Origin of the sequence: Pseudomonas sp. Z1-29 (assembly GCF_051131995.1) — a bacterium.
GTDB lineage: Bacteria > Pseudomonadota > Gammaproteobacteria > Pseudomonadales > Pseudomonadaceae > Aquipseudomonas.
On the sequence record NZ_CP071645.1, the window covers coordinates 1,317,379 to 1,372,672 of the forward strand.

Genomic DNA, 55,294 nt, shown 5'->3' on the forward strand with positions numbered 1-55,294 from the left:
TCGCACTGGTGGCGGGCGAAGCTTCCGGTGACATCCTGGGCGCCGGCCTGATGCGCGCGCTCAAGGCGCTGCACCCGGCGGTCGAGTTCATCGGGGTGGGTGGGCCATTGATGGAAGCCGAGGGACTGGTGTCCTACTTCCCGATGGAGCGCCTGTCGGTGATGGGGCTGGTGGAAGTGCTCGGCCGCTTGCGTGAGCTGCTGGCCCGGCGCAAGAAGCTGATCCAGACGCTGATCGAAGAAAAACCGGATGTGTTCATCGGTATCGATGCGCCGGATTTCACCCTCAATATCGAACTCAAGCTGCGCCAGGCCGGGATCAAGACCGTGCATTACGTCAGCCCGTCGGTCTGGGCCTGGCGACAGAAGCGCGTGTTGAAGATCCGCGAGGGCTGCGACCTGATGCTCACGCTGCTGCCGTTCGAAGCCCGGTTCTACGAAGAAAAAGGCGTGCCCGTGCGATTTGTCGGTCACACCTTGGCCGACACCATTCCCCTGGAGGCGGACCGCGAGGCGGCTCGCCAGGCGCTGGGCCTGGCCGCGGGCCCGCTGGTGGCGTTGATGCCCGGTAGCCGAGGCGGCGAAGTGAGTCGCCTGGGCGGGCTGTTCTTCGACGCCGCCGAGCGTCTGCGGGCGATGCGTCCGGACGTACGATTCATCTTGCCGTGCGCCAGTCCACAGCGGCGGGTCCAGCTCGAAGCGCTCCTGGCCGATCGCGATTTGCCGGTCACGCTGCTTGACGGCCAATCCCATCAAGCGCTGGCGGCCTGCGATGCCGTGTTGATTGCCTCCGGCACTGCTACCCTTGAGGCATTGTTGTACAAGCGCCCGATGGTGGTTGCCTATCGTCTGGCGCCGTTGACGTTCTGGATTCTCAAGCGCATGGTCAAGAGCCCTTACGTTTCCCTGCCGAATCTGCTGGCCCAGCGCCTGCTGGTGCCTGAACTGCTGCAGGATGACGCGACCGCCGAGTCCCTGGCCAGCACGCTTTTGCCGTTGATCGATGGCGGCGAGGAACAGACCCGGGGCTTTGACGAAATCCACCGTACCTTGCGTCGCGATGCCTCCAACCAGGCAGCAGACGCGGTACTGACCTTGATCGGCGCCAGACGATGAGCAACGTGAAGCTGCAGATGGGCCTGGACTTCAACCTGGTCGCCGAAGTCGAAGAGTTGGTCGCGGGTGTCGATGAGGTGGGCCGTGGCCCGTTGTGCGGTGCGGTGGTGACGGCGGCGGTGATCCTCGATCCGAAGCGGCCGATCCTGGGGCTCGATGACTCCAAGAAGCTCACCGAGGCCCGGCGTGAAAAACTCTACGACGAAATCTGCGAAAAAGCCTTGAGCTGGTGCATTGCCCGGGCCGAGGTCGAAGAGATCGACGAGTTGAACATCCTGCATGCCACCATGCTGGCAATGCAGCGGGCGGTACACGGCCTGCACATCACGCCGAAGCTGGCGATGATCGACGGCAACCGTTGCCCCCAGCTGTCGATGCGCGCTGAAGCGGTCATCCAGGGCGACGGCAAGGTGCCGGCTATCGCAGCGGCCTCGATCCTGGCCAAGGTCAGTCGCGACCGGGAAATGGCCGCATTCGAATTGATCTACCCGGGCTATGGCATCGGCAGCCACAAGGGCTATCCGACCCCCGTTCATCTGGAAGCCTTGGCGCGCCTCGGGCCGACGCCCATCCACCGGCGCTCGTTCGCCCCGGTGCGGCTGGCCTATGAAGCTCGCGAAGGCTTGATTGTGAGTAGTCAGGCTCTGGTTTCCTGATGCAGGCCTTTGTCAGGCTGACCGCTCATGGCTGATGTTTTACCCAAGGCCCGGTACAATCCGGGCCTTGTTGTTTTCATGACTTAACGCAGGATCACTATGCCGGCTTCATTCGTTCATCTACGCCTGCACACTGAATATTCCCTGGTCGACGGCCTGGTGCGGATCAAGCCATTGGTCAAGACCCTGGTCGGCATGAACATGCCTGCCGTGGCCGTTACCGACCAGAACAACATGTGTTCGCTGGTCAAGTTCTACAAGAACGCCATGGGCGCCGGGATCAAGCCGATCTGCGGTGCCGACCTGTGGCTGGCGAACAAGGACCCGGATGCGCCGCTGAGCCGTATCAGCCTGCTGGTGATGAACGCCGTCGGCTACCGCAACCTCACCGAGCTGATTTCCCGCGGCTTTATCGAGGGCCAGCGCAATGGCTCGATCATCATCGAGCGCGAGTGGGTGGCCGAGGCGAGCGAAGGCCTGATCATGCTGTCGGCGGCCAAGGAAGGTGAGATCGGCCTGGCCCTGCTCAGCGACAACACCGAGGAAGCCGAGCAACTGGCTCGCGACTGGATGACGGTGTTCCCGGACCGCTTCTATATCGAGGTGCAACGCACCAACCGTCCGAATGACGAAGAGCACCTGCACGCCGCCGTGGCCCTGGCCGACAAGCTGGGCGCGCCGCTGGTGGCGACCAACGACGTGCGGTTCATCAAGCAGGAAGATTTCGAAGCCCACGAAACCCGCGTCTGCATCGGTGAGGGGCGGGCCCTTGATGATCCGCGTCGGTCAAAGAACTACAGCGACCAGCAGTACCTCAAGAGCGCCGAGGAGATGGCGGAGCTGTTCAGCGACCTGCCCGAAGCGCTGGAAAACACCGTCGAGATTGCCAAGCGCTGCAACATCGAAGTGAAGCTGGGCAAACACTTCCTGCCCAACTTCCCGATTCCCGATGGCATGACCATCGATGAGTATTTTCGCAAGGTGTCGTTCGACGGCCTGGACGAGCGCCTAAAGGTCCTGCTGCCCAAGGACACCACCGAAGATTACGAAGCCAAGCGCCAGGTCTATGTCGACCGGCTGAATTTCGAGCTGGATATCATCATCCAGATGGGCTTCCCCGGTTACTTCCTGATCGTGATGGATTTTATCCAGTGGGCCAAGAGCAACGGCGTGCCCGTCGGCCCAGGGCGGGGGTCGGGTGCCGGGTCGCTGGTGGCCTATGTGCAGAAGATCACCGACCTCGACCCGCTGGAATATGACCTGCTGTTCGAACGTTTCCTCAACCCGGAACGGGTCTCCATGCCCGACTTCGACGTCGACTTCTGCATGGACGGTCGCGACCGGGTGATCGATTACGTCGCCGAGAAGTACGGCCGCAACGCGGTAAGCCAGATCATCACCTTCGGTTCCATGGCCGCCAAGGCGGTGGTGCGTGACGTGGCGCGGGTGCAGGGCAAGTCCTACGGCCTGGCGGATCGCCTGTCGAAGATGATTCCCTTCGAAGTCGGCATGACCCTGGAAAAAGCCTACGAGCAGGAAGAGATCCTGCGCGATTTCATCAAGGTCGATGAGGAAGCGGCGGAAATCTGGGAAATGGCGCGCAAGCTCGAAGGCGTGGTGCGTAACGTCGGCAAGCACGCCGGTGGCGTGGTGATCGCGCCAACCAAACTGACTGACTTTTCGCCGATCTATTGCGACGAAGAGGGCGACGGCCTGGTGACCCAGTTCGACAAGGATGACGTCGAGGCGGCCGGCCTGGTGAAGTTCGACTTCCTCGGCCTGCGGACCCTGACGATCATCGATTGGGCGCTCAAGACCATCAACCGCGACCGGGCCAAGGTCGGCGAAGAGCCGCTGGACATCGCGTTTATTCCGCTGGACGACAAGCCGACCTACAGCCTCTTGCAAAAAGCCGAAACCACCGCGGTGTTCCAGCTTGAATCGCGCGGCATGAAGGAGCTGATCAAAAAGCTCAAGCCCGACTGCCTCGAAGACCTGATCGCACTGGTGGCCCTGTTCCGTCCGGGCCCTCTGCAATCGGGCATGGTCGATGACTTCATCAACCGCAAGCACGGGCGCGCCGAGCTGGCGTACCCGCACCCCGACTACCAGTACGACGGCCTCAAGCCGGTGCTGGCGCCGACCTACGGCATCATCCTGTATCAGGAACAGGTGATGCAGATTGCCCAGGTCATGGCCGGTTATACCCTCGGCGGCGCGGACATGCTGCGTCGAGCCATGGGTAAGAAAAAGCCCGAGGAGATGGCCAAGCAACGCGGTGGTTTCATCGAAGGTTGTGCGAACAACGGCATCGATGCGGACCTGGCGGGCAACATCTTCGACCTGGTGGAAAAGTTCGCCGGCTACGGCTTCAACAAATCCCACTCCGCCGCCTATGGCCTGGTTTCGTATCAGACCGCGTGGCTGAAGGCGCACTACCCGGCGCCGTTCATGGCCGCGGTACTCTCGGCGGACATGCACAACACCGACAAGGTCGTGACCTTGATCGAAGAAGTGCGGACCATGAAGCTGCGCCTCGACGCGCCGGATGTGAACGCTTCGGAGTTCAAATTCACGGTCAACGACGAAGGCCGCATCATCTACGGTCTTGGCGCGATCAAGGGCGTGGGCGAGGGTCCGGTGGAGGCGATCACCGAAGCGCGCCAGGACGGGCCGTTCAAGGACCTGTTCGATTTTTGCGCGCGGGTCGACCTCAAGCGCATCAACAAGCGCACCCTCGACGGGCTGATCCGCAGTGGCGCGCTGGACCGCTTGGGCCCGTACTTCCAGGATGAGCCCAAGGCCTACCAGGCCAACATCGACCGCAACCGCGCGGTGTTGCTGGCGGCGATGGAGGAGGCGATCAAGGCTGCTGAACAGACCGCCCGTACCCACGACAGCGGCCACGCCGACCTGTTTGGCGGGCTGTTTGTCGAGGAAGACGCCGATGTGTATGCCAACCATCGCAAGGCCAAGGAGCTGACCCTCAAGGAGCGCCTCAAAGGTGAAAAAGACACCTTGGGCCTGTACCTGACCGGCCACCCGATCGACGAATACGAGGGCGAAATCCGCCGCTTCGCTCGCCAGCGCATCATCGACCTCAAGCCCGCTCGCGATACGCAAACCGTCGCCGGCATGATCATCGCCCTGCGGGTAATGAAGAACAAAAAGGGCGACAAGATGGGCTTCATCACCCTCGACGACCGCTCCGGGCGTATCGAAGCGTCGTTGTTTGCCGATGCGTTCCATTCGGCGCAGTCGCTGTTGCAGACCGATGCAATGGTTGTGGTGGAAGGCGAGGTCAGCAACGACGACTTCTCCGGTGGCCTGCGGCTGCGGGTCAAGCGGGTGATGAGCATGGAGGATGCCCGTACCAACCTGGCCGAGAGCCTGCGCCTGAAGTTGCAGACCCAGGACCTCAAGGGCGATCAGCTACGCTGGTTGGGCGAGTTGTTCAAGCGCCACCGTGGTGCGTGCCCGATCACCATGGAGTACGTGCGCCCCGATGCCAAGGCCGTGCTGCAGTTCGGCGAGGGCTGGCGGATCGACCCGGCGGATGCGTTGATTCAAGCCTTGCGTGACCAGTTCGGCAAAGACAACGTCTTCCTCCAATACCGTTGACGGCCAGGGGCCACTCCTGAACCTGGAGCGACCCTGACCTCGACTCGAATTTTTAATCTCGACCTGAACGCGCCTCTCCCTTAAGGTAGGCGCGAATAGACAACCGGCCGGCCCAAGCTCACTTGGACGTCGACCCAAGACGGACGCCTATGAACCCGAATTTTCTAGATTTCGAACAGCCGATCGCCGACCTTCAAGCCAAGATCGAAGAGTTGCGCTTGGTCGGTAACGACAATTCGCTGAATATCGGCGATGAAATCTCTCGGCTGCAGGACAAAAGCCGCACGCTGACCGAAGACATCTTCGGCAAGCTGACCAGCTGGCAGATCGCGCGTCTGGCGCGGCATCCGCGTCGTCCCTACACCTTGGACTACATTGAACACATCTTTACCGAGTTCGATGAGCTTCACGGCGACCGTCACTTCTCCGATGACGCCGCGATCGTCGGCGGTGTCGCTCGTCTGGATGACCAGCCGGTGATGATCATCGGCCACCAGAAAGGCCGCGAAGTGCGCGAGAAAGTACGCCGCAACTTCGGCATGCCGCGTCCGGAAGGCTACCGCAAGGCCTGCCGCCTTATGGAAATGGCCGAGCGCTTCAAGATGCCGATCCTGACGTTCATCGACACGCCGGGCGCCTACCCGGGTATCGACGCCGAAGAGCGCAACCAGAGCGAGGCGATTGCCTGGAACCTGCGCGTGATGGCTCGCCTGAAGACCCCGATCATCGCTACCGTGATCGGCGAAGGCGGTTCCGGCGGGGCGTTGGCCATCGGCGTTTGCGACCAGTTGAACATGCTGCAATATTCCACTTACGCGGTGATTTCGCCGGAAGGCTGCGCCTCGATCCTGTGGAAAACCGCCGAGAAGGCGCCGGACGCCGCAGAAGCCATGGGCATCACCGCCGAACGCCTGAAGGGCCTGGGTATCGTCGACAAGGTAATCAGCGAGCCAGTGGGCGGTGCCCATCGCGACCCGGCCGCGGCCGCAGCGCTGATTCGCGCGGAGCTGAGCTCCCAGCTGTCGATGCTCAAGAACTTCGATAACGACGCGCTGCTGGCGCGTCGCTACGAGCGGTTGATGAGCTACGGTCTCTGACTCAAGCGCTGTACCCTGTGTGGGAGCGAGCTTGCTCGCGATGGCGGTTTAACATTCAACAGATGAGTTGACTGATATACCGCCATCGCGAGCAAGCTCGCTCCCACAAATGTTTGTGCCCAGGCTGACTCCTATGAACTCCAGCGCGGATCTGCCAACCCGGCTCCTCACCCAACTATCCCCCTGGCGCAACGCCGCCACCTGGCGCATCGCTTTCTCCGGTGGCCTCGATTCCACTGTCCTGTTGCATCTGCTCGCGACCCTTTCGAAAAACCATTCGTTGCCTGCGCTGAGCGCCATCCACGTCCATCATGGCCTCCAGGCTGTGGCCGATGCCTGGCCTGAACATTGTCATCGGGTTTGCGCAGCCCTTGGCGTGGCTCTGGAGGTGGTCAGTGTGCAAGTCCGCCCCGGCGCCAGCATCGAACGAGCCGCCCGTGACGCGCGGTATGCGGCGTTCATTGCCGCGACGCAGGGCAACGAAGTGTTGCTCACTGGCCAGCATCGTGATGATCAGGCAGAAACCCTGTTGTTTCGTTTGCTGCGCGGGGCAGGGGCGAGGGGCTTGGCGGCGATGCCCCGGCAGCGTCCCTTGGGCCAGGGGCACTTGTTGCGGCCATTGCTCGACGTGTCCCGGGCAGAGTTGGAGAATTACGCGGCGGAGCAAGGCCTGGACTGGATCGAGGATCCCTCCAACAACGATCTCCGGTACGCGCGCAATTATCTGCGCCAGCGGGTCTTCCCGCTGTTGTCCGCGCAGTGGCCCCAAGCGTCGTTGACCCTGGCCCGCAGCGCCGCGCATTTGAGCGAAGCCCAGGGCTTGCTGGACGAGCTGGCGCAGCTCGATCTGCACCGCGCCCGCATCCCGGGCGCATTCGACTGGCTCGGGCTGCAGTCGCTTGAACTGCCGCCGTTGCGGGCCTTGTCGCCCGCCCGACAGCGCAATGCGCTGAGTCATTGGCTGGCGCCGCTGACGACCCTTCCCGACAGCGATCATTGGGTCGGCTGGGACTCACTGCGTGACGCGCAAGAGGACGCCCGCCCGATCTGGCGACTGGCCGGCGGCGAATTGCACCGGGCCGGCGCAAGAGTCTGGTGGTTATCCGACCACTGGCTGCGCCCGGTCTCGGGCTCCGTAGCCTGGGCGCGGGTTGATCAGCCCTTGTCATTGCCCGATAACGGCAGGGTGATCCTGCGCGGCAAGGGCCCCGTCGGCCCACTCTGTATTCGTTATCGCCAAGGCGGCGAAGTGCTTGACGTTCCCGGCCGTGGTCACCGTGATCTCAAGCGCCTGCTCAATGAAAGCGGCCTGCCGGCGTTCGTCCGCGGTCGATTGCCGCTGCTTTATCAAGGTGAACAATTATTGGCGGTGGCCAATCTGGCCGGGCTCGACGCGCAGGCCGATGGCAGTTGGCAATTGATCTGGACGCCAGGAAGCCAAGATCTGGGTTTGAGCTGAAAGGGGCTTTCCGGTAGACTACGCTCCCTTCTTGATACAACTTCTGTGGATTCGCCTGAATTGCAGGAGTTGCCGATTACCAAGCAGTCTTTGCTGGGCGATTCCAAAAAATGTGTAGCGAGCAACGTACCGGTGATTTCACCTCCGGTCTGTCCCGACGCGGCGGTTTTTTTGAAAGGTGCACTGTGATTAATGCAGGTGATCGGGGGCTTCGGCCTTCCTTCGCTCTCCCCGGCGGCTCGGACCGCTTTAACGCAGACTTCTAGGGTTTTTCATGACGCGCTACATATTCGTCACGGGCGGTGTTGTTTCTTCATTGGGGAAAGGCATTGCCTCGGCTTCATTGGCGGCCATCCTGGAGGCGCGGGGACTTAAGGTCACCATGCTCAAGCTGGACCCGTACATCAACGTCGACCCGGGCACCATGAGCCCGTTCCAGCACGGTGAAGTGTTCGTCACCCACGACGGCGCCGAGACCGACCTGGACCTGGGCCACTACGAGCGGTTCATCCGCACGACCATGACCCAGAACAACAACTTCACCACCGGCCGTGTCTACGAGCACGTGTTGCGCAAGGAGCGTCGGGGTGACTACCTGGGCGCGACCATCCAGGTCATTCCGCACATCACCGACGAAATCAAGCGCCGCATCATCAAGGGTGCCGGCGACGCCGACGTGGCGATGGTCGAGATCGGCGGTACCGTGGGCGACATCGAATCCCAGCCGTTCCTTGAGGCCATCCGCCAGCTGCGTTTCGAAATCGGCGCCAAGCGCGCGATGCTGATGCACCTGACACTGGTTCCGTACATCGCTACCGCCGGTGAAACCAAGACCAAGCCGACCCAGCACTCGGTCAAGGAGCTGCGCTCCATCGGCCTGCAGCCGGACGTGCTGATCTGCCGCTCCGACCACCCGATCGATATTTCCTCGCGCCGCAAGATCGCCCAGTTCACCAACGTTGAAGAGCGTGCGGTGATCGGCCTGGAAGACGCCGACACCATCTACAAGATCCCCGGCATCCTGCATTCCCAGGGCCTGGATGACTTCGTCGTCGAGCGCTTCGGCCTGCAATGCGCCAGCGCCGACCTGTCCGAATGGGACGCGGTCGTCGATGCCAAGCTGAACCCGGAGCACGAAGTCACCATCGCCATGGTCGGCAAGTACATGGAGCTGCTGGACGCTTACAAGTCGCTGATCGAGGCGATGAGCCATGCCGGCATCAGCAACCGCACCAAGGTCAACCTGCGCTACATCGATTCCGAAGATATCGAGAACCAGGGCACCGGCCTGCTTGAAGGCGCCGATGCGATCCTCGTGCCGGGCGGCTTTGGCCTGCGGGGCGTGGAAGGCAAGATCACCGCGGTGCAATACGCTCGCGAGAACAAGGTGCCTTACCTGGGTATCTGCCTGGGCATGCAAGTGGCCGTCATCGAGTTCGCGCGTAATGTGATGGGCTGGAAGGACGCCAACTCCACCGAATTCGATCGCGCCAGCGGCCACCCGGTCGTGGGCCTGATCACCGAGTGGGAAGACGCCACCGGCTCGGTCGAAGTGCGTACCGAAACTTCCGATCTGGGCGGTACCATGCGCCTCGGTGCCCAGGAATGCCTGCTTGAAGCTGGCTCCAAGGTGCACGATTGCTACGCCAAGGACGTGATCGTCGAGCGTCACCGCCACCGCTATGAAGTCAACAACAACCTGCTGCCACAACTGATCGAAGCCGGCCTGAAAATCTCCGGCCGCTCCGGTGACGGTGCGTTGGTTGAAGTGGTCGAGGCCGCGGATCACCCGTGGTTCGTCGCTTGCCAGTTCCACCCGGAGTTCACCTCGACACCGCGTGACGGTCATCCGTTGTTCAGCGGTTTCGTCAAAGCCGCTTTGGCTCAACACCAGAAGAAGGCATAAGACCATGGCCCAGAAGATCATCCGCGTCGGCGACATCGAGATTGCCAACGACAAACCCATGGTGCTGTTCGGCGGCATGAACGTGCTTGAAAGCCGCGACATGGCAATGCAGGTCTGTGAGGAATACGTCAAGGTCACCCAGAAACTGGGCATCCCTTACGTGTTCAAGGCCAGCTTCGACAAGGCCAACCGTTCATCCGTGACTTCCTACCGTGGCCCGGGCCTGGAAGAGGGCATGCGGATCTTCCAGGACATCAAGCAAGCGTTCGGCGTGCCGATCATCACCGACGTGCACGAGCCTGACCAGGCCGCGGTTGTCGCCGAGGTCTGTGACATCATCCAGCTGCCGGCCTTCCTGTCGCGCCAGACCGATCTGGTGGTCGCGATGGCCAAGACCGGCGCGGTGATCAACATCAAGAAAGCCCAGTTCCTCGCGCCCCAGGAAATGAAACACATCCTGAGCAAGTGCGAAGAGGCCGGCAACGATCAACTGATCCTCTGCGAGCGCGGTTCGAGCTTCGGCTACAACAACCTGGTGGTAGACATGCTCGGCTTCGGCATCATGAAGCAGTTCGAGTACCCGGTATTCTTCGACGTCACTCATGCGCTGCAGATGCCCGGTGGTCGGTCCGATTCCGCCGGCGGTCGTCGCGCCCAGGTAACCGACCTGGCCAAGGCCGGCATGAGCCAGTCCTTGGCGGGCCTGTTCCTAGAAGCCCACCCTGATCCGGACAACGCCAAGTGCGATGGCCCTTGTGCCCTGCGCTTGAACAAGCTGGAACCTTTCCTGTCTCAGCTCAAGGCGCTGGACGAGCTGGTCAAGGGTTTTCCGACGATAGAAACCGCGTAACACGGCTTTCTCCGGTAAAGTACCGCTCGATAAACGCTCTGGCCTGCGGGCCGGGCGTTATCGTCGGCGAGCCTGCCCGCTGCTCTGTACCCGCCGACGGTAAAAGATTTCCTCTCGCTGCGTCGTTTTCGTCAACTTTGGAGTGTTCACAACAATGGCAAAAATCGTCGACATCAAAGGTCGTGAAGTTCTCGACTCCCGTGGCAACCCCACTGTCGAAGCGGACGTGCTTCTCGACAACGGCATCATCGGCAGCGCCTGCGCGCCGTCCGGTGCTTCCACTGGCTCGCGCGAAGCGCTGGAGCTGCGTGATGGCGACAAGAGCCGTTACCTGGGCAAGGGCGTGCTGAAAGCCGTCGCCAACATCAACGGTCCGATCCGCGACCTGTTGCTGGGCAAGGACCCTGCCGACCAGAAAGCCCTCGACCAGGCCATGATCAAACTCGACGGTACCGAAAACAAAGCGACCCTGGGCGCCAACGCGATCCTCGCCGTTTCCCTGGCCGCCGCCAAGGCTGCCGCCCAGGACCAGGACCTGCCGCTGTACGCGCACATCGCCAACCTGAACGGTACCCCGGGCGTCTACTCGATGCCGGTGCCGATGATGAACATCATCAACGGCGGCGAGCATGCCGATAACAACGTCGACATCCAGGAGTTCATGGTCCAGCCGGTTGGCGCCAAGTCCTTCTCCGAAGGCCTGCGTATGGGCACCGAGATTTTCCATCACCTCAAGGCTGTGCTGAAGGCCCGTGGCCTGAGCACCGCGGTTGGCGACGAGGGCGGCTTCGCGCCGAACCTGGCGTCCAACGAAGACGCGCTGAAAGTGATCTCCGAAGCCGTGGCCAACGCTGGCTACAAGCTGGGCACCGACGTGACCCTGGCCCTGGACTGCGCGGCCAGTGAGTTCTTCGAAGACGGTAAATACAATCTGTCCGGCGAAGGCCAGGTGTTCACCGCCGAAGGTTTTGCCGACTACCTCAAGGGCCTGACCGAGCGCTACCCGATCATCTCCATCGAAGATGGCCTGGACGAGTCCGACTGGGCTGGCTGGAAAATCCTCACCGACAAGATCGGCGAGAAAACCCAGCTGGTGGGTGACGACCTGTTCGTGACCAACACCAAGATCCTGAAAGAGGGCATCGACAAGAAGATCGCCAACTCGATCCTGATCAAGTTCAACCAGATCGGTACCCTGACCGAAACCCTGGAAGCCATCCAGATGGCCAAGGCTGCCGGCTACACCGCGGTCATCTCCCACCGTTCCGGTGAAACCGAAGATTCGACCATTGCCGACCTGGCCGTGGGTACTGCTGCTGGCCAGATCAAGACCGGTTCCCTGTGCCGTTCCGACCGCGTTTCCAAGTACAACCAACTGTTGCGTATCGAAGAGCAGTTGAATGGCAAGGCCAAGTACAACGGCCGTGCCGAGTTTCGCGGCTAAGCGGTAAATGGTAAAAAGACAGCGGATTGTGTCGCAAAGGTCGCCAAGGCGGCGGTTTTGCCTCTAATCTGATGCCTTATCAAGCACAAGCCTGGATTTTCCAGGCTTCGTGCTATCAGACCTTCAAGTTTGGCATGGCGGTCTTTTTTCACTGGATACTGATATTCGATGCGCAGTCCCAATTGGTTGTTTCTTGTCTTGCTTCTCTTGCTGGCCGGCTTGCAGTACCGCCTGTGGGTGGGTAATGGCAGCCTGGCGCAAGTGGCCGACCTGACTCAGCAAATTGCCGACCAGCACGCTGAAAACGAGGCGCTGCTGGAGCGTAACCGGGTAATGGACGCCGAAGTGACAGAGCTGAAAAAAGGCATGGAGACCGTTGAAGAGCGGGCTCGACATGAGCTGGGCATGGTCAAGGAGGGCGAAACCCTCTACCAGTTGGCCCAATGAGTATTCGTTTGCCGGCCTTCTGGGCCGTGATTCCTGCCGCGGGCGTTGGTGCCCGCATGGCCGCGGACCGTCCCAAGCAATATCTGCAGCTGGGCGGACGTACCATTCTCGAACACAGCCTTGGCTGCTTTCTCGACCACCCAACCGTCAAGGGCGTGGTGGTCAGCGTTGCACAGGATGATCCTTACTGGCCGACACTGGCCTGCGCCAGCGATCCTCGAATCCAGCGTGTGGACGGCGGTGAGCAGCGTTCCGATTCGGTGCTCAATGCCTTGTTGCACCTTCATGAACACGGCGCCGACGATTTCGATTGGGTGCTGGTGCATGACGCCGCGCGGCCCAATCTGGCGCGGGGCGATCTCGACACATTGCTCCATGAGCTGGCGAACGATCCGGTCGGAGGACTATTGGCAGTGCCCGCCCGCGATACGCTCAAGCGCGTCGACAAGCATGGCCGTGTGCTGGAAACAATTGATCGCAGCGTGATCTGGCAAGCCTACACGCCACAGATGTTCCGCCTCGGCGCCTTGCATCGGGCCCTGGCCGACAGCCTGGTGGCGGATGCACTGATCACCGACGAAGCTTCGGCCATGGAATGGGCGGGGCAGGCGCCTCGGTTGATCGAAGGGCGATCGGACAACATCAAGGTCACCCGGCCGGAAGACCTGGAGTGGTTGCGCCAGCGTTGGGCGAATCGGCATTGAGCGCTGGAGGCGTCTTCCTGACCGTCTTCGCGAGCAGGCTCGCTCCCACATTGGATCTTCAGTCGCCATGAATGTTGGGTACAACCAGAAACCTCTGTGGGAGCGAGCCTGCTCGCGATAGCAATTGCTCAGGCAACACAAAAGCCACGGTCACCCCCGATACTCCGGCCGCTCAGCCAACCCCTCCTTCAAGTAATCCACCAACTTGCGCACCTTGGGCGACAGATGTCGCTGCTGCGGGTACAGCGCCCAAACCGCCGTATTCGGCGGCTGATGAGCCTCCAGCAAAGAGATCAGCGCACCGCTGTGCAGATGTTCAAGCACGTAATAATCCGGCAATTGGCACAAACCCACCCCTTGCAGCGCCGCATCAAGCACCGCTTGCCCACTGTTACAACGCCAGTTTCCCTGCACCCGTTGAGAAAATTCCCGCCCGTTCTGCTCCAGTTGCCAAATGTCGGAGCTGCCGATGAGGCAGTTGTGACGGCTCAGTTCCGACACGCTGTGGGGCCGACCGTAGCGTTCCAGATAGGACGGTGAAGCGCAGAGGTACATGCGCCGCGGCGCCAGGCGTGTCGCGACCAGGCGCGAGTCCTGCAGGCGGCCGAGGCGAATCGCCAGATCAAGGCTTTCGTGAACCAGGTCCAGTGGGCGATTGCTCAGTTCGATGTCTACTCGCAGTTGCGGGTACAGCCCCATGAACCGCGTCACCAGTGGCACGATAAAACGCTCGCCGTAGGCCACGGCGCAGGTCATTCGCAGCATGCCCTTGGGTTCGCTGGTGAGATCACCCACCGCCCGCAGCGCTTCCTCGCGTCCGTCCTGCAGGCGTTGGCAATGCTGCAGAAAAGTCTGACCAGCCTCGGTGAGGGTCACCCGCCGGGTACTGCGATAGAGCAATCGTGTCTGCAGACGCTCTTCCAGCCGTACGATTTGTCGACTGATGTGAGAAGACGAAACCCCAAGGCGCTCGGCCGCCGCGGTGAACTGGCTGCATTCGGCCACGGCGACGAACTCGTCGATGCCTTCCCAGCGATTGTCAGACATGGAAGATTGTCCCTATACGGCAATAATGTTTTGCTTTTGGTTGGATTATTCATCGTTCGGCGAAGGATTACACTCCCGGTCTTGTTTTTATTTGCCGGAGAATCCGAATGATCAAGTCGCGCGCCGCCGTTGCCTTCGAGGCCAAGAAACCCCTGGAAATCGTTGAAGTCGACGTCGCCATGCCGAAAGCCGGCGAGGTGCTGTTGCGCGTGGTGGCTTCGGGCGTTTGCCATACCGACGCCTACACGTTGTCGGGCGCCGACCCGGAGGGGATCTTCCCGTCGATCCTCGGTCATGAAGGCGGCGCGATCGTCGAGGCCATTGGCGAAGGCGTGACTTCGGTGGCGGTGGGTGACCATGTGATTCCGCTGTACACACCGGAGTGCGGCCAGTGCAAATTCTGCAAGTCGGGCAAGACCAACCTGTGTCAGGCGATTCGCGCCACCCAGGGCAAAGGCCTGATGCCGGACGGCACTTCGCGCTTTTCCTACAAGGGCGAGACAATTTTCCACTACATGGGCACTTCGACGTTCTCTGAATACACCGTGCTGCCGGAAATCTCCGTAGCGAAGATTCCAAAAGAAGCGCCGCTGGAAAAAGTCTGCCTGCTGGGCTGCGGTGTCACCACCGGCATCGGCGCCGTGCTCAACACCGCCAAGGTCAAGCCAGGGGACACCGTGGCAATCTTCGGCCTGGGCGGCATCGGCCTGTCGGCAGTGATCGGCGCGGTGAAAGCCAAGGCCTCGCGCATCATCGCCATCGACATCAACCCGGCCAAGTTCGAGATCGCCAGGCAGCTCGGCGCGACCGATTGCGTCAACCCGAAAGACTTCGATCGCCCGATCCAGGAAGTCATCGTCGACATGACCGATGGCGGCGTGGACTTCTCCTTTGAATGCATCGGCAATGTCCAGTTGATGCGCGCCGCGCTGGAATGCTGCCACAAGGGCTGGGGCGAGTCGGTGATCATCGGCGTGGCCGGGGCCGGCCAGGAAATTGCCACCCGTCCATTCCAGCTGGTGACCGGCCGCGTCTGGCGCGGTTCGGCCTTTGGCGGCGTGCGTGGTCGCAGCGAGTTGCCAAGCTATGTGGAAATGGCCGAAAAGGGCGAGATCCCGCTGGATACTTTCATCACCCACACCATGGGCCTGGAAGATATCAACAAGGCATTCGACCTGATGCACGAAGGCAAGAGCATCCGTACCGTTATTCATTTCTGAGGTCGGTCATGAGCCTGGAAAACATCTCCTGCCAGAAAAGCTTCGGCGGCTGGCACAAACGTTACCGCCACCGTTCCGAAGTGCTCGGTTGTGACATGGTCTTTGCCGTCTACCTGCCGCCGCAAGCCGAGCAGGGCGGCAAGCTGCCGGTGCTGTACTGGTTGGCCGGACTGACCTGCACCGATGAAAACTTCATGCACAAGGCCGGTGCCCAGCGCATGGCCGCCGAGTTGGGGCTGATCATCGTCGCGCCGGACACCAGCCCCCGCGGCGCCGACGTGCCGGGCGATCCGGACGGCGCCTGGGATTTCGGCCTGGGCGCGGGTTTTTATGTGAACGCCACGCAGGATCCTTGGGCGCGGCACTATCGGATGCATGATTATGTGGTGCAGGAATTGCCGACCTTGGTCGAAGCACATTTCCCTGCCTCGGATAAACGCGGCATCAGCGGTCATTCCATGGGCGGCCATGGCGCGCTGGTCTGCGCCTTGCGCAACCCTGGGCGTTACCGTTCGGTGTCGGCTTTTTCACCAATCAACAACCCGATGGATTGCCCGTGGGGGCAGAAGGCTTTTTCCCGTTACCTGGGGGAAGACCGCTCGAAATGGCGTGAGTGGGATGCCTGTGCATTGATTGCCGAAGCGCAGGAAAAGCTGCCACTGCTGGTGGATCAGGGTGACCGCGATGATTTCCTGGCCAATCAGCTCAAGCCCGAAGCTTTGCAGCAGGCGGCCAAAGCGGCCGGTCATCCGCTGGAGTTGCGCTTGCAACCAGGCTACGACCACAGCTATTTCTTCATCGCCAGCTTTATTGATGAACACTTGCAGCATCATGCGCGCGCTCTGAACGCCTAATGCAGGTAGAATCACGCCCTGACAAAAATCGGGGCGTTTTTTTATGCGTATTGGCCACGGCTACGATGTTCACCGTTTCGCTGAAGGCGACTTCATTACTCTGGGCGGCGTGCGTATCGCACACGGCTTCGGGCTGCTTGCGCATTCTGACGGTGACGTGTTGCTGCACGCCTTGAGCGACGCTCTGCTCGGCGCGGCTGCCCTGGGCGACATCGGCAAGCATTTCCCGGACACCGACCCGCAATTCAAAGGCGCTGACAGCCGTGTACTGCTGCGCCACGTGGTCGCGTTGATCCACGCCAAGGGCTGGGTCGTCGCCAATGTCGACAACACCATTATTGCCCAGGCCCCCAAGATGGCGCCGCACATCGAAGCGATGCGCCAGCGGATTGCCGAGGATCTCCAGGTTGAGCTGGACCAGGTGAACGTCAAGGCCACCACGACCGAGAAGCTTGGTTTCGTTGGTCGCGAAGAAGGCATCGCCGTCCATTCCGTCGCCTTGTTGCAGCGCCCATGACCGAACTGGAACTCTTGGGCCCGCGGGCCTACGGTGAGACATTGGGCCGTGCGGTACTGAAGGCTACCGCCGAGGATTTCCAGGTCGACGAAGTGCTTGATATCCCGTTGTCCGGTGATGGCGAGCATCTGTGGATCTGGGTGGAAAAACGCGGCTTGAATACCGAGGAGGCTGCCCGGCGAATCGCCAAGGCCGCCGGCGTTCCTTTGCGCACGGTCAGCTACGCCGGGCTCAAGGATCGTCAGGCCCTGACCCGGCAATGGTTCAGCGTGCAATTGCCCGGCAAGGCCGACCCAGACCTGTCGACGGCAGAAAACGATACGCTGAAGATCCTCAAGACCGCACGCCACAGACGCAAGCTGCAGCGCGGCGCGCACTCGGCCAATGGCTTTACCTTGCGCCTGACCCAATTCTCGGGCGACAAAGAGGCTATCGAGACACGTCTGCAACACATCGCCCTTCAAGGCATTCCGAATTATTTTGGTGCCCAGCGCTTTGGCCATGACGGCGGCAACGTCGTCGATGCCCGTGCCTGGGCGGCGCGCAAGGCTTTGCCGGAGCAGCGCAACGTGCGTTCTCGGCTGTTGTCCACCGCGCGCAGCTTTCTGTTCAACCGGGTGCTGGCGGCGCGAGTCGCCGACGGTACCTGGCGGCAAGCCCAGGTGGGCGACTTGCTCGCCTTTACCGACAGCCGCAGTTTTTTTCCAGCCGGTGAGGCTGAGTGCAGCGATCCGCGCCTGGCCATTCTCGATCTGCACCCGACCGGGCCGCAGTGGGGCGAAGGACCTTCGCCCGCCGCCGGGGCAACCTTCGAATTGGAGCAAGCCATCGCCGCGGACGAGGCCGATCTGCGGGACTGGTTGATAAACGCGGGAATGAGTCACGAACGTCGCATCCTGCGACTGCCCATTGGCGGGCTGTCGTGGCATTATCCCTCGCCTGACATTCTGCAATTGGAATTCGTCCTGCCGGCCGGATGTTTCGCCACTGTCTTGGTGCGCGAACTCGTCGATCTGGTGCCGGTGGGGCAGACGGACAGCCCATGCGTATTCTGATTTCTAACGACGACGGGGTGACAGCACCCGGTCTTGCCGCGCTTTATGCTGCGCTGGCGGATTTTGCCGAGTGCGTGGTCATCGCCCCGGACCAGGACAAAAGCGGCGCGAGCAGCTCGCTGACGCTCGACCGTCCGCTGCATCCCTGCTACCTGGACAACGGTTTCATCAGCCTCAACGGTACGCCGACCGATTGCGTGCACCTGGGCCTGAACGGCCTGCTGGAGCGCGAGCCCGACATGGTGGTTTCCGGGATAAACCTGGGGGCCAACCTGGGCGATGACGTACTGTATTCCGGAACGGTCGCCGCCGCCCTGGAAGGTCGTTTCCTCAACCATACGTCGTTTGCCTTTTCGTTTGTTTCACGGCAGGTCGACAATTTGCCCACTGCCGCCTACTTCGCCCGCAAACTGGTGCAGGCCCACGGCGAGCTGGACCTGCCGCCGCGTACGGTGCTGAACGTGAATATCCCGAATCTGCCGCTTGATCATATCCGTGGCATCCAGCTCACTCGCCTGGGTCACCGCGCCCGGGCTGCCAGGCCGATGCATGTCGTCGACCCGCGCGGCAAGGCCGGGTACTGGATCGCCGCCGCCGGCGATGCCGAAGACGGCGGGCCTGGCACCGACTTCCATGCAGTGATGCAGGGCTATGTCTCGATCACACCCTTGCAGCTCGATCGCACTTTCAACGATGCCTTTCGAAGTCTCGATGGCTGGCTGGAGGGGCTGCGCTGATGGGTCGTGAACAAGACGATATGCTGCGCCGCGGAATTGGCATGACCTCCCAGCGGACTCGGGAACGGTTGATCCAGCGGCTGTACGAAGAAGGCTTGTCCAACGCCCAGGTGCTCGAGGTGATTCGCCGTACGCCGCGTCATCTTTTCGTCGATGAAGCGTTGGCCCATCGCGCCTATGAAGACACGGCGTTGCCGATCGGCCACAACCAGACCATTTCCCAGCCCTACATGGTGGCTCGCATGAGCGAGTTGCTGCTGGAGGCGGGGCCGCTGGACAAGGTGCTGGAGATCGGCACGGGCTCGGGTTACCAGACCGCGGTATTGTCGCAGTTGGTGGAGCGGGTGTTTTCCGTGGAGCGAATCAAGGTCCTGCAGGATCGCGCCAAGGAGCGCCTGGTGGAGCTGAACCTGCGCAACGTGGTGTTTCGCTGGGGCGACGGTTGGGAAGGCTGGCCGGCGCTGGCGCCTTATAACGGCATCATCGTCACGGCCGTTGCCACCGATGTTCCCCAGGCTCTGCTGGACCAACTCGCTCCCGGCGGGCGACTGGTGATTCCGGTGGGTGCGGGCGAAGTCCAGCAACTGATGTTGATTGTGCGTGAAGAACACGGTTTTTCACGACACGTCCTCGGGGCGGTGCGTTTCGTGCCGTTGCTCAACGGGCCATTGGCCTGAGCATTTATAGACAGACGCTGAATTCCGGGGCACGACATGTGTCTTACGGCAGCAGCTGTTCGACAAGCGCTGGTTTGCCAAACAGCGTTCAACAGCGTCGAGCAAACGTGTGCGGCAGCTTTTCGCGCTTCCTTTATAGAAGCGTGGTGTCGGCTCGCCACGGGGCAATATTTCTGCCTGGACAGGCAGTGTGCAATTTTTTCAGCCACCACAAAGGGAGCGGCGGGTGAGTCTCACAGTCATTGCGCAGCGTATGGGTATCACGAGCTTCAAGCGCCTGGTGACTGGCCTTCTCTTGAGTACCTTGCTGGTCGGTTGTTCCAGTACTCCGTCGGGTAATGTCCGGGTGGTCGATCGCAACAATGCGACACCGCAGCGGCCTACAGTGACGACCGGTCAGTATGTAGTCCGTCGCGGCGATACGCTGTTTTCCATCGCGTTTCGCTACGGCTGGGACTATAAAGCCCTCGCGGCTCGCAACAACATTCCTGCGCCTTATACGATCCATCCGGGTCAGACAATTCGCTTTGACGGTCGCAGTGCCTCAACGCCTACCGCGGTCGTGACGCAGTCGGGTTCGACCCCGTCATCCTCGAGCAAAACCACGGTTATCCGTCGTCCGGCCGGTGCCGCAACGGCGACTGTACCGTCCGTCGCGAACAAGCCGGCACCCGCTCCGATGCCTCCGGCGGGCCCCGCCCCGACCGGCTGGGGATGGCCTTCTAATGGCGTTCTCATTGGAAAATTCTCTTCAAACGGTAGTTTGAATAAAGGAATTGATATCGCCGGGGATTTGGGACAGCCTGTTTTGGCAGCGTCTGATGGCACGGTCGTGTACGCCGGGAGTGGTTTAAGGGGCTACGGCGAACTCGTGATCATCAAACACAGCGATACCTACGTCAGTGCCTACGGTCACAACCGCAGGCTGTTGGTTCGGGAGGGGCAGCAGGTCAAGGTCGGACAGACAATTGCCGAAATGGGCTCAACGGGTACGGATCGAGTGAAACTGCATTTTGAGATTCGCCGACAAGGTAAACCTGTGGATCCGCTGCAATTCCTGCCACGTCGTTGATTTGCTTGTCAGCCTGTTCCGTCGCGTAGAGGGAACAGGCTCCAGCGTTGCCAAGGATAAAGGCGTCGCTTGAGCTTGAGGTCGAACTCACCAAAGGACTATAACAATGGCTCTCAGTAAAGAAGTGCCGGAGTTTGACATCGACGATGAGGTCCTCCTTATGGAGACCGGCATCGCTATGGATTCGATGTCGAATGATGAAGGGGCGACTCCACCTTCCGTTCGTGCCAAATCCAAACACTCCGCTTCACTTAAACAACATAAGTACATCGATTACACCCGGGCGCTGGACGCCACTCAGCTGTACCTCAACGAAATCGGCTTCTCACCATTGCTCTCCCCCGAGGAAGAAGTTCATTTTGCGCGCTTGTCGCAAAGTGGCGACCCGGCGGGTCGAAAACGCATGATTGAAAGCAACCTGCGCCTAGTGGTGAAAATCGCCCGACGCTACGTCAATCGTGGGCTTTCGCTGCTGGACCTGATCGAAGAGGGCAACCTGGGCCTGATTCGCGCCGTCGAGAAGTTCGACCCTGAGCGCGGCTTCCGTTTCTCGACCTATGCGACCTGGTGGATCCGCCAGACCATCGAACGGGCGATCATGAATCAGACCCGGACCATCCGGCTGCCGATCCACGTGGTCAAGGAGCTCAACGTCTACCTGCGAGCCGCCCGCGAGTTGACCCAGAAGCTCGATCACGAACCTTCACCCGAGGAAATCGCCAACCTGCTGGAAAAACCGGTGGGCGAGGTCAAGCGCATGCTCGGTCTCAACGAGCGGGTCTCATCGGTTGACGTTTCACTGGGGCCAGACTCGGACAAGACGCTGCTCGACACCCTTACCGACGATCGTCCGACCGATCCATGCGAGTTGCTCCAGGATGATGACTTGTCCCAAAGCATCGACCAATGGCTTTCGGAGCTCACGGACAAGCAACGGGAAGTGGTGATCCGCCGCTTCGGCTTGCGCGGTCATGAAAGCAGCACCCTTGAAGACGTGGGTCTGGAGATTGGTTTGACCCGTGAGCGGGTCAGGCAGATCCAGGTCGAAGGCCTCAAGCGCCTCCGGGAGATCCTGGAGAAGAACGGCCTGTCTAGCGAGTCGTTGTTCCAGTAAATCAGGCAAGCGCAGCAGAGAAAGCCCCGACTGAGTTCGGGGCTTTTGCTTTTGCCGCAGAGAGAACTTCTCATCAGCCCATTTTGTAGCTTCAGTTTGTAAGCTTTTGCCTAGTGTTACGTAAGCGTTCGGTTCCACGACGATGGGACAGATTGCTAATAAAGCGTTTCATAAACATGCAACTAACTGTTTTTAAAAGATTTTCATAAGTGTGAATGGCTCGTGACAGTGCCGGCGGAGCGCCGCCGAGGCATTGCACTCGTTTGGGAAAACACTAATATCAATCCTGTGTCGACGGACAGACACACCCGTCAAGGACGATGGGACAGGAAGGACATCGCAGGACGCGATTCATCAGGACGATGAAAAGGATTAAAGGGATTATGGAAAAAATGTGGGCGGGTCAAACCGCCCCTTTTTTTTGCCCGCGATTTTGTTCCAGGCAGCAAAAAGGCCCGCAAGGGGCCTTTTCAGCGAACGCTGGGTAATCAGCGTTCCAGGTCTGCGATCTTGCCAGGCTTGCCATCCCATTCTTCGGCGTCGGGCAGGGCGTCTTTCTTCTCGGTGATGTTCGGCCAGATATCCGCCAGTTCGGCGTTCAGCTCGATGAAGTTTTCCATACCGGCCGGCACTTCGTCTTCCGAGAAAATGGCGTTCGCCGGGCATTCCGGTTCACACAGGGCGCAGTCGATGCACTCGTCCGGATGAATGACCAGGAAGTTCGGGCCTTCGTAAAAGCAGTCCACCGGACAGACTTCTACGCAGTCGGTGTACTTGCACTTGATGCAGTTGTCGGTGACGACGAAGGTCATTTCTAATTCTCTCCTCAGGCGGCTGCGGCGAAGCCCCATCACGGTAGGGGTCGCGAGGTTCGGGAGCGATTGTCTGCAAACCCAGGCTAATAGGCCACAGCATCCCAAACCGCGCGAGATTCTAACAGCTTGAAAGCCTGTGCGTTAGACCCGTGTCTTCAATGTATAGAGTAAATCCAGCGCCCGGCGCGGGGTCATGTCGTCGAGGTCGAGCTTGGCCAGTTCGTCGAGCACCGGATGCGGCAGGCTGGCGAACAGGTCGCTTTGCTGCGGCGCGGCCGGTTTGCCTTTGGTCGGGCGCGGTACCTCGTGCGGCAAGCTGGTGGTCTCCAGGCGACTGAGGTGCTCGCGAGCGCGGGTGATGACGTCGCTCGGCACACCGGCCAGTTGTGCCACCGCCAGGCCGTAGCTCTGGCTGGCCGGGCCGGGCAGTACGTGGTGAAGGAACACGATGCGTTCGTTGTGCTCGGTGGCGTTGAGGTGGACGTTGGCCACCAGCGGCTGGCTCTCCGGCAACACCGTCAATTCGAAATAGTGCGTGGCGAACAGCGTATAAGCGCGCAACTGGGCCAGACGTTCAGCGGCCGCCCAGGCCAGGGACAGGCCGTCGAAGGTGCTGGTGCCGCGACCGACTTCGTCCATCAGCACCAGGCTGCGCTCGGTGGCATTGTGCAGGATGTTCGCGGTTTCGCTCATTTCCACCATGAAGGTCGAACGCCCACCGGCCAGGTCATCGCTGGAGCCGATCCGGGTGAAGATCCGGTCCACCAGGGACAGTTCGCAACTGGCCGCCGGGACGAAGCTGCCGATGTGAGCCAGCAGCACAATCAGCGCGGTCTGGCGCATGTAGGTGGATTTACCGCCCATGTTCGGACCGGTGATCACCAGCATGCGAGTATTGTCGTCCAGGCTCAGGTCGTTGGCCACGAACGGCGTGGTCAATACCTGCTCGACCACCGGGTGACGACCCTGGCTGATGCGCATGCACGGCTCGCTGACGAAGCGTGGGCAATTGAGGTCCAGGTTCAGCGCGCGTTCGGCCAGGTTACTCAACACGTCCAGTTCCGCCAGGGCGGCGGCGGTGTCCTGCAACGGTGGGAGCTGGCTGATCAGGTCTTCGAGCAGCGCTTCGTAGAGCATCTTTTCCCGGGCGAGGGCACGACTCTTGGCTGACAGGGCCTTGTCTTCGAAAGCCTTGAGTTCCGGCGTGATGAAACGCTCGGCGCCCTTGAGGGTCTGGCGGCGAATGTAATCGGCCGGGGCTTGCTCGGCCTGCTTGCTCGGCAGCTCGATGAAGTAGCCATGGATGCGGTTGTAGCCGACCTTGAGGTTGGCAAGGCCGGTACGGGCCTTTTCCCGGGCTTCGAGGTCGATCAGGAATTGGCCGGCGTTTTCGCTCAGCGATTGCAGCTCGTCGAGTTCGGCGTCGTAACCGGTTTTCAGCACGCCGCCGTCCCGAATTACCGCTGGCGGATTGTCGATAATGGCTTTTTCCAGCAGCGCGGCCAGTTCCGGGTAGGTGCTGGTGGTGCACGCCAGCTGCTGCAGGTGAGGTGCTTCAAGGTCGGTCATCGCCAGCTGAAGTTCGGGCAGCGCGCCGAGGGCGTCGCGCAGGCGCGCCAGGTCGCGAGGACGGGCGTTGCGCAGGCCGATCCGCGCGAGGATCCGCTCGATATCGCCGATTTCCTTGAGCTGCGGTTGCAGCTGCTCGAAACGATACCGGTCCAGCAGGCAAGTAATGGAAGACTGGCGTGCTTGCAGTACCGTCAGGTCCCGCAGCGGTCGGTTCAGCCAGCGGGTCAGCAGGCGGCTGCCCATGGCGGTCTGGCAGCGATCGACTACCGATTGCAGGGTGTTATCGCGGCCACCGGCCAGGTTGGTGTCCAGTTCCAGGTTGCGTCGGCTCGCGCCGTCCAGCACGACCGTGTCATCCAGGCGTTCGTGACGCAGGCTGCGCAGATGGGGCAGGGCGGTGCGCTGGGTTTCCTTGGCGTAGGCCAGCAGGCAGCCGGCGGCGCCGATGGCCAGGGTCAGGTTCTCGCAGCCGAAGCCCTTGAGGTCCTGGGTGGAAAACTGCTGGCAGAGGCTTTTCAACGCCGAGTCGCGCTCGAAATCCCACGGCGCCCGGCGACGTACGCCACGGCGTTTTTCCGCTGGCAGGTCTTTGGGCCAGTCATCCGGGATCAACAACTCCACCGGATTGACCCGCTCCAGTTCCGCCAGCAGGTTTTCCCAGCCCTTGATTTCCAATACCGAGAAGTTGCCGCTGGTGATGTCCAGCACGGCCAGGCCGAACAGGCGCTCGTCGCCGAGGACGGCGGCGATCAGGTTGTCCCGACGTTCATCCAGCAATGCCTCGTCACTGACTGTGCCCGGGGTGATGATCCGCACGACCTGGCGCTCCACCGGGCCCTTGCTGGTGGCCGGATCGCCGACTTGTTCGCAAATCACCACGGACTCGCCCAGCTTGACCAGTTTCGCCAGGTAGCCTTCCGCCGCGTGGTAAGGAATCCCACACATCGGAATCGCCATGCCCGCCGATTGCCCACGCGCCGTCAGGGTGATGTCCAACAGCTTGGCGGCCTTCTTCGCGTCCTCGTAGAAGATCTCGTAGAAGTCGCCCATGCGATAGAACATCAGCTGATCGGGGTGCTGGTTCTTCAGGCGCCAGTATTGCTGCATCATCGGTGTGTGGGAGGACAAGTCGTTCACGGCTGTATTCATGGGTGTCAGGCAAAGCTCGTTGAAAGGTGTGGGGCAAAAGGAGGGGCATCGGCCCGGCTTTTCCGCGATGGGCGCAAGGTTAACATGGGCGGTCTGGTGCGACCCAGGGATGAGTGGCTTCGATTGTTGTCCCAGAATGTGGCGGAAAACCCTCTGGCCAGGTAAATCTGGCAACAAAAAGCCCGACATGTAGTCGGGCTTCTCTTGAATTTTGATATCAGCCTCGTTTCGCCTCGGCCTGCATCATCACCAGGTTTTGCTGCTTGGTAGCCTCTGTCAAAACCTCGCTATAAACACGTTTTTTTTGGTCCGATTTAGCATTACGAATAAAATCGGCAAAGGTGCTTTTGGTTCCTTTGGACAAGCCCAGCTTGATCGAAATCATAGGTGCCCTCCTGATGGTGGCTCGAGCATGGCCTCTAGGTCGGCCCGCGTGTGTTGCTCAGGGATATGGTAGTCAATTTTATCGACACCAGCTTTGTAAAGTCGTCCCGAATTGTCGATATGTTTGAGTAACAGGTCCACATGGACATCGCCGCGATACTCTAGCTTAAGCGCGTTCACTACGTCACGTGCGGCGAAATATTGCTTGATGAAATGTTCTTTGCGGATCCTCCTGCCTTCGGCCGCCTCGCGAGCATTAACGAATCCCCAGGCGAGTACAGGCGACTGATATACATAAAGAATTTGTACGAATCGGCCTTTTCTCAAGGAGCGATCTACGTTTCGTCTTGCTACGTCTATGTTGGAAAACGTTCCATCAAGGATGAAGGACTGCCTTTGATCCAATGCGAAATCCAACATTTTATCGACCAGAATCGAAACTCCTCCCTGAAAAAGCCAGGAGTTTGCTCCAGCGTAAGCTGGAAACTCGCTTCGTAGCTCATCTGCGTCTATGCGTAGGATCGCTGAATCTGCGAACAGATTCACCAACGCTATTGATGCCTCGGTTTTACCGGCGCCCGGAGAGCCTGCCATAAAAACTGACACGGGCGCTTCCTCTGGCGGATAAAGAGCCTTATCTGTCAGTCGCTTCGCGATTGCTTTTTTATTGGACCGAGCGAAGCGCAATGCGTCTTCATGGACGGCTTGGTCTGCTGAGGCCAGTAGCCGGCTGCGTGTATCGGCATTCTCCGTCATTAATCCGATCCCTTTTCGATGGTCTGACTGTTTGTATCGAACTCCCCAGGCCTCTTTGTGCTTATTGCTGCCCATTTATAGTTGATAACGACGTGGCGGGGGAGCTTGCTCCCGCTTTGGGGGCGCAGCGGCCGCTAGAAACGGGGTAACCGCGTAACCCGGCGGGAGCAAGCCGCCTCGCCATAGGGGGTTGTCCTTCTTGAATGAACAGCCTGGCGACATGCAGGCTTTTTTTGTTCTCGTCGAATCGGCCTGTTTTATCTGGGATCCACCACATCCAATGCCCGATTCGCCAGCAACTGGCTCAGCTCGATCATCTGGAGGATCCCTAGGGCGATATGTCGTCGCGAGCCTTCCAGGTCAAACGCGAGATCGCTGACCATGGCGTTGGCCGAGGCCAGGGTTTCGCTGAGGTTGGCGAGCAGGCATTCGGTGTCGATGTTGGGAGCAATTAGATAGAGGGTATCGGACCTTTCCTCGTCGGCTTTTGGCTTGAGGTCTTCGTCCGGGGAGTTGGGTGTGTGCTGGGGCATCTTTTCGGATCCTTGAGGTTGAGCCACCACTCACTCGCGACTAAACGAGGGGTGGCAGCTGTACGCAGGTTAGTCGACCGGGGATCCAAGGAACCGGCGCGCCCGAGGGCGCCCTGCGCACAGCTACCATCAAGTGCAGGGATATGAGTTCCTGACTGAATGGAGCAATGAGCGCCTTGGAATGCCGAGCGACTAAACCCGATCACTGATGGGCAGTGACAAGATCAAAAGTACCGGTGGGGCCCAAGGCGCACAAGCCGGCGGATTCTGGCGTAGTTGTAGGCAGAGGCGCAAGGCAACGTAGTCTCGCGATGCGCATTTGAAGGACGGGGTGGGAGGTTTTTCCTAGAACTGTGTAGGGCAAATCCCGTGGCGAGGGAGCTTGCTCCCGCTGGGCTGCGCAGCAGCCCCTTTTGTGAGCGCTGCGCACTCAAGCGGGAGCAAGCTCCCTCGCCACAAAAGCATCTGGCAGAGCTTAAGCACAGTGTTTGCATATTTATGCAAAACAGCATTTGTCTTCCGCGAAAAGAACAAGCATTATGCGCGTTATGCAAAAACGCAACGTTTCTACCGTATTAAGAGCATTGCTCGATCAGCACGGGATCTCCCCCACGGAGCTTCACCGGCGTACCGGCGTGCCTCAGTCCACCCTCTCGCGGATCCTCAGCGGCAAGATCGTCGACCCTTCGGATAAACACATCTCGAAGATCGCCGAATATTTCGCTGTGAGCACCGACCAGTTGCGCGGGCGGGTCGACGTTGCGCCTGCCGGCAACAGCCGCCGCGAAGAGCCACATTCCGAACTCAAGGACATAAGCCTGTGGGACGATGACACGCCCGTCGAGGAAGACGAGGTGTCCGTTCCTTTTCTGCGTGAGGTTGAATTGGCTGCTGGATCAGGAAGATTCGTCATCGAGGAAAGCGAGCGCTCAAGCCTGCGTTTCGGCAAGCGCAGCCTGCGCCACAACGGCGTGCAGTTCGACCAGGCCAAGTGCGTGACGGTGCGCGGCAACAGCATGTTGCCGGTGCTGCGCGACGGCGCCACGGTCGGGGTGAACGCGGGCAAATGCGGGATCGGCGACATCGTCGACGGTGACCTCTACGCCATCAACCACAACGGCCAACTGCGGGTGAAGCAGCTTTACCGCCTGCCAACCGGCATCCGCCTGCGCAGCTTCAACCGCGATGAACACCCGGACGAGGACTACACCTTCCAGGAAATGCAGGACGAGCAGATCGTCATCCTCGGTCACGTCTTCTGGTGGGGCATGTACGCCCGTTAACCCTTCCGCTGTCAGATAAAACCCGCCGTCGTGCGGGTTTTTTTTCGCCTCCTGGACACCTTCAAACCCGGTACTTACGCGGCCTCCATGCATTTGCGCATTCCTTGTGCATAAATAAATGCATTTACGCATTGACTGTATATGCATCCGTGCATATTCTGTGTCCAAGCCGCTCGACAAAGCGGCTGGCAACAAAGCTCTTTAGTTCCACCAACAGGCAGCGATGAACCGGCCTTAACGGTTCAGAGGGTTGGCAACTGACCCGGGTGTGCAGCGTAAAGCACCAGAAGCAGTTATCCGGCGGGCAGGGACCGCGGTCGGAGGAACAATTTGAATGGATCCGTACCGCGCCAGTCGCGCCGAAAGATCAAGCGCATTACTGAAAAGCCTGGGCGACCGGGCTTTTTGGAATGCCTGTGCCGCGAGGCACTTCAAACCGCCGCCAGTGGGAGGGCTTTAAATGCTGAAGGATTTCAGATGCGGTCACTGCAAAAGACTTCTGGCCCGCATGGGCGAGAACACCGAACTCCAGATCAAGTGTCCCCGTTGCGGGACATTGAATCATGTGAAGGCCGTTGAGCCTCGAGTGAACGCCGGCGAGCAATGTATCAACCGTGCAATCAATCACTAACTCAACAGGTGGATCATGAATCGTTTCAAGAAATACGCTACCCCGCTGATGCTCTGCGGCGTCCTGTTCGGTGTCGGAGGCAACGCTGTTGCTGCCAACCTTCTGGTCAACGGTAGCTTCGAACAACCAGGCTGCAGCGCAAGTTGCATATTGAATACTCCAGCGCAAGCCAACTTCATTACGGGTTGGACGACGTTCCTGTCTGGAGCCGAGTATTTCAACCTGCCCGCTTCGATTGGCGGTTCCCTGGCGGCGGATGGCGTCGTAATTGTCGACTTGGCTAACTATATCTATAGCAACGGCGGCGGCATTCAGCAGAACTTTGCAACCTCCGTTGGCGCCAAGTACCGCTTGACCTTCAGCGCAGGTAATTCGCGTTACGCAAGTCGTTCCGGTGAAGGTGTTATCCAAATAAAAGTGGCGGGCCAAAGTGTCACTTTCAACACCCCTTCAGCAAAAGGTAGAGCTGTTGAGTGGAGCACTATTACGTATGACTTCATCGCGACCTCGCCTCAGACAACCCTGGCTTTTTCCAATGAGCAGAATCCGTATGCCAACTATGCCTTTATCGACAACGTAATCGTTGAGCGACTGTAGAACGTTATCTGGCTGTCCAGGCCTGCCCCCCGTTCTTTCATCCATCTCCCCAGGAAACGAGACATGACAAACGAGCAACAAGCGTTGCTGGACATGCCGATCTGGCTGGTCATCGTGCTCGCCCTGGTGGGCGGGGTGACTGGCGAGATGTGGCGTGCCGACAAGGAGGGCGCCCGTGGCTGGTCACTGCTGCGGCGCCTGGCCCTGCGCTCCGGCGCCTGCATGATCTGTGGCGTCTCGGCGATCATGCTGTTGTACGCCATGGGCCTGTCGATCTGGGCCGCCGGTGCCTTCGGTTGCCTGACCGCGATGGCCGGGGCTGACGTGGCCATCGGGCTTTACGAGCGTTGGGCCGCCAAGCGGATTGGCATCAGTGAGCTACCGCCGCGCGATTCCCGTTCCGACCCACATTGATTCCCACTGCTGATCTTCGTGCCGCCATAAAAAACAGGAGGCCTTGATGCCTGCCGTCCTCGAAAAACCTTCGCAGCTGTTGACCGCCATTGCCGAAACGTTGCGAACTGCCATGCCTGGCTTGAACGTCGGGAGCCTCCAGGATTTCAACGACATTGGCGACCCGCCCTGGGTGTTGCTCGCCATCGAGCGTGATGCGGTGGGCCAGCGTTCCAGCGAAGGGCGAATCGCCCATGCCCTGACGGTTTCCCTGCAAGTCGTGTCGTCTGGAACGGCGTCGACAGCGTGCGACCTGGGCTGCGAACTGAAGCAGCGTGTCGTCGACAACCGCTGGAATCTGCCGGGTGATCAATGCGACCCGCCCACGTACATCGATGGCGTCGCGTCGACCTTTGGGAGCGAAACCCGCGCGTACGCCGCCTGGACCCTTTCATTCATCCAGACGCTGTACCTCGGCCCGACATTGCTGGAGGACCCGCTGGGTATTCCGAAATTCGCCCGTACCTGGGAAGTCTCGGACATCGACGACCCGGACCAATACACCGCGCTCGAGGGCTGAGCCATGTTTGATGCGCTGTTACAGATGCATCTGGCGCCGATCATCGAGCGTCTGGCGCAGATGGAAACCGAGTTTGAGGACCTGCATCGGCGTGCAGAGAGTTTTTGCCGCATCGGCGTTTGCCAGGAAGTCGATGCGGCCAGCAACACTTGCAAGGTCAGTCACGGCGGGCTGGTGACGCCGGCGATCCGTTTTTTCAACCCGAGCGCCGGCGCCCAGAGCGAGTCGCGGATTCCGTCCGTGGGCGAGCAATGCCTGCTGTTCAACCATGGCGGCGGCGACAGCGGCGGACAGACGGTGGCGTTGTTCGGCCTTAACGGCGGCCAGTTTCCACCCGTCTCGACCCAGGCCTCGCTGACGCGTCGCCTCTATCAGGACGGCACGGAAAACGGCTACGACCACGCCAGTCATGTCCTGCATTGGGAAAACGGCCCGGCGACGTTCAGCGGTTCCCGTGAATCGCTCCAGTTGAGCATTGGCCCGGCGCGATTGGCGATGACACCCCAGGCCATCGAGTTGCAGCTGGGCGCCGGCGGTTTGCGTATCGACGCGACAGGCGTGCATTTCAGCGGCCCGCTGGTGGATCACCAGGGACGCGTAATCAGTACCGCATAAAGGATTTCCCATGATTGGAATCGATCGCAACACCGGCGCGACGGTCGACGACTGGCTGCAATTCGTGCAGCGCGCCACCCGGGCGTTGACCACCCCGTTGGGTACCCGTCAGAAGCGCCCCCTGTACGGCAGCGCCTTGACCGAGCTGCTCGGGCAAAACCTCGGTGACGACCTGCTGCTACTCGCCCAAAGCCACGCAGCGCAGGCGTTCTACAACCCGCACAACGGCATCGACGATTTCGAGCCGCAAGTCATCGTCGCCAATCGACAGGGGGCTGGTTTGCTGTTGCGCTTCGCCGGCACCTGGAAAAACCGCAAACAGACCTTCGAGGTGGTGACATGAGCATGCTGATTCCCGGCCAGAACCAACTGGCCGAACCGGCTATCGTTACCGTCGAAGCGTTCGAGGACCTGCTCGCCGAGTTCAAGACCTTCGTGGTTGAGTACGTTGCCGCGCGCTCTCCCGCAAGCGCCGCGAGGCTGGTCGACAGTCTCGAAAACGAAAGTGAGTTGCTGACCCTTGCCCTTGAGGCATTCTGCGTCCGGCTGCAAACCCACGAACGCAAATACAACGCCCGCATCAAGCAGATGCTGGCGTGGTGGGCCACGGGCAGCAATCTCGATGCTCGCCTCGCGGACATGGGGCTTGAACGTCAATTGCTCGACCCGGGCGACCCCGCGGCATTCCCGCCCATCGCTCCGGTCTACGAGAGCGACGAGGACGCCCGGTTGCGCTATTACCTGGCGCCCCACGCCCCGGCAGCCGGTTCCCGCATGCAGTATCGGCGGGAGATTTTCACCCTGGGGCAACGTCCCGTCGTGAAAGTTGAAAGCGCCTCGGCGGGGCTGGTGACAGTCAGCTACACCTTCGACCCGGATAGCCATGCAGCCCAGATCAAGGACGGCAACGGACGCCGTACGGCACCCGGCGAAGTCACGGTCACGGTGCTGTCCCGAGTGGGCGACGGCACGCCGTCCGAGGCGCTGCTCGCCGGCGTGCGCGAGCATTTCGCCCGGCCCGATGTGCGACCGGAAACGGACCGGGTCATCGTCCAGCCCGCGCAGATCAAGAACTACAGAATCCGCGTCGTGGCAAAGATCAACCCCGGTCCGGATTCAGGCCTGACCCAGGCTGCCGCACAGCAGCAGTTGCGCGAATACGCCGAGGCCTGTCATCGCCTGGAAGGCCGCGTGGATCCGAGCTGGATCGACTACACGCTGCACAGCGCCGGCGCGGTCCAGCTTGAAATTCTCGAACCGCTGGAGCCGATTGTCACGACGGCTTTCCAGGCCCCGTATTGCACGGGCGTCGAGGTTGAGGTGGATACGTTATGAGTGACGACACACATCGCCCAAGCCTGCTGCCGGTCAACAGCTCACCGCTGGAGAAGGCACTTGATCTCGGCTTCGCCCGGTTGCTCGAACGCATCGATCCACCGTTTCCCGAGCTGATGAATCCGCGCGGAACGCCTTTGACGTTCCTGCCGTATCTGGCGGCGGATCGTGGAGTCAGTGAATGGGACGCGGCAGCCAATGATCTGGAAAAGCGCTTGACCGTTTCGTTGTCCTGGCAGATCCAGCGTCAGGCCGGCACGCGTCAGGCGCTGAATCATGCCGTCGAATCTATGGGGTTCACACCCAAGGTCACCGCTTGGTATGAGCAACAACCGCTTGCTCAGCCCTACACCTTTGATGTGCAAGCGGTCATCGGTCGCAGTTGGTCCAGTGGCGATCACAATCGCTTGATACGGCGAATCAATGCCGCCAAGAGCGAGCGTGACCAGGCCACCATCACGCTTGTACATCAAACGAACGGCAGCCTGGCGCTGGCATCAGTCGCAGACGGAGCCTTGAGCGAAGGGGAACTGTTCCTGGACGGAGCGCTGCCATCAATTGATCTTGATGTGCGCCTTATCAGTACCGGTTTTTTTCAACCCTACACCATTAACGATTACGACCTCAGGGCGCAGCCATGACAGAAGACATTACGCGCTTGGTTCGCTTCACTTCCGCCGGCTTGGCCGAAGTGTTGCAGGCAAAGAACCAAGGCTTGAAAGGTGAGATCACTCACATCGGTGCCGGCACCGCTCGCTACGATCCCAGCGGATCGGAAACGGCGCTTCGTAATGAGCGGCAGCGTGTGCCGATCGTGGATTACGAGGACCTTGATCCAGGGCAGCTGAGAATGGCCGCTTTGTTTGAGGGGGCGGATGAATATGAGATTGGCGAGTTCGGTTTCTATCTTTCTACCGGCACGTTGCTAGCGGTGTATTCGGTGGCTGGAAAGTTGCTGACCTACAAAGCGGCGGCCGCGCGAGTATTGCAAAAGTTCACGCTGGATATTTCACCATTGCCGGCGCAAAGCGTCACGGTGGTGATCGGGTCCGACAACCTGAACATTCTATTGAGTGAAGAAATCGCCACGTTGGCTACCGCCAATATCGACAATATGGCGCGGCACGTTGGCCTGATGTTTCGGGTGATGGCGCTCGAAGCTAAATAATCAAATAGTACAAGGAACCTGAATGTGAGCCTGGAAACCACTATCGCGTCGCTGGTATCAGCGGCCAATAACTTGACCACGGCGGTCAATGGAAAGATCGGCAGTATCAACAGTACCATGGCCACCGCACTGGAGCAGTTTAATGAATGGAGGAGTCTCAAGGACGTTGAAGGCGATCCAGCAGCGCTGGGGACGATTCGTCGTAATCTGCTGCAAGGTTTTGTCTCAGGTACCGGAGGTGTACAGGGGGTGGGCGCGCAAGGCGATTTTGTGCTAACCGACTTGGGTACCAGTGCAAACGTCTATATACATTTCAAAGTTCCGCTGAACATCAATGTGAACTCGGAAATGTTCTGGTTCAACATAAAAGGTTACAGTTACGGCACTGCGAAAATCATCGAAGAAACGCTGGTCGGCTATTGCTATCAACCCACTCGTACCCTGCAGAATGTTGCCACGTTTGGCAACATGACACCTGCTTGTTACGTTGATACGAACGGTAATGTTGTGATGCGTATTCTGATTCCGAGTATTTATTACACCACTATACGTATCGACACCATGCGTGTAGGAAACGGCCGTTTGTTTAAACTCGGTGATTTGAAAACAAAACTATCGCTGGCTGAAACAGTGGTTTTTAGTTAAGGAGTTGATATGTCTGATTTCCCTGAAGATAACAACGCAGAATTTGCGCTCGCTGTGCCTTCGCCTGACATCGAATGGGCTGCAGTTCGTACCCGTCGCGATCAGCTTCTGCGAGCGACTGACTTTACCCAACTACCGGATTACCCGGCCACTGCTGTCCAGTTAGCCCAGGTCACCGCCTACCGTAAGGCGTTGCGGGATATTCCTGAAACGGTGGAACATCCTGACCAATTGGTGTGGCCTGAGCCGCCAACATTTGTGAAGTAACCCTCACCGCGAAAGCGGTTTTCTTTTGCCCGTACAGAGCCCCTTTAGATGGGGCTTTTGCGTTTTTGCGTCTGGAGAAACTCGCAAATGTCTATCCGCCAAACCTACACCGTGCTCCTCCCATTTCCTACCGGTGGCGGCCACTGGTCGAGCGTCGGCCAGCAGCTCGACTTGCTCGACGTCGAGGCCAGTGCCTTGCGTAGCGCCGGTCGCCTGGAACTGAAAAAAACCGAAGCCGTCGAGTCGGCTTCCACATCGACCCCGGCCAAAAAGGCCGCCACCAAAAAGGCTGAATAACCATGGCTGAGGTTTTGAACTTCGAGCACAACGGCATCACCGTCAATGCCACTGAATCTCCCGAGGCCATGGGTGGCCTGGGGGACAACGTCATCGGGCTGGTCGGCACCGCGCCGAATGCCAACGCGCTGATTCCGAAAAACACCCCGTTTCGCATCAACAGCTTCACCACCCAGGCCCAGTTGGACCCCACCGGTGCCGAGGCGGGGACGTTGTTCCACGCGGTCTACCAGATCCTCAAAGTGGTCAAGGTACCGGTGTATGTGGTTATCGTCGAAGAGGGCGCGACCCTGGCCGACACGCAGAACAATGTGATTGGCGGCATTGAGGCGCAGACCGGACGCAAGTTGGGTCTGGCGGCGTTGAGTGGCGTCGCTGAGGACCTGACCATCATCGGCGCGCCTGGCTTCACCGGCACCAAGGCGGTGGCGAGCGAGTTCGCCTCGTTCGGCAAGCGCATCAAGGCCCGTGTGGTGCTCGACGGCAAAGACGCCTCGGTCGCCGATCAAGTGGCCTACAGCCAGGAGCTGGGCGGCGCCGACCTCGGTTTCGACCGTTGCCTGGTGGTGCACAACATGCCGGCTGTGTACTCCAAGGCGGCGAAGAAAAACGTCTTCCTCGCGCCGTCAAGCCTGGCGATTGCCGCGCTCGCCAAGGTCAAGCAATGGGAGAGCCCGGGTAATCAGGTGACCTACGCCGAAGACGTTTCCCGCACCGTGGAATACAACATCCTCGACACCTCCACCGAAGGCGATCTGCTCAACCGCTACGGCGTCAGCTACTACGCCCGCACCATCCTCGGCGGCTTCTCGCTGCTGGGCAACCGCTCCATCACCGGCAAGTTCATCAGCTACGTCGGCCTGGAAGATGCCATCAGCCGCAAGCTGGTGAAAGCCGGCCAGAAAGCCATGGCGAAGAACCTGACCAAGTCGTTCATGGACCAGGAGGTGAAGCGCATCAACGACTGGCTGCAAACCCTGGTCGCCGACGAAACCATTCCCGGCGGCAGCGTGTACTTGCACCCTGAATTGAACAGCGTCGAGAAGTACAAGAACGGCACCTGGTACGTGGTCATCGACTATGGCCGCTACGCGCCGAACGAACACATGATTTATCAACTCAACGCCCGCGATGAAATCATCGAGCAGTTCCTGGAGGATGTTCTCTAATGTTTACCAACCGCGTAAGACAGGCCATTGCGGCCACCCTGCAGGGCCTGCCGTTGTCGGCAACCGTGGAAGAATTCACGCCGCCAAAAATCGAATTCGAAATGGAAGAAATGCGCGGCGGGCGTTTCATCGGCGAGGAGATGGCCAAGAGCGGCAAGGCGCTGACGGCCAAACTGGTGCTGCAAGGTGTCGGTCCGGAAATCATGCTGGCGCTGGGCGTAAGCGTCGGTGACGACATCCTGCTGAACGTGCGCGAGGCCGGTCAGGATCAGGACGGCAACACCTGGTTCACCTACCACACGGTGGGCGGCAAGCTGAAATCCCTCGACGAAGCCGCCCTGAAGATGAACGACAAACCCACCACCACCCTCGAGCTGGCCTGCCGCACCTATAACCGCCTGGAAAACGGCATCCCGGTGATCGACATCGACGTGCGCACCCAGAAGTTCGTGCTCAACGGCGTCGACATTCTTGGCGATGCGCGTCGCGCGGTGTTGCTGCCTTAGGCCAACGCCAATCCCTGTGGGAGCGAGCAGGCTCGCTCCCACAGGGATCCCCGATTTTTGAAGGAATCGATTTCATGTCCTGGATGCCTCCTACCCATGAGCTGCTGTCACCGATCACCGCTGACGACGGTTCGCAGATCGAGCAGTTGCAATTCAAACCGTTGTACTACGCCGCGCAAAAAGACGCCCTGGCCCGTGCCGGCGATGATGAAGACGACCAGTTTTTCGAGCTGGCCAAACTGGCGACCGGCCTGTCGGCCAAGGAGCTGGACCAGCTCAAGCGCCCGGACTACGTGAGCATTGCGCAATACGTGCATGAAATGTCCACGCGCCCGGCATCCCACTTTCTGGATCAGACCGAGGGCGCCCCAGGTGATCCCGACCAGGTGCAATTGCTGCAACCGATCGATGTGGCGGGCCGCAGCCTGACCTCGCTGACCCTGGAAATGCCGGTGCTGCGGGCCACCAAGGCGATGAAAAAACTGAAGACGGCCAAGGAACGCGCCGAGTTCATCACGGCCCATTGCACCGGGCTGATGCTGCCGGACCTGGCCTCGCTGAGCGTGCCTGACTGGACGCAACTTCAGGTACGCATCGACGATTTTTTAAACAAACCGGCGGACTTCTTTCGGAGCGCGACATCGAGGTGATCCTCGATGTGGTGCCGCTCATTTACCCAGTAAGTGAAGCGGAAATCCTGGAGTGGGACGCCGGCAAGGCCTTGCGCCGATACGACATCGCGATCGCTCGCCTTGGCGTGAAACAGGAGTAGAGCGGAATGGCGGACGATAGATATTCGCTCAGATATGCAGCCTTCGATGGGAGTGGGTTGGCGGTCCCCAATGCCAGCGCCAAGAACAGTGTGATCCTTTCCGCTGGGGACCAACTGCCCGGACTCGATCAGGCGCTGGAAAACCTCGGGCTCAAGCTCGGCTTGCTGACTATGGCAATCGAGTCGTTGACCCTAAAACTCTCGGCACAGCGCGCGTTGTTTCAGGTTATGGGCGCCAGTGCCAAGGGGGATTCAGCCAAAGAGCCAAAAGCGAAGTCGGGTCGTGGAATCGAACCACCGGAACTGCTCAAACCGGCGATAGCAATGGATTCGGCCATGGCCGATCTGAAGCAGGCCGGCCAGTTCACGCCGCGGCAGATCCAGCAGATGGCTGAGCCAACCCAGCGTATCGCCAGCGCGCCATTGGTGGCGGCTGGCGGGACAACAGCGGTTGAGTTGGCGAGAATCGAAGGCCTGGCTGCCAGGGCAGGCATCGGCAGCGATCTGCCCGATGCCTCGGACCGACAATCGGCGCTGTTGCGCTTTGCCAGCGATGCGGGTGTCACCGCATCGACGTTCAAGATGCCAGCCGTGGAAGCCGCCGAGATGCTGCTTGGTTGGCGCACCGCCATGAAGCTCAGCGCCGAGAAAGCCTTTGACCTGGCGGACGCAACCAACCACCTCGGCAAGATTCCCGGCGGTGCGAAAGCGAGCGAGATCGGCACGGTGTTGCAGCGTGACGGTGCGGCCGCGACCTCGGCCGGCCTGCAACCTGCACAGGCCGCTGCGTTGACGGCGGCGTTGCTCAACACCGGTACGCAACAAGCTGAAGCCGGCGCAGCGTTGGCTGGTTTCACGATGGCCTTGGGCAAGGGCAATCAGGCCTCGGCGACCGAGCAAGCGGCCTGGACGCAACTCGGGCTTGATCCCAAGGAAGTCGCGAGTGGGTTGCGTGACAAGGACACCGCGCCGGGGACAGTGATGTCGGTGCTGGCGGCGTTGAACGCGCAGCCGGCGGAAAAACGCTCGGACCTTGCCTCTTCGCTGTTTGGCACGCGGGATGAGGCGGTGCTGCGGATGGCGCAGAAACTGACCGACGTGAATGACGCGTTCTTGCAGGTGAAAGACCCGGCCCAGTACGCCACCTCGCAATTGGGTGACAAGGGCTCGGTGCGGCAGGATGCGTTGGCGTTGTCGAACACCCGGCAAGGTCGGTGGAACGTCTTCAACGCCAGCAATGAGCGTTTGGCACTGGCCACGGGCAATGCGGTAGCGCCCGTGGCGGACAGCTCGCTGCAATGGCTGGGTTCGCTGAACGATGGCATGAGTGAGTTGGCCGAGACTTCACCTAAGACCACAGCTGCCATTGTGCTGGTGGGCGCGGCGCTCAAGCCGCTGGTGGGGGCGCTGCTCAAAGCCATCGCGGATGAAATGAGCAATCAAGCGGCCAAACGCGTATTGGGCGGCGTGGCGAAGCGTCTTCCCAGGCGCGTGGGAGAAGTGTTCTCTGAAGACTTCAGAAACGACAATCGTAACGCCAGGCCGGATATCAAGGGCGTCAGCCGGCTCGGACCGGCGAGCGTTGCCAAGGCCGAAGCGGGAGTGACCGTCAACGGTTCCCTTCGCAGCATGGGTGCTTCGTTGCGCCCGTTCAGCCGTTTTGTTCCGGGAGCTGTCGCGTTAAGTGCAGCCCCTGAAGTGCTGGAAGGGGCGCTGAGCGGCGACGCTCGCAAGGTTGGCGCTGGCCTGGGCGCCGCTGGCGGCGGCTGGGCGGGAGCATCGGCAGGCGCCAGCGCGGGCGCGACGATTGGCACGTTCTTCGGTCCGGGTATCGGCACCGCTATTGGCGGAGCACTCGGCGCAATTGTCGGCGGTCTGGCGGGAAGCTGGCTCGGCGGTGAGTCGGGCTCCTGGTTGGGCGAAAAACTCGCCTCGCCCGTCGATAAGCTCGCCGCTCCCGAGCAGGTCAGCAAAGACCTGAGCGGCACCCCGGCGACCGGCCAGCAAAACAACCTGACCGCGAACATCTACATCAATGGCCAGGATCAGGCCAGTGCCGCCCAGTTGGCGAACCTGGTTGTGCAACAGATCACTAGCCAATTCCAACTCATGCCCAACTCGCTTGCCATGCGCAGTGACGCGGCCCTGACCGACGGAGTGACCTGATGCGTCAGCAAATGGCCCTGGGCAGTTTCATTTTCGGGCTGTCCCGCAGTTTCGCCTACCACTCCTTGGTCCGCACCTCGGATGGTGGCTGGAAAAGCATCGACATCCTTACCAGCAAGCCCAAGTCCAGCCAGATCGGCCAAGGCCTGCAGGGGCTGACGATCACCGGCAAATCGATGTACTCGACCGCCATGGATCGACTCGATGAGCTGCGCGCATTGCAAGCCCTGCGCACCCCACTGCCGTTGGTGGATGGCATCGGTCGCAACTGGGGCCTGTGGCAGATCAACAAGGTCACGGAAACCCAGACCGAGGTCATTGATGACGGCACGGCCATGGTGGTCGGCTGGGTGGTTGAATTGACGGAGTTCGCCAATGCGTAGAGTACGAAGTATCGCCGGTGACTCGGTGAATCTGCTGCTGTACCGCGAGCTCGGGCGTTGTGATGACGCCGCCGAAGAAGCGCTCTGGCTGCTCAATCCGGGATTGGCCGAATGGGGCCCGATATTGCCTGCGGGCGTTTGGGTTGTCTTGCCTGAGGTGGACCTCAGGCCTGTTGCAATCCCAGCGGTTTCAGCCTGGGATTAAGGAGGCGCCATGTCATTGGGTTTTACGCCTGCAGTGGAAATTTATGGCGCGAACGCCGCGCTGCTCAACGAACGCCTGCTCAGTTGGACGCACGTCGACGCGGCGGGCATCGAGTCCGATCAACTGACACTGACCATCAGCCTGGAGGGGCTTGAAGGCATGCCCAGCCTGGGCGGCAAGATCGGCCTGCGGGTCGGTTATCTGGAGTCGGGACTTGTGGATAAAGGCGAATTCGTCGTGACCCGGCGTACACCGACCCTGTTTCCCTTGCGCCTGACACTGGTGGCGACAGCCGCGCCGTTCAGCGCCTCGGACCAGACTGGTTTCAAGCAGCGCCGATCCGTCAGCCATGGCCCGACGACCCTGGGCGCGCTGTTTCGGGAACTGACCTCAAGGCACGGTTTTTCCCCCCGGGTGGCGCCGGAACTGTCACTGATAAAAATCGAGCACATCGACCAAACCAACGAAACCGACATGGGCTTCCTGACCCGTCTGGCCCATCGTTATGACGCGGTCGCCAAGCCGATCAACGAGCTGTATGTGCTGGCCCGGCGCGGGCAGGCGAAATCGCTGTCGGGCAAAGTCTTGCCTGAGGTAAAGCTGTCGGTGACGACGAACAATCGCCCAGGCGACCAGGCGTTTACGTCGGCGATCCTCGATGAGACCGCCCGGGCCAAATACCAGGGGTGCAAGACCACCTGGTGGGATGCGGCGGCGGGCAAGCTGCGGGTCGAAGAGGGCGGCATCGCACCTTTCAAGACCTTGCGCCAGCGCTTCCAGAGCGCCGACGATGCCCGCGCCGCCGCTGAGGGCGAGACACGGCGGATGATGCGCGAAGCCCTCAAGGTCGCCATCGAATGCCCGGGCAACCCGGCCTTGTCCGCTGAGGGCATCGTGCTGCTTGACCCCTCCTGGCCGGATTTCATGCGCGGGCGTTGGTCGATCGACAAAGTCACCGCCAGTGGCAGCCGGGAAAAAAGCTATCGCTGCAAGATCGATGCGACCTGCCTGGATGCCCGGGCCTGACACTGGCCCCTTGTGGGAGCGAGCCTGCTCGCGATAGCCGTCTGACATCCAACACTGGTGTTGCCTGATACACCGCTTTCGCGAGCAGGCTCGCTCCCACAGGTTTCCCTGACGCTACCTTCCATACCACTGGAATTCCCCCATGAAGATCACCCCGATCCTCACGCAACTGCGTGAGCAATGCCCCACGCTTGCCCATCGCGTGGCTGCAGGCTTTGACCTTGCCACGCTGCAAGCCCAGGCCCCGCTGCAAACCCCCTGCGCCTATGTCCTGGCAACCGCCGACGTTGCCAGTAGGAACGCGGCGCAGAACGTCACGCTGCAAGCGGTACGTGATCGTTTCGATGCCGTGCTGGTGCTCGACGCGACTGACGCGACAAAAGCGCTGGATCTTTCGCACGACCTACGGGCTGAACTGTGGCGCGCGCTGGTGGGGTTCAAGCCGGGCGCTGAGTACACCGGCGTCGAATACGACGGCAGCGAGCTGGTTTCCATCAATAGCAGTCGCGTGTTGTACCGGCTGCGCTTTTTCGCCGAGTTCCAGTTGGGCCGCAATCTGCCGGGCCAGCCTGCCGAAAGCTGGCATGAGCGTGAACTGGACGGCTTGTCGTCCTTTACCGGGGCCACCGTGCGCGTCGATGCCATCGACCCGGCGGACCCCAACCTGAAACGTCCCGGCCCCGACGGGCGCCTGGAACTGACTTTCTCTGGAGACGTAACCCCATGAGCAAACGCATCACCGTGCTGCCGGCCCCTGGCCGCGCCGTACCGGACCCGGAAGCGGGCGATCTGTTGCCCCTCGAAGGCCGTGAAGTGCCGGACAACGCCTGGTGGCGTCGACGTCTGGCCGATGGCGATATCACTACCAAAGCCGTGCAAGCGGCAAAACCAAAGGGAGCCAAATAATGGCGATTGGATTCAGCAACATTCCCGCGGACATTCGTGTTCCGCTGTTCTACGCCGAGATGGACAATTCGGCCGCCAATAGCGCGTCGTCGGCCATGCGCCGGTTGATCGTCGCCCAGGTCAACGACAACATCGCCCCGGCCGAAGCCGGCAAGCTGGTGCTGGTTTCCAGCGTCGCGCTGGCCAAGAGCATTGGCGGGCAAGGCTCGATGCTGGCGTCGATGTACGAAACCTGGCGCAAGACCGACCCGATCGGTGAGATCTGGTGCCTGCCGCTGCATAACGTCGAAGGGGCGATTGCCCAAGGTACGCTGACGCTGACCGGCAGCGCTGCGGAGAGCGGCGTGCTCAACCTGTACGTCGGTGGCGTGCGTGTCCAGGCCGCTGTCGTCAAAGGTGCCAGCGCTGCCCAGGCGGCCACGGCGCTGACCCTCAAGATCAACGCATCCGCCGACCTGCCGGTGACCGCCGCGGCCGCCGAAGGCGTGGTGACCCTGAGTGCCAAATGGACCGGCGCCAGCGGCAATGACATCAGCCTGCAATTCAATCGCCTGGGCAAGAGCAACGGCGAAGACACCCCGGCCGGCTTGACCACGGCCATCACCGCCATGGCCGGCGGCGCCGGTGCGCCGGACCAGACTGCCGCCGTCGCCGCCCTGGGCGATGAGCCGTTCGAGTTCATCGCCATGCCGTGGTCCGACGTGTCGAGCCTCGACACCTGGCAAGCGGTCATGGATGACAGCACCGGTCGCTGGTCCTGGGCCAAGCAGTTGTTCGGTCACGTCTACAGCGCCAAGCGCGGCACCCTCGGCACTCTTGTCGCCGCCGGCCAGGCCCGCAACGACCAGCACATGACCATCCAGGCCCTGGAGCCGGGCGTGCCGCAACCGTTCTGGGTCCAGGCCGCTGCGCTGGCCGCGCGCACTGCGGTGTTCATTTCCGCCGACGCCAGCCGCCCGACCCAAAGCGGCAGCCTGCCGGGGCTCGATCCGGCACCGGCCAGCGAGCGCTTCACCCTGACCGAGCGACAGTCGTTGCTCAACTACGGCATCGCGACCGCTTACTACGAAGGCGGCTACGTTCGTATCCAGCGTTCCATCACGACCTATCAGAAGAATGCCTTCGGCCAGGCGGACAACTCCTACCTGGACAGCGAAACCATGCACCAGTCGGCGTTCATCGTGCGGCGCCTGCAAAGCGTGATCACCAGCAAATACGGTCGCCACAAACTGGCCTCCGACGGCACCCGTTTCGGCGCCGGCCAGCCCATCGTCACCCCGAGCACCATTCGCGGTGAGCTGATCGCCCAGTACGCCAAGCTTGAGTTGGAAGGCCATGTGGAAAACGCCGAGCTGTTTGCCGAGCACTTGATCGTCGAACGCGACAGCCAGGACCCGAGCCGGATCAACGTGCTGTTCCCGCCGGATTACATCAACGGACTGCGCGTGTTCGCGCTGCTCAACCAATTCCGCCTGCAATACGACGCCGCCGCCTGACAGTGGTACTCAGTTGCATGAATTCAGCCCACCTCGCGTGGGCTTTTTATTGAAGGGAGAAACACCATGGGTCAACTGATTGCGGGCACCTGCTACGTCAAAGTGGACGGCGCTCAACTGACCATCAATGGCGGCTGCGAAGCGCCACTGATGTTTACCAAACGCGAAACCGTCGTACCGGGTTTCTACAAGGAAACCGACATCGCGCCGTCGTTCAAGGTCACCGCGCTGCACACCGCCGACTTCCCGCTCAAGCAGCTGGTCGCCGGCACTGACATGACCGTCACCTGCGAATTCAGCAACGGCAAGGTCTACGTGCTGGCTGGCGCGTATCTGGTGGAAGAGCCGGTATCCAAAGGTGACGACGCCACCATCGAGCTGAAATTCGAAGGCATCAAGGGGACCTGGCAATGACTGGTGTCGTGGCGTTGCGCGTGGCCATCGAGGCCCACGGCGAGCCGTTGAGCGAACTGACCTTGCGCCGTCCGACGGTGCAGGAGGTCCGTGCGATCAAGGCGCTGCCGTACAAGATCGACAAGAGCGAGGAGGTCAGCCTGGACATGGACGTCGCGGCCAGATACATCGCGGTCTGCGCCGGTATTCCACCATCGTCGGTCAACCAGTTGGACCTGGCTGACCTCAACGCGCTGAGCTGGGCCGTCGCGAGTTTTTTCATGAGTGCGGCGTCGCAGCCATCGGCGACCTGATCACCGCCACCTATGACCTGGCCTGGTTCTGGAAGGTTGACCCCGAACAGATGATGGCCAGGCCACTGGATGTGCTCCGCGAATCCCTGGAGCACGCGCAACGGATCAATGCGATGCAGCAGGTGCAGTGATGGCAGAGACACAGAAGGTAGAGAAAAAGGCGCTACTGCTGACCGGTATCGACGAACTGTCGCCCAAGCTCGCCAGCCTGCGAGCGAAGGTCGCGAGTTTCAAGCAGAACCTCGACGCCACGGGCCTGGGCAGCCTGGATATGTCCGGGCTGCTGCCCAGCGGTGGCCTGGCCCAACCCTTCATGGACGGGCTCAAGTCGGCGCTGGCCTTCAAGGACGAAGCCGGCGCAGCGAGCGCGGCAGCCAGTGCCGTCCAGGCGCCGGAAGCGCCTCGCGTAGCGGCACAGAACCTGGAGGGATTGAAGACTTCCATCAGCAACGTGTCGGTGCAGTTCGGCTCGGCGCTGGGGCCTGCGGTCAACGCGGTAGCGGTCGGTTTGCAGCCGATGGTCAGCGGCGTGGCGCAGGTGCTGCAGGACAACCCGCAACTGGTCCAGGGCCTGGCAAATGGCGTCGTCGCGTTCAACGCGATCCAGACGGCGGTCAGCGGCGCGAGCCAGGCAATGGAAGTGATCAACCTGGCCTTGAAGATGAACCCCATCGGCTTGATTGCCATGGGCATCGCCTTGGCGGCAGGGATGATCATTGCCCACTGGACACCGATCTCGGCATTTTTTGCCGGGCTCTGGCAACGGTTGGCGCCGATCGTCCTGCCGATGGTCGAGTTCTTCAAGACGCTGTTCGCCTTTACCCCGATGGGGCAGGTGATCAGCAACTGGGGGCCGATCAGCAGCTTTTTTGGCGCACTCTGGAATGTGATCGTGGCGGCGGCGACGCCGATCATCGGTTTTATGCAGACGCTGTTCGCCTGGTCGCCCCTGGGGTTGATCATTGCCAACTGGACGCCCCTGAGCGGGATGTTCGCGGCGATCTGGGATTTGCTCCAGGCCTTGACCGTGCCGGTGATGGACGCGCTGAAAGGCCTGTTCGACTGGACACCGTTGGGGCTGATCATGGCCAACTGGGGCACGATCAGCGAGGTCTTCGCCGGGATCTGGGAGGGCATTCGCAATCAGGTTTCGATCATGCTGGCGGTGTTCAGCGGCCTGTTCGACTGGTCGCCCATCGAGGGCCTGACCCGGCAGTGGGGACCGGTGGGCGAATGGTTCAGCCAATGGTGGGCCGAGCTGCAGGGCGTGATCGCGCCAATCAAGGCGTTCTTCAACGGCGGCTTCGGCGAGGTGATTGCCTCGTTCACCGGCAAGGTCGAGGGATTGGCCGAGGCGCAGCGCGCCACCAATGCCGAAGGCAAGGGTGAGCTGGCACCGGCGTTTTTTGGCGGGGCCAGCGAGCAGCCTTCGGGGCTGTCTTCAAGCCTTGCGCCGACGCCTGCCACGACGTCTCCCGGAGCGTCCTTGACCCCAGGGGCATTGCCGCAAACTTCCAGCGCCCTGGTGCAACAAAGCGCCGCCAACAACCGCACGCAACTGGAAGGCGGCCTGACGGTGCGCTTCGAAAACGCGCCGGCGGGGTTGCGCGCCGACCCGCCCCAGACCAATCAACCGGGCCTGGCGGTGAGTTCGCGCATCGGTTATCGCTCACTTTCCGCAGGAGGTTCCAATGAGCTGGCGTGATCGTTTGCTGCCGGCGTCGTTTCGCGGCGTCGGGTTCTGGGTCGACCAGGCGAAAACCCCGATCGGTCATAAAGGCCAGTTGCATGAGTACCCGCAGCGTGACCTGCCGTATTTCGAGGGGCTCGGCCGGCAGGCACGCATCCACGAGTTGACGGCGTTCATCGTCGGCCCCGATTGCCTGGAGCAGCGCGACAAACTGCTCGCAGCCCTGGAGCAGGGCAGCGGTGAACTGGTGCACCCGTGGCTGGGGCGCTTGCAGGTCAAAGTGGGCGAATGCGACATGACCCAGACCCGCCAGGACGGCGGGCTGGTCACGTTTGCCCTGAAGTTCTACCCCGACCAGCCGCTGCAGTTTCCTTCGGCGGCGATCAATAGCCAGAAACTGCTGCTGGTCTCGGCCGACAGTTTCCTCGGCTCGGCGGTGCGGCGTTTCGAAGACGCCATGAGCCTGATCAAGGCGGCGCGGATCGGCATCGCGGATCTGCGCAACAGCCTCAAGGAGGTTTATGGCGTCATCGAGCAGGAGCTCAAACCATTGATCGAGACCTATCGGCAACTCAGCGATCTGGTCAAGGCGGTCAAGGAGCTGCCCAAGGAAGTAGCGGCGGAATTCAAGGGACTGCTGGGCGACATTCGGGAGCTGAAGGATTTTGCCCGTGACGGCTATCGCGGCGTGATTGCCAGCGTGTCGCAACAGGTGGAAGCCATCCGTCAGGCGGACGCGCCCAAACTCACCACCGGCAAGGACACCACTGCGGCGGCCCAGGCGGTTGCCGATCTGGTCCAGGACACCTTGCTGGTGCAAGCGGCGCAATGGATTGCGGCGATGCCAGTGGCGGCGCCGGTGGTCAAGCTGGACGCCACTCCATCGGTGGCGCAACAGGCGGTGCAACCGGTCCAGCGCCGAGACGTGCCGGTGGCCGATGACGTGCTCGCCTTGCGCGATGCCCTCAACGAAGCCATCTGGCAGGCTTCCCTCAAGGCCGCTCCGGATCACTACCAGGCAATGAACAACCTGCGTCAGCAAATGGCCGCGCACTTGACGGCCGTGGCGTCGTCCGGTGTCCGGCTGATCAACCTGTCGTTCAAGCAAAGCCTGCCGGCGCTGGTGGTCGCGTATCAGCAATTTGCTGACGCTACCCGGGTGACCGAGGTGACCCAGCGCAATGGCGTGGCGCATCCTGGCTTCCTGCCGCCCAACGACCTGAAAGTCTCCGGGGAGTGAGCCATGAATGAGCTCGACAACGCTGTCACGCTCACCGTCGGCGGGCTGGATTACGGCGGCTGGAAAAGCGTGGAAATCAGTGCGGACCTGGAGCGCCAGTTCCGCACCTTCAAACTCGACATCACCTGGCAATGGCCGGGGCAGACCCAGGCGGTGCCGATTCGTCCCGGTGACGAATGCCAGGTGCGCATCGGCGCCGACCTGCTGCTCAGCGGCTACGTGTTCAAGGCGCCCATCAGCTACGACGGCCGGCAGATCAGCCTGAGCATCGAAGGCGGCTCCAAGACCCAGGACCTGGTGGACTGCGCGGCGATCAACCGCCCGACGCAATGGCGCGGGCAAACATTGCTGAGCATCGTCCAGGCGCTGGCATCGCCCTATGCCGTGGGGGTGGTCAGCGAGATCCCGGAAACCGCGCGCCTGAGCGAGCACAGCATCGTGCCTGGAGAAACGGTGTTTCAATCCATCGACCGTTTGCTGACATTGTTCCGAGTGTTCTCCACCGATGACCCGCAGGGCCGCGTGCTGCTGGCCAAGCCCGGCAGCGGTGGGCGGGCCAGCGATGTGCTGGAACTGGGCAAGAATATTCTTTCGGGCAACGCGCCGATGGACTACAGCCAGGTATTTTCCGAATACCGGGTCATCGGCCAGCACAAAGGCAATGACCAGCAGAGCGGGGCGGCGGTGAGCGAGGTCTCGGGCACCGCCACTGACCTGGGCTTCAAGCGCAAGCGGGTGACCGTCATCAGCGAAAGTGCTCAGTTGACCCCGGCGCTGGCCCAGCAACGGGCCGACTGGGAAAGCGCGATTCGCAGCGGCCGCGCCCTGACCACCACCTACCGCGTACAGGGCTGGCGCCAGGCCAACGGCGATCTCTGGCGGCACAACACCCTGGTGCGGGTGATCGATCCGGTGCTGGGATTTGACGCTGACATGCTGATTTCCAAGGTGACCTATTCGCTGTCCGCCCAGGGTTCGATCACCACCTTGCAAGTCGCCCCGCCGCACACCTTCGACGCCAACCCGGTGCCACCCAAGGCCTGAGCCCGACGCCGATACCCGCCCTGCGCAAATCCCTTGTGGGAGCGAGCTCGCCGCCAGATTCCTGCCCAGCGCAGATTCCTTGTGGGAGCGAGCCTGCTCGCGAAAGCGGTGGCTCGGTTTGCATCGATGTTGAATGTGCCGGTGCCTTCGCGAGCAGGCTCGCTCCCACAATGCTCTGCCGTTAAACCCGATTCCGAAGGAAAAACCCAATGAGCCTACTGACCCGCCTCCTGGCGCGTGGCACTGTCGTGCTCGCCCATTCGGCGAATAAATTGCAATCGCTGCAAATGCGCCTCACCGCTGGCGAAGTGAGCGACGACATGGAGCATTTCGAGCCCTATGGCTTCACCAGCAACCCGCTGGCCGGCGCCGAGGGCATCGCCACGTTCCTCGGCGGCGACCGCTCCCACGCGGTGGTGCTGGTGGTCGCCGATCGGCGCTTTCGTCTCAAGGCCCTGGCCCCGGGCGAAGTCGCGCTCTACACCGATGAAGGTGACAAGCTCCACTTCAAGCGCGGCCGGGTCATCGACATCGAGACCGCGACGCTGAACATCCGCGCCAGCAGCGCGGTGAACATCGACAGCCCCGTCATCAACCACACCGGCAGGATCGTTTCCCAGGGCGATCAGATCGCCGGCGGCATCAGTCAGATCAAGCACGTGCACGTCGGTGTACAGGCCGGCAACGGCCAGACCGGTGCGCCGGCGGGAGGCCAGTGATGTTCATCAGCCAGAACCTGCACGCCGCGCTGACCCGCTCGGTGCTGATCAGCCTGTTCACCTGGCGCCGCGCCGCCGCTGGCGATGCGGTCGATGACGACGAGCGTTTCGGCTGGTGGGGCGACACCTTTCCCACGGTCGCCGACGATCGCATCGGCTCACGGCTGTGGCTGTTGCGGCGGGTCAAGCTGACCCGCCAGACCCAACTCGACGCCGAATTCTATGCCCGCGAGGCGCTGCAATGGTTGATCGATGACGGTCATTGCAGCGCCATCGACATCATCAGCGAACGCCTCGACGCCCAGCGTCTGAACCTGCGCACGGTCCTGACCCTGGCCAATGGCGAGCGCCTGGACATCAACCCCGACCACAGTTGGCAGGTGACCTATGCCGTTTGAAACCCCTTCGCTGCCGGTGCTGATCAAGCGCGCCCAAAGCGACCTGGCCAGCGATTCGCTGCGCCAGTCCGACGCCCAGGTCCTGGCGCGTACCCTCGGCGGCGCCGCCTATGGCCTGTATGGCTATCTGGATTGGATCGCCGAGCAGATCCTCCCGGACAAGGCCGATGAAATGACCCTGGAGCGCATCGCCGCGCTGCGCCTTAACCAGGCGCGCAAGCCTGCCCAGGTGGCCACCGGCAGCGTCAGCTTCACCGCCACGGCGGGTGCCGTGCTGGATGCCGACACGCTGCTGCAAGCGGCCGATGGCCGTACTTATAAAGTGACCACCGCGCGAACCACCAGCAATGGCCTGAACACCGCCGCCATTGCGGCACTGGAGGCCGGTAGCCTGGGCAATGCCGATGTCGGTCTGGCGCTCACGCCGGTGCAGCCGCTGTTGGGCATCGGCAACAGCTTCACCGTGCTGGCGCCAGGGCTGACCGGCGGTGTCGCCCGGGAAAGCCTTGAATCCCTGCGGTCGAGGGTGATCCGTTCCTATCGGGTCATCCCTCACGGCGGTTCGGCCCAGGACTACGAGACCTGGGCTCTGGAGTGTCCCGGCGTTACCCGCGCCTGGTGTCGCGGCAGTTATCTGGGGCCGGGGACCGTCGGCCTGTTCGTGATGCGCGACGACGATCCGCAACCGATCCCCAACGCCGAGCAACTGGAGGAAGTGCGGGCCTACATCGAGCCCTTGCGCCCGGTGACCGCCGAACTGCATGTGCTGGCCCCGACGCAGGTGCCGGTGAACTACAAGCTGCGCATCACCCCGGACACCAGCGCCGTGCGCGCCGCCATCGAGGCCCAACTGCGCGACCTGCATAACCGCGAAGCCGGCCTCGGCGAAACGCTGTTGCTGAGTCATATCGCCGAAGCGATCAGCAGCGCCACCGGCGAAACCGACCACAAGCTCAGCGCACCCGCCGCCGATGTCGTCGCCGCCAGCAACCAGTTGCTGACCTTCGGAGGCTGCACATGGCTGGGATAAGAACCGTCGAACAATACCAGGCCCAACTGCGCAGCCTGCTGCCCAGCGGCCCGGCGTGGGACCCGGAGCGCGTGCCGGAACTGGACGAAGTGCTGCAAGGCATCGCCCAGGAGCTGGCGCGCCTGGATGGCCGCGCCGCCGACCTGCTCAACGAGATGGACCCGGCGGGAGTGAGCGAGCTGGTGCCGGATTGGGAACGGGTGATGGAGCTGCCGGATCCGTGCCTTGGCGCCACGCCGCTGTATGACGATCGCCGTCTGGCGGTGCGACGGCGGTTGCTGGCGGTGGGCAGCCAGGCCATCACCTATTACGTGGAAATCGCCAGGAGCCAGGGCTACCCCAACGCAACGATTACCGAACTCAAGGCGCCGCGCATGGGCCGCGCACGGTTTGGCGAAGCGCACTTCGGGACGTGGCAGGCGCAGTTCATGTGGACCCTCAACACCGGCGGCCGGCTGCTGCTGGGACGGCGCTTTGGTGCGAGCTATTGGGGCGAACGTTTTGGCGTCAATCCGGGGTCGGCGCTGGAGTGCCTTATTCACCGCAGTGCACCGGCGCATACCAAGGTTCACATCAACTATGACTAGGGAGTAGACGGATGGATTATCCGAAAAGTGTACCCAGCGCCGGCTTGGTGAATGGGAGGTTCGTCGATGAAAACCCGTTGACCGGGACGCCGGGATCGTTGATTCCGGCGGATTGGGGGAATGGGGTGACGCAGGAGATCGTGAATGTCATCAAGGCGGGAGATCTGACGCCGGATGAAACCCGCAGCGATCAATTGCTCGCGGCGATTCGGACGGTAACCGCCAAGGGCTGGAACCAGGACTTCGCTCTGCCGATCACAGCGTTGCCGCTGCCGACGATTGCCACGGCGGACAACCGTTTGGCCGTCACTCCAGCAGCGCTGCCCACCAGTGGCGGACGTGTCTCGATTCCGGCGGGTGTGTACGTCAGCATCGGGCAAGAGGTGGTAGCAGGACGGTTGGGGCGGACACGTACCTACGTGACGACGGCCTGGAGCAGCGCCGATCTGTTGCCCAGCGCCAGTTATTTTTTAAGAGCGCAGGTAGTCGGTGATGCGCTGACGTTCTATGTGCAGCGGGGAAGCCTGTATGACCTTGCTCCGGAATCCCTGAAAGGCACCGTCAACGGAACGGCAGGCGGTGGGTTCCCATCGACCCCCCTGGACATGTGCCTGGCCTGGGTGGTGACCGGGACGCCTGGCTCCCTGCCGACGATCCGCACGATTTATAACCGTACTCAATTGAGCTGGACGCAAACGGTAAATGGCACCGGGGTGGTGTATCTGCCGCTGGATCCGCATGCGCGTGCGGCGCGGCTTGTGGCGGGTAATCCCACCCCAGCCTCGAACGTCGTGACCACGCTGTCGTTTGTTCAGTCCGGATGGCTTGGCGGCAACTACAGCTATCTGTCGCCCGCCGCGACTAGCCCCGGCAACAATGCGGTGGGTTGGGCGAGCCCGTCAATGTGCGTGCTGTTCTCCAATAACGTCGCCAATGACGTGACCGTTTCCACGGTCACGGCCAGTTTCGACCATTCCCAGTTACGTTCGCTTTGGCAGTGCTATCAGGCCGAGCACACATTGGGTGCGACCACTGCAGACAGCGACGAGTTGCTGTTGAGCATGGGGATCAAGGGGCACCAAGCCCTGACAGATTACAGCGTGGGCATCGGCATCAACTTTATCAACGCAGTCAATGCTCACCTGTCCTGGGAGTTGATCCGATGAAAGTCATTCAAGAGCTGCACCAGTACGAAGATGGGCTTCGCCCGCCTGCGCCTTCCTCCGCTCATATCTGGGTGGACGATACCTGGGTGCTTACCGAAGAGAATGCAGCCGAGCACCTCAGCCTGGAGGCCGAACGCCTTTGCGAAAAGATCGATGCCGCTGCCGACAGCGCCCGTCGCGTTTTGGCCGGTGATCCGTTACGGGCCCTGGAATATCAACAAGCGGCCCTTGAAGCGCAGGCGTTCAAGGATCAGGGCTACCCGAAAAAAGCTGTTCCGTTGTCGGTTTCTGCCTGGGTCGTCAAGGGCCGCACAGCCAGGCAGGCAGCGGACCAGATTCTCGCGAAGGCCGCTGAATTCGACGCGAACCTGCTGACGCTTCGCGAGCTGCGCCTCAAGGCCAAGGCGCAGATTCGCGCGCACGTAGCCAAGGGCAAAGCCGAACTCGCCACTAAAACCGCCGATGACGCGCTCGCGGCCATCCGGGCGCTACGCCTTCGCGCGTGATCCTCATCTCATAGAGAGAAACAAGACATGGATTATCCAAAAAGTGTTCCCAGCGTCGGGCTGGTGAACGGTCGGTTCGTGGATGAAAATCCGCTGGCGGGCACGCCTGGGTCTTTGATACCCGCCAAATGGGGTAATAGCGTCACCCAAGAGCTTCTTACCACGATCATCGAGGCTGGACTGGTGCCTGCCGAAGATAGAAATGATCAGTTGTGTGAGGCAATTCGAACGTTGGCCAAGCTTGACCCAAGACAAAATTTTCCAGCCCAGGTCTATCGCAAGAACCTATTGATTAACGGCAACTTTGACATTTGGCAGCGCGGCACAACTAACCCTAATCCCAATTCAGGTGCATTTATAAGTGACCGCTTCCGGTGCGATTGGAACGGCAATGCCGGCGTCAGCATCTCCCGTCAGAATTTTCTGTTAGGACAAACCGAGGTGCCTCATGAACCTCGGTTTTTTTACCGTTGGCAGCAAGTGATTGCCGGAGCGGGGGCAACCATCCATAAGATTTCCCAAACGGTCGAGTCGGTTCGGACGCTGGCAGGCAAGGTTGCTACCGTCAGTTTTTGGGCCAAGGCAGACACAGCGCGACAGATCGCCCTAACGGTAACTCAGCTTTTTGGCAATGGTGGCTCGGTACCGGTTGTAACACCGGTGGCGGCTTTTCAAGTCAAGAGTACATGGGCTAAATACACCGCGACTTTTCAGGTGCCCTCCATTGCAGGGAAGCTTATCGGCGCTGCGAGTAACGACTCCCTCATGCTGTCTTTTGATTTGCCCCTTAACGTCTTGCAGACATTTGATCTTGCGCAAGTTCAACTTGAAGACAGCCCTGTCGCTACCCCGTTTGAAAACCGCAGCCCCGCCGAAGAGTTGCTGCTCTGTCAGCGCTATTACGAAAAAACCTACAAGCAAGATACGCCGCCTGGTAGCGCGACCAACCTGGAGGGGTGCCTTATTTCGATTGTCAACATGGGGCAGTCGGGGCCGGCTTCACAGCCTTTGGCTCAGTGGCCATTCAAGGTCGAAAAAAGGGCGATACCCAGTATCACCCTGTATCGGCCCTCCCAGAACGGAACCTTGGGGCAATGGCGTTCCGGTTCCGATGAGTTTTCTTCGGGCAGCGCCGCTGCCTATGCAACGTCAACGCGAGGAACGTGGGTGCACAACTCGGATAACGGCTTGGTCTCGCAAACTTATTACATTCATGCCACGGCAGATGCCGAGCTTTAGGAGCTGTTATGAGCTTTCAATTAACTGTTGATCCCGATACGGTCATTCGCCTGTATGACAATACCTCCATCCCACGTCATCACCGTTACTGGGGCGAGTATGAAGAGTGGGTCGAAAATGGCGGGATCCCGATTCCTGCCGAGGAGCAAAGCGACGCTGTGAAGGAGCGGGCGTGGCGCGATTCGCAATTTACAATGGTCAAGTGGTTGCGTGAGCGCCATCGCGACGAAGCTGATCTGGGTTTGACTTCGACATTGACCGATGAACAATTCAAAGACTTGTTGAGTTATATGCAAGCGCTTCGAAAATGGCCCCAGGAGGCAAATTTTCCTCAAGTGCTGCAGCGTCCTCCCATTCCCCAATGGATCAATCAGATAGCGCTCCAGACAAAGGGGTAGCAGTGTGTGCAGGATGCTGCAGGTTGATCTCTTCCTGACGCTTAACACCGTCCGGCCGCGCCGTCCTGGCTGGCCGGGCAGCTTTGATCATGTATGTGCGATGACCCGAACATGGACCTTACGCAACAGCAACTCATCAAGATCATGCCCGACGCCCGCGCCCAAGCGGGCGTTTTTATTCCAGCGTTGAACACCGCGATGGCTCGTTACCGCATTGACACTCCCAAGCGCATCGCCGCATTTCTGGCCCAGGTCGGTCACGAATCGGGGCAGTTGCGTTATGTACGAGAGCTGGGCAGCGAGCAATACCTGAGCAAATACGACACCGGAACCCTGGCCGTTCGCCTGGGCAACTCGACCCAGCCCGACGGTGACGGTCAGAAATATCGCGGCCGGGGCTTGATCCAGATTACCGGCCACGACAATTACCTTCGTTGCAGCCTGGGGCTGTTCGGCGACGAACGTTTGCTGGCCTTGCCCGAACTGCTCGAACAACCGCAATGGGCGGCGCAATCCGCCGCCTGGTTCTGGGCGCAGAACGGCCTGAACGAGCTGGCTGATCGTGACCAGTTCAACAGTATTACCCGCCGCATCAATGGCGGCCTGAATGGCTTGCAGGATCGCTTGCAACTCTGGGCGCGGGCGAGGGATGTGTTATGCCAACCTTCAGCCTGATGCCGTTTTCCTGCCGTACGCTAGGTGTCGTTGTATTAGTGGCGCTGCTGATCGGTGGTCCAGCCATGTTGGCGTGGCGGCTCCAGGAGTGGCGGTACGGCAGGCAACTGGCGCAACTGGCGCAGTCGCAGTCCGAGACGCTCAATAGAATGACCCAGGCGGCAGCGAAGCAGCAAAAGACCGAACAGGACAAACGCCTCGCCCTGGAACAGCAACTCTCCGCCAGCGAACAAATCCACTACCGAGCCTTGAGCGATGCCCAACGTGATCAGGATCGCCTGCGCGATCGCCTTGCTACTGCCGATGTCCGGCTGTCAGTCCTCCTCGACGCCGACGATGTTGCCGCCGGTTGTGCAATGCCTGCCGCCACCGGCGCCAGCGGCATGGATCATGGCGCCCCACGCGCCCGACTTGACCCGGCGCATGCTCAACGAATTATCGCCATCACCGACGAGGGCGACCGTGGACTGATCGCCCTGCAGGCCTGCCAGGCTTATGTAAGAGCGCTGGCCCGGTAATCTGCCGGACCTTGCAAGCTGTGGCTGCTGGTGTACGGTAGGCGCCAACCGCGTCGAATCAGGAGAGCAGCATGGATGACATTACCGGACTGGCCGCTGAGTTGGGCAGGCGCTTGCAGGTGCTCAATGCCCATGT

General features: G+C 60.9%; 63 protein-coding genes (2 of these 63 running past the window's edge). 57 read left to right on the forward strand and 6 right to left on the reverse strand.

All coding sequences use genetic code 11. From position 1 onward, the window contains the following. The 10 genes from lpxB to ispD all read left to right on the forward strand — a co-directional run. On the forward strand, positions 1–1,115 hold the 3' portion of the coding sequence (gene lpxB / locus J3P84_RS06150) for a lipid-A-disaccharide synthase (protein ID WP_434628710.1). Its footprint begins 16 nt before the window's first position; only the last 1,115 of its 1,131 coding nucleotides appear in the window; the start codon falls outside the window, past its left edge; it ends in the stop codon at positions 1,113–1,115. 11 nt (positions 1,116–1,126) lie between these two features. Next, entirely contained in the window at positions 1,127–1,771 is a 645-nt protein-coding gene (gene rnhB / locus J3P84_RS06155) for a ribonuclease HII (protein ID WP_305501184.1), read from the forward strand. Positions 1,772–1,870: 99 nt separating this feature from the next. Beyond that, positions 1,871–5,392, forward strand: coding sequence for a DNA polymerase III subunit alpha (gene dnaE, locus J3P84_RS06160; RefSeq protein WP_305499098.1), 3,522 nt, complete (start codon positions 1,871–1,873; stop codon positions 5,390–5,392). 149 nt (positions 5,393–5,541) lie between these two features. Continuing rightward, positions 5,542–6,489 carry an acetyl-CoA carboxylase carboxyltransferase subunit alpha gene (locus J3P84_RS06165; RefSeq protein WP_434572128.1) on the forward strand — a complete coding sequence of 316 codons (948 nt, stop codon included), beginning with the start codon at positions 5,542–5,544 and terminating at the stop codon, positions 6,487–6,489. Positions 6,490–6,622: 133 nt separating this feature from the next. Continuing rightward, positions 6,623–7,948 carry a tRNA lysidine(34) synthetase TilS gene (gene tilS / locus J3P84_RS06170; protein WP_434628713.1) on the forward strand — a complete coding sequence of 442 codons (1,326 nt, stop codon included), beginning with the start codon at positions 6,623–6,625 and terminating at the stop codon, positions 7,946–7,948. Between the two features lie 274 nt (positions 7,949–8,222). Then, entirely contained in the window at positions 8,223–9,854 is a 1,632-nt protein-coding gene (locus J3P84_RS06175) for a CTP synthase (protein ID WP_434572132.1), read from the forward strand. A gap of 4 nt (positions 9,855–9,858) precedes the next feature. After that, positions 9,859–10,704: a 3-deoxy-8-phosphooctulonate synthase gene (kdsA, locus tag J3P84_RS06180; RefSeq protein ID WP_041022908.1), complete on the forward strand. Its 846-nt coding sequence runs from the start codon at positions 9,859–9,861 to the stop codon at positions 10,702–10,704. A gap of 154 nt (positions 10,705–10,858) precedes the next feature. Further along, positions 10,859–12,148 (forward strand): phosphopyruvate hydratase, encoded by a 1,290-nt coding sequence (gene eno / locus J3P84_RS06185; RefSeq protein WP_258631378.1) that lies wholly within the window; start codon positions 10,859–10,861, stop codon positions 12,146–12,148. 168 nt (positions 12,149–12,316) lie between these two features. Next, positions 12,317–12,595 (forward strand): cell division protein FtsB, encoded by a 279-nt coding sequence (gene ftsB / locus J3P84_RS06190; RefSeq protein WP_003184873.1) that lies wholly within the window; start codon positions 12,317–12,319, stop codon positions 12,593–12,595. After that, positions 12,592–13,299: a 2-C-methyl-D-erythritol 4-phosphate cytidylyltransferase gene (ispD, locus tag J3P84_RS06195; RefSeq protein ID WP_434572134.1), complete on the forward strand. Its 708-nt coding sequence runs from the start codon at positions 12,592–12,594 to the stop codon at positions 13,297–13,299. Before ftsB ends, ispD begins: the two co-directional genes overlap by 4 nt. 150 nt (positions 13,300–13,449) lie before the next feature. Here ispD and J3P84_RS06200 read toward each other — a convergent pair whose 3' ends face one another. Then, positions 13,450–14,346 carry a LysR substrate-binding domain-containing protein gene (locus J3P84_RS06200; protein WP_092330626.1) on the reverse strand — a complete coding sequence of 299 codons (897 nt, stop codon included), beginning with the start codon at positions 14,344–14,346 and terminating at the stop codon, positions 13,450–13,452. A 107-nt stretch (positions 14,347–14,453) separates the two neighbouring features. Here J3P84_RS06200 and J3P84_RS06205 point away from each other — a divergent pair, with 107 nt between their 5' ends. The 8 genes from J3P84_RS06205 (at position 14,454) to rpoS (ending at position 21,592) form a co-directional block, all read left to right on the forward strand. Continuing rightward, positions 14,454–15,566, forward strand: a complete 1,113-nt coding sequence (locus tag J3P84_RS06205; RefSeq protein ID WP_214915574.1) for an S-(hydroxymethyl)glutathione dehydrogenase/class III alcohol dehydrogenase — start codon at positions 14,454–14,456, stop codon at positions 15,564–15,566. 8 nt (positions 15,567–15,574) lie between these two features. After that, positions 15,575–16,420: an S-formylglutathione hydrolase gene (gene fghA / locus J3P84_RS06210; RefSeq protein ID WP_434628716.1), complete on the forward strand. Its 846-nt coding sequence runs from the start codon at positions 15,575–15,577 to the stop codon at positions 16,418–16,420. A 43-nt stretch (positions 16,421–16,463) separates the two neighbouring features. Next, a complete protein-coding gene (gene ispF, locus J3P84_RS06215; RefSeq protein WP_305499111.1) occupies positions 16,464–16,937 on the forward strand; it encodes a 2-C-methyl-D-erythritol 2,4-cyclodiphosphate synthase in 474 nt (157 codons plus the stop codon). Beyond that, positions 16,934–17,992 carry a tRNA pseudouridine(13) synthase TruD gene (gene truD / locus J3P84_RS06220; protein ID WP_434572140.1) on the forward strand — a complete coding sequence of 353 codons (1,059 nt, stop codon included), beginning with the start codon at positions 16,934–16,936 and terminating at the stop codon, positions 17,990–17,992. Before ispF ends, truD begins: the two co-directional genes overlap by 4 nt. Beyond that, positions 17,980–18,729 carry a 5'/3'-nucleotidase SurE gene (gene surE / locus J3P84_RS06225; protein ID WP_305499115.1) on the forward strand — a complete coding sequence of 250 codons (750 nt, stop codon included), beginning with the start codon at positions 17,980–17,982 and terminating at the stop codon, positions 18,727–18,729. The genes truD and surE overlap by 13 nt, the downstream gene beginning before the upstream one ends. Before the next feature lie 41 nt (positions 18,730–18,770). Further along, complete coding sequence (locus tag J3P84_RS06230) at positions 18,771–19,406, forward strand: protein-L-isoaspartate(D-aspartate) O-methyltransferase (RefSeq protein ID WP_161796107.1); 636 nt, start codon at positions 18,771–18,773, stop codon at positions 19,404–19,406. A 226-nt stretch (positions 19,407–19,632) separates the two neighbouring features. Next, positions 19,633–20,478, forward strand: coding sequence for a peptidoglycan DD-metalloendopeptidase family protein (locus J3P84_RS06235; protein WP_305499117.1), 846 nt, complete (start codon positions 19,633–19,635; stop codon positions 20,476–20,478). A 106-nt stretch (positions 20,479–20,584) separates the two neighbouring features. Then, positions 20,585–21,592: an RNA polymerase sigma factor RpoS gene (rpoS, locus tag J3P84_RS06240; RefSeq protein WP_003198289.1), complete on the forward strand. Its 1,008-nt coding sequence runs from the start codon at positions 20,585–20,587 to the stop codon at positions 21,590–21,592. Between the two features lie 488 nt (positions 21,593–22,080). Here the strand turns inward: rpoS and fdxA are convergent, their stop codons facing one another. From fdxA to J3P84_RS06265, 5 genes are all read right to left on the reverse strand, one after another. Continuing rightward, positions 22,081–22,404: a ferredoxin FdxA gene (gene fdxA / locus J3P84_RS06245; protein ID WP_003184854.1), complete on the reverse strand. Its 324-nt coding sequence runs from the start codon at positions 22,402–22,404 to the stop codon at positions 22,081–22,083. 144 nt (positions 22,405–22,548) lie between these two features. Next, positions 22,549–25,116, reverse strand: a complete 2,568-nt coding sequence (gene mutS, locus J3P84_RS06250; protein WP_434628719.1) for a DNA mismatch repair protein MutS — start codon at positions 25,114–25,116, stop codon at positions 22,549–22,551. Positions 25,117–25,345: 229 nt separating this feature from the next. Further along, a complete protein-coding gene (locus tag J3P84_RS06255; protein WP_305499122.1) occupies positions 25,346–25,513 on the reverse strand; it encodes a hypothetical protein in 168 nt (55 codons plus the stop codon). Beyond that, positions 25,510–26,268, reverse strand: coding sequence for a zeta toxin family protein (locus J3P84_RS06260; RefSeq protein WP_434628722.1), 759 nt, complete (start codon positions 26,266–26,268; stop codon positions 25,510–25,512). Before J3P84_RS06260 ends, J3P84_RS06255 begins: the two co-directional genes overlap by 4 nt. 257 nt (positions 26,269–26,525) lie before the next feature. Next, a complete protein-coding gene (locus tag J3P84_RS06265; protein ID WP_434628724.1) occupies positions 26,526–26,801 on the reverse strand; it encodes a DUF6124 family protein in 276 nt (91 codons plus the stop codon). 548 nt (positions 26,802–27,349) lie between these two features. Here J3P84_RS06265 and J3P84_RS06270 point away from each other — a divergent pair. The 39 genes from J3P84_RS06270 to J3P84_RS06460 all read left to right on the forward strand — a co-directional run. Next, on the forward strand, positions 27,350–28,084 hold the full coding sequence (locus tag J3P84_RS06270; RefSeq protein ID WP_305501185.1) for a LexA family transcriptional regulator: 735 nt from the start codon (positions 27,350–27,352) through the stop codon (positions 28,082–28,084). Between the two features lie 460 nt (positions 28,085–28,544). Then, a complete protein-coding gene (locus J3P84_RS06275) occupies positions 28,545–28,715 on the forward strand; it encodes a Com family DNA-binding transcriptional regulator (protein ID WP_434572148.1) in 171 nt (56 codons plus the stop codon). A 15-nt stretch (positions 28,716–28,730) separates the two neighbouring features. Then, a complete protein-coding gene (locus J3P84_RS06280; RefSeq protein WP_434628726.1) occupies positions 28,731–29,312 on the forward strand; it encodes a DUF642 domain-containing protein in 582 nt (193 codons plus the stop codon). 63 nt (positions 29,313–29,375) lie between these two features. Beyond that, entirely contained in the window at positions 29,376–29,726 is a 351-nt protein-coding gene (locus J3P84_RS06285) for a phage holin family protein (protein ID WP_434628728.1), read from the forward strand. 46 nt (positions 29,727–29,772) lie between these two features. Next, the gene (locus tag J3P84_RS06290) at positions 29,773–30,285 is read left to right on the forward strand and encodes a hypothetical protein (RefSeq protein WP_434628730.1); all 513 of its coding nucleotides are present in this window, start codon (positions 29,773–29,775) and stop codon (positions 30,283–30,285) included. A gap of 3 nt (positions 30,286–30,288) precedes the next feature. Next, the gene (locus tag J3P84_RS06295) at positions 30,289–30,900 is read left to right on the forward strand and encodes a phage baseplate assembly protein V (RefSeq protein ID WP_434628732.1); all 612 of its coding nucleotides are present in this window, start codon (positions 30,289–30,291) and stop codon (positions 30,898–30,900) included. Positions 30,901–30,910: 10 nt separating this feature from the next. After that, on the forward strand, positions 30,911–31,243 hold the full coding sequence (locus J3P84_RS06300; RefSeq protein WP_434628734.1) for a phage baseplate protein: 333 nt from the start codon (positions 30,911–30,913) through the stop codon (positions 31,241–31,243). Beyond that, on the forward strand, positions 31,240–32,235 hold the full coding sequence (locus J3P84_RS06305; RefSeq protein WP_434628736.1) for a baseplate J/gp47 family protein: 996 nt from the start codon (positions 31,240–31,242) through the stop codon (positions 32,233–32,235). Before J3P84_RS06300 ends, J3P84_RS06305 begins: the two co-directional genes overlap by 4 nt. Then, the gene (locus tag J3P84_RS06310; protein ID WP_434628738.1) at positions 32,232–32,876 is read left to right on the forward strand and encodes a phage tail protein I; all 645 of its coding nucleotides are present in this window, start codon (positions 32,232–32,234) and stop codon (positions 32,874–32,876) included. The genes J3P84_RS06305 and J3P84_RS06310 overlap by 4 nt, the downstream gene beginning before the upstream one ends. Continuing rightward, positions 32,873–33,403 carry a hypothetical protein gene (locus J3P84_RS06315; RefSeq protein ID WP_434628740.1) on the forward strand — a complete coding sequence of 177 codons (531 nt, stop codon included), beginning with the start codon at positions 32,873–32,875 and terminating at the stop codon, positions 33,401–33,403. The genes J3P84_RS06310 and J3P84_RS06315 overlap by 4 nt, the downstream gene beginning before the upstream one ends. Positions 33,404–33,427: 24 nt before the next feature. Further along, the gene (locus tag J3P84_RS06320) at positions 33,428–34,048 is read left to right on the forward strand and encodes a hypothetical protein (protein ID WP_434628742.1); all 621 of its coding nucleotides are present in this window, start codon (positions 33,428–33,430) and stop codon (positions 34,046–34,048) included. Positions 34,049–34,057: 9 nt separating this feature from the next. Beyond that, the gene (locus J3P84_RS06325) at positions 34,058–34,315 is read left to right on the forward strand and encodes a tail fiber assembly protein (RefSeq protein ID WP_434628744.1); all 258 of its coding nucleotides are present in this window, start codon (positions 34,058–34,060) and stop codon (positions 34,313–34,315) included. Between the two features lie 87 nt (positions 34,316–34,402). Next, positions 34,403–34,612, forward strand: a complete 210-nt coding sequence (locus tag J3P84_RS06330) for a hypothetical protein (protein ID WP_434628746.1) — start codon at positions 34,403–34,405, stop codon at positions 34,610–34,612. A gap of 2 nt (positions 34,613–34,614) precedes the next feature. Beyond that, positions 34,615–35,781 (forward strand): phage tail protein, encoded by a 1,167-nt coding sequence (locus J3P84_RS06335; protein ID WP_434628748.1) that lies wholly within the window; start codon positions 34,615–34,617, stop codon positions 35,779–35,781. Further along, positions 35,781–36,287 carry a phage major tail tube protein gene (locus tag J3P84_RS06340; RefSeq protein WP_186635096.1) on the forward strand — a complete coding sequence of 169 codons (507 nt, stop codon included), beginning with the start codon at positions 35,781–35,783 and terminating at the stop codon, positions 36,285–36,287. The genes J3P84_RS06335 and J3P84_RS06340 overlap by 1 nt, the downstream gene beginning before the upstream one ends. 74 nt (positions 36,288–36,361) lie before the next feature. Further along, a complete protein-coding gene (locus tag J3P84_RS06345) occupies positions 36,362–36,937 on the forward strand; it encodes a phage tail assembly protein (RefSeq protein ID WP_434628750.1) in 576 nt (191 codons plus the stop codon). Between the two features lie 458 nt (positions 36,938–37,395). Next, entirely contained in the window at positions 37,396–39,225 is a 1,830-nt protein-coding gene (locus J3P84_RS06350) for a phage tail tape measure protein (RefSeq protein ID WP_434628752.1), read from the forward strand. Beyond that, a complete protein-coding gene (locus J3P84_RS06355) occupies positions 39,225–39,608 on the forward strand; it encodes a phage tail protein (protein ID WP_434628754.1) in 384 nt (127 codons plus the stop codon). Before J3P84_RS06350 ends, J3P84_RS06355 begins: the two co-directional genes overlap by 1 nt. Beyond that, positions 39,601–39,813 carry a tail protein X gene (locus J3P84_RS06360; protein ID WP_434628756.1) on the forward strand — a complete coding sequence of 71 codons (213 nt, stop codon included), beginning with the start codon at positions 39,601–39,603 and terminating at the stop codon, positions 39,811–39,813. Before J3P84_RS06355 ends, J3P84_RS06360 begins: the two co-directional genes overlap by 8 nt. A gap of 9 nt (positions 39,814–39,822) precedes the next feature. Beyond that, a complete protein-coding gene (locus tag J3P84_RS06365; RefSeq protein ID WP_434628758.1) occupies positions 39,823–40,839 on the forward strand; it encodes a phage late control D family protein in 1,017 nt (338 codons plus the stop codon). Between the two features lie 142 nt (positions 40,840–40,981). Continuing rightward, on the forward strand, positions 40,982–41,566 hold the full coding sequence (locus J3P84_RS06370) for a phage tail terminator protein (RefSeq protein WP_434628760.1): 585 nt from the start codon (positions 40,982–40,984) through the stop codon (positions 41,564–41,566). Then, complete coding sequence (locus J3P84_RS06375; RefSeq protein ID WP_434601704.1) at positions 41,563–41,745, forward strand: DUF2635 domain-containing protein; 183 nt, start codon at positions 41,563–41,565, stop codon at positions 41,743–41,745. Before J3P84_RS06370 ends, J3P84_RS06375 begins: the two co-directional genes overlap by 4 nt. Further along, positions 41,745–43,241 carry a phage tail sheath subtilisin-like domain-containing protein gene (locus J3P84_RS06380; RefSeq protein ID WP_434628763.1) on the forward strand — a complete coding sequence of 499 codons (1,497 nt, stop codon included), beginning with the start codon at positions 41,745–41,747 and terminating at the stop codon, positions 43,239–43,241. Before J3P84_RS06375 ends, J3P84_RS06380 begins: the two co-directional genes overlap by 1 nt. Positions 43,242–43,307: 66 nt before the next feature. Then, entirely contained in the window at positions 43,308–43,655 is a 348-nt protein-coding gene (locus J3P84_RS06385) for a phage tail tube protein (protein WP_024780162.1), read from the forward strand. Further along, the gene (locus tag J3P84_RS06390) at positions 43,652–43,948 is read left to right on the forward strand and encodes a phage tail assembly protein (protein WP_434628765.1); all 297 of its coding nucleotides are present in this window, start codon (positions 43,652–43,654) and stop codon (positions 43,946–43,948) included. Before J3P84_RS06385 ends, J3P84_RS06390 begins: the two co-directional genes overlap by 4 nt. 130 nt (positions 43,949–44,078) lie before the next feature. After that, complete coding sequence (locus tag J3P84_RS06395) at positions 44,079–45,653, forward strand: phage tail protein (protein WP_434628767.1); 1,575 nt, start codon at positions 44,079–44,081, stop codon at positions 45,651–45,653. Then, entirely contained in the window at positions 45,640–46,878 is a 1,239-nt protein-coding gene (locus tag J3P84_RS06400; protein WP_434628769.1) for a DNA circularization protein, read from the forward strand. The genes J3P84_RS06395 and J3P84_RS06400 overlap by 14 nt, the downstream gene beginning before the upstream one ends. 3 nt (positions 46,879–46,881) lie before the next feature. Beyond that, positions 46,882–47,922, forward strand: coding sequence for a phage baseplate assembly protein (locus tag J3P84_RS06405; protein ID WP_434601700.1), 1,041 nt, complete (start codon positions 46,882–46,884; stop codon positions 47,920–47,922). A 209-nt stretch (positions 47,923–48,131) separates the two neighbouring features. Beyond that, on the forward strand, positions 48,132–48,641 hold the full coding sequence (locus J3P84_RS06410; protein WP_434572165.1) for a phage baseplate assembly protein V: 510 nt from the start codon (positions 48,132–48,134) through the stop codon (positions 48,639–48,641). Next, the gene (locus tag J3P84_RS06415; protein WP_434572167.1) at positions 48,641–49,039 is read left to right on the forward strand and encodes a phage GP46 family protein; all 399 of its coding nucleotides are present in this window, start codon (positions 48,641–48,643) and stop codon (positions 49,037–49,039) included. Before J3P84_RS06410 ends, J3P84_RS06415 begins: the two co-directional genes overlap by 1 nt. Beyond that, complete coding sequence (locus J3P84_RS06420; RefSeq protein WP_434628772.1) at positions 49,029–50,069, forward strand: baseplate J/gp47 family protein; 1,041 nt, start codon at positions 49,029–49,031, stop codon at positions 50,067–50,069. The genes J3P84_RS06415 and J3P84_RS06420 overlap by 11 nt, the downstream gene beginning before the upstream one ends. Next, positions 50,057–50,656 carry a YmfQ family protein gene (locus J3P84_RS06425; RefSeq protein WP_434628774.1) on the forward strand — a complete coding sequence of 200 codons (600 nt, stop codon included), beginning with the start codon at positions 50,057–50,059 and terminating at the stop codon, positions 50,654–50,656. Before J3P84_RS06420 ends, J3P84_RS06425 begins: the two co-directional genes overlap by 13 nt. 11 nt (positions 50,657–50,667) lie before the next feature. Then, positions 50,668–51,822, forward strand: a complete 1,155-nt coding sequence (locus J3P84_RS06430; RefSeq protein WP_434628776.1) for a phage tail protein — start codon at positions 50,668–50,670, stop codon at positions 51,820–51,822. Beyond that, complete coding sequence (locus tag J3P84_RS06435; RefSeq protein WP_434628778.1) at positions 51,819–52,328, forward strand: phage tail protein; 510 nt, start codon at positions 51,819–51,821, stop codon at positions 52,326–52,328. The genes J3P84_RS06430 and J3P84_RS06435 overlap by 4 nt, the downstream gene beginning before the upstream one ends. Positions 52,329–52,355: 27 nt before the next feature. Further along, entirely contained in the window at positions 52,356–53,567 is a 1,212-nt protein-coding gene (locus tag J3P84_RS06440; RefSeq protein WP_434628780.1) for a carbohydrate-binding protein CenC, read from the forward strand. 8 nt (positions 53,568–53,575) lie between these two features. Next, positions 53,576–53,965, forward strand: coding sequence for a phage tail assembly chaperone (locus J3P84_RS06445; protein ID WP_434628782.1), 390 nt, complete (start codon positions 53,576–53,578; stop codon positions 53,963–53,965). A 111-nt stretch (positions 53,966–54,076) separates the two neighbouring features. After that, a complete protein-coding gene (locus J3P84_RS06450) occupies positions 54,077–54,640 on the forward strand; it encodes a glycoside hydrolase family 19 protein (RefSeq protein WP_434628784.1) in 564 nt (187 codons plus the stop codon). After that, entirely contained in the window at positions 54,622–55,158 is a 537-nt protein-coding gene (locus J3P84_RS06455; RefSeq protein WP_434628786.1) for a lysis system i-spanin subunit Rz, read from the forward strand. The genes J3P84_RS06450 and J3P84_RS06455 overlap by 19 nt, the downstream gene beginning before the upstream one ends. A 71-nt stretch (positions 55,159–55,229) precedes the next feature. Continuing rightward, a protein-coding gene (locus J3P84_RS06460; protein WP_434628788.1) for a CinA family protein crosses the window boundary here: on the forward strand, positions 55,230–55,294 show its 5' portion. The gene runs 436 nt beyond the window's last position; only the first 65 of its 501 coding nucleotides appear in the window; it begins with the start codon at positions 55,230–55,232; the stop codon falls past the right edge of the window.

Excerpts from the sequence above, each read along its gene's own strand:
- J3P84_RS06455 (WP_434628786.1), top strand. The coding sequence starts at position 54,622 with ATGCCAACCTTCAGCCTGATGCCGTTTTCCTGCCGTACGCTAGGTGTC.
- J3P84_RS06435 (WP_434628778.1), top strand. The coding sequence starts at position 51,819 with ATGAAAGTCATTCAAGAGCTGCACCAGTACGAAGATGGGCTTCGCCCG.
- kdsA (WP_041022908.1), top strand. The coding sequence starts at position 9,859 with ATGGCCCAGAAGATCATCCGCGTCGGCGACATCGAGATTGCCAACGAC.
- J3P84_RS06330 (WP_434628746.1), top strand. The coding sequence starts at position 34,403 with ATGTCTATCCGCCAAACCTACACCGTGCTCCTCCCATTTCCTACCGGT.
- J3P84_RS06300 (WP_434628734.1), top strand. The coding sequence starts at position 30,911 with ATGATTGGAATCGATCGCAACACCGGCGCGACGGTCGACGACTGGCTG.
- J3P84_RS06365 (WP_434628758.1), top strand. The coding sequence starts at position 39,823 with ATGTCATTGGGTTTTACGCCTGCAGTGGAAATTTATGGCGCGAACGCC.
- J3P84_RS06295 (WP_434628732.1), top strand. The coding sequence starts at position 30,289 with ATGTTTGATGCGCTGTTACAGATGCATCTGGCGCCGATCATCGAGCGT.
- J3P84_RS06270 (WP_305501185.1), top strand. The coding sequence starts at position 27,350 with ATGCAAAAACGCAACGTTTCTACCGTATTAAGAGCATTGCTCGATCAG.
- truD (WP_434572140.1), top strand. The coding sequence starts at position 16,934 with ATGACCGAACTGGAACTCTTGGGCCCGCGGGCCTACGGTGAGACATTG.
- J3P84_RS06420 (WP_434628772.1), top strand. The coding sequence starts at position 49,029 with ATGCCGTTTGAAACCCCTTCGCTGCCGGTGCTGATCAAGCGCGCCCAA.
- J3P84_RS06285 (WP_434628728.1), top strand. The coding sequence starts at position 29,376 with ATGACAAACGAGCAACAAGCGTTGCTGGACATGCCGATCTGGCTGGTC.
- J3P84_RS06205 (WP_214915574.1), top strand. The coding sequence starts at position 14,454 with ATGATCAAGTCGCGCGCCGCCGTTGCCTTCGAGGCCAAGAAACCCCTG.
- J3P84_RS06395 (WP_434628767.1), top strand. The coding sequence starts at position 44,079 with ATGGCAGAGACACAGAAGGTAGAGAAAAAGGCGCTACTGCTGACCGGT.
- J3P84_RS06415 (WP_434572167.1), top strand. The coding sequence starts at position 48,641 with ATGTTCATCAGCCAGAACCTGCACGCCGCGCTGACCCGCTCGGTGCTG.
- J3P84_RS06310 (WP_434628738.1), top strand. The coding sequence starts at position 32,232 with ATGAGTGACGACACACATCGCCCAAGCCTGCTGCCGGTCAACAGCTCA.
- J3P84_RS06360 (WP_434628756.1), top strand. The coding sequence starts at position 39,601 with ATGCGTAGAGTACGAAGTATCGCCGGTGACTCGGTGAATCTGCTGCTG.
- surE (WP_305499115.1), top strand. The coding sequence starts at position 17,980 with ATGCGTATTCTGATTTCTAACGACGACGGGGTGACAGCACCCGGTCTT.
- J3P84_RS06280 (WP_434628726.1), top strand. The coding sequence starts at position 28,731 with ATGAATCGTTTCAAGAAATACGCTACCCCGCTGATGCTCTGCGGCGTC.
- J3P84_RS06430 (WP_434628776.1), top strand. The coding sequence starts at position 50,668 with ATGGATTATCCGAAAAGTGTACCCAGCGCCGGCTTGGTGAATGGGAGG.
- dnaE (WP_305499098.1), top strand. The coding sequence starts at position 1,871 with ATGCCGGCTTCATTCGTTCATCTACGCCTGCACACTGAATATTCCCTG.
- J3P84_RS06410 (WP_434572165.1), top strand. The coding sequence starts at position 48,132 with ATGAGCCTACTGACCCGCCTCCTGGCGCGTGGCACTGTCGTGCTCGCC.
- J3P84_RS06370 (WP_434628760.1), top strand. The coding sequence starts at position 40,982 with ATGAAGATCACCCCGATCCTCACGCAACTGCGTGAGCAATGCCCCACG.
- ispD (WP_434572134.1), top strand. The coding sequence starts at position 12,592 with ATGAGTATTCGTTTGCCGGCCTTCTGGGCCGTGATTCCTGCCGCGGGC.
- J3P84_RS06340 (WP_186635096.1), top strand. The coding sequence starts at position 35,781 with ATGTTTACCAACCGCGTAAGACAGGCCATTGCGGCCACCCTGCAGGGC.
- J3P84_RS06425 (WP_434628774.1), top strand. The coding sequence starts at position 50,057 with ATGGCTGGGATAAGAACCGTCGAACAATACCAGGCCCAACTGCGCAGC.
- J3P84_RS06450 (WP_434628784.1), top strand. The coding sequence starts at position 54,077 with ATGGACCTTACGCAACAGCAACTCATCAAGATCATGCCCGACGCCCGC.
- J3P84_RS06405 (WP_434601700.1), top strand. The coding sequence starts at position 46,882 with ATGAATGAGCTCGACAACGCTGTCACGCTCACCGTCGGCGGGCTGGAT.
- J3P84_RS06375 (WP_434601704.1), top strand. The coding sequence starts at position 41,563 with ATGAGCAAACGCATCACCGTGCTGCCGGCCCCTGGCCGCGCCGTACCG.
- J3P84_RS06355 (WP_434628754.1), top strand. The coding sequence starts at position 39,225 with ATGCGTCAGCAAATGGCCCTGGGCAGTTTCATTTTCGGGCTGTCCCGC.
- J3P84_RS06200 (WP_092330626.1), bottom strand. The coding sequence starts at position 14,346 with ATGTCTGACAATCGCTGGGAAGGCATCGACGAGTTCGTCGCCGTGGCC.
- J3P84_RS06350 (WP_434628752.1), top strand. The coding sequence starts at position 37,396 with ATGGCCGATCTGAAGCAGGCCGGCCAGTTCACGCCGCGGCAGATCCAG.
- J3P84_RS06305 (WP_434628736.1), top strand. The coding sequence starts at position 31,240 with ATGAGCATGCTGATTCCCGGCCAGAACCAACTGGCCGAACCGGCTATC.
- ispF (WP_305499111.1), top strand. The coding sequence starts at position 16,464 with ATGCGTATTGGCCACGGCTACGATGTTCACCGTTTCGCTGAAGGCGAC.
- J3P84_RS06315 (WP_434628740.1), top strand. The coding sequence starts at position 32,873 with ATGACAGAAGACATTACGCGCTTGGTTCGCTTCACTTCCGCCGGCTTG.
- J3P84_RS06380 (WP_434628763.1), top strand. The coding sequence starts at position 41,745 with ATGGCGATTGGATTCAGCAACATTCCCGCGGACATTCGTGTTCCGCTG.
- eno (WP_258631378.1), top strand. The coding sequence starts at position 10,859 with ATGGCAAAAATCGTCGACATCAAAGGTCGTGAAGTTCTCGACTCCCGT.
- J3P84_RS06345 (WP_434628750.1), top strand. The coding sequence starts at position 36,362 with ATGTCCTGGATGCCTCCTACCCATGAGCTGCTGTCACCGATCACCGCT.
- J3P84_RS06390 (WP_434628765.1), top strand. The coding sequence starts at position 43,652 with ATGACTGGTGTCGTGGCGTTGCGCGTGGCCATCGAGGCCCACGGCGAG.
- J3P84_RS06175 (WP_434572132.1), top strand. The coding sequence starts at position 8,223 with ATGACGCGCTACATATTCGTCACGGGCGGTGTTGTTTCTTCATTGGGG.
- J3P84_RS06400 (WP_434628769.1), top strand. The coding sequence starts at position 45,640 with ATGAGCTGGCGTGATCGTTTGCTGCCGGCGTCGTTTCGCGGCGTCGGG.
- J3P84_RS06265 (WP_434628724.1), bottom strand. The coding sequence starts at position 26,801 with ATGCCCCAGCACACACCCAACTCCCCGGACGAAGACCTCAAGCCAAAA.
- J3P84_RS06275 (WP_434572148.1), top strand. The coding sequence starts at position 28,545 with ATGCTGAAGGATTTCAGATGCGGTCACTGCAAAAGACTTCTGGCCCGC.
- J3P84_RS06385 (WP_024780162.1), top strand. The coding sequence starts at position 43,308 with ATGGGTCAACTGATTGCGGGCACCTGCTACGTCAAAGTGGACGGCGCT.
- J3P84_RS06255 (WP_305499122.1), bottom strand. The coding sequence starts at position 25,513 with ATGATTTCGATCAAGCTGGGCTTGTCCAAAGGAACCAAAAGCACCTTT.
- J3P84_RS06290 (WP_434628730.1), top strand. The coding sequence starts at position 29,773 with ATGCCTGCCGTCCTCGAAAAACCTTCGCAGCTGTTGACCGCCATTGCC.
- J3P84_RS06325 (WP_434628744.1), top strand. The coding sequence starts at position 34,058 with ATGTCTGATTTCCCTGAAGATAACAACGCAGAATTTGCGCTCGCTGTG.
- J3P84_RS06260 (WP_434628722.1), bottom strand. The coding sequence starts at position 26,268 with ATGACGGAGAATGCCGATACACGCAGCCGGCTACTGGCCTCAGCAGAC.
- tilS (WP_434628713.1), top strand. The coding sequence starts at position 6,623 with ATGAACTCCAGCGCGGATCTGCCAACCCGGCTCCTCACCCAACTATCC.
- J3P84_RS06165 (WP_434572128.1), top strand. The coding sequence starts at position 5,542 with ATGAACCCGAATTTTCTAGATTTCGAACAGCCGATCGCCGACCTTCAA.
- J3P84_RS06440 (WP_434628780.1), top strand. The coding sequence starts at position 52,356 with ATGGATTATCCAAAAAGTGTTCCCAGCGTCGGGCTGGTGAACGGTCGG.
- J3P84_RS06335 (WP_434628748.1), top strand. The coding sequence starts at position 34,615 with ATGGCTGAGGTTTTGAACTTCGAGCACAACGGCATCACCGTCAATGCC.
- rpoS (WP_003198289.1), top strand. The coding sequence starts at position 20,585 with ATGGCTCTCAGTAAAGAAGTGCCGGAGTTTGACATCGACGATGAGGTC.
- J3P84_RS06230 (WP_161796107.1), top strand. The coding sequence starts at position 18,771 with ATGACCTCCCAGCGGACTCGGGAACGGTTGATCCAGCGGCTGTACGAA.
- J3P84_RS06445 (WP_434628782.1), top strand. The coding sequence starts at position 53,576 with ATGAGCTTTCAATTAACTGTTGATCCCGATACGGTCATTCGCCTGTAT.
- ftsB (WP_003184873.1), top strand. The coding sequence starts at position 12,317 with ATGCGCAGTCCCAATTGGTTGTTTCTTGTCTTGCTTCTCTTGCTGGCC.
- fdxA (WP_003184854.1), bottom strand. The coding sequence starts at position 22,404 with ATGACCTTCGTCGTCACCGACAACTGCATCAAGTGCAAGTACACCGAC.
- fghA (WP_434628716.1), top strand. The coding sequence starts at position 15,575 with ATGAGCCTGGAAAACATCTCCTGCCAGAAAAGCTTCGGCGGCTGGCAC.